We start from the raw sequence: 57671 nt of genomic DNA, 5'->3' as shown, positions 1-57671 counted from the left end.
GAGTTGGCGAATCAAGCGGTCGTAGTACTGGTGGGCATCGCTGCCAAGGGGTTGCTGTCCCTCCAGGACGATCATCGCCAAGCTGCCGGACGAGGATTCGTGGAAGTCTTCGTTGACCCGCTGCATCGCTGTAAACGACGGCACGTCCGGAGGATTCAGCGATACCAGATGTTCTTTTTCGACCTGGTCCAGCGGCGGGGCGGCGAGGTGCACGATGGCGATCATCGCGAACCACCCCAGGATGACCAACACCGGAAACCGGCGGATCGACCGCGCTACGAATGGTTGCGCCGCATGTCCGCTGCCGATCTCGTCGTCGCTCATGCGGCCTTCAGCATGCAGAAGGTGTAGGCGTGCACGTCTTGCTGCGTCTTCTCGGCCTTTACCACACCGTCGATAAGAATGCGGCAGCCGATACTGTCGGTATCCCCTTGCGCCGCAACATTTCCGGCGCCGGTTGCCCCGGTGACCGCGAATTCCAGCGACCACGGCAGGGGGACTCCGCGAAGAAACTGCGGGTCACCGTTGTCGTCGAAGTAGCTGATGTCTGCCACGGTGCCGGGTGGCCCGAAGACTTCGTACGTCAGGTGCTTGGGATTGAACGGCTTGGCGTCATCCTTTCCGGTGTCGGCATACGAGACGTGTTTCTCCGAGCCGAAGGCGCCGTGCAGCCGCGCCACGGTGAACCCGCCAGCGCAGATGACCACCAGTAGCACCAGCGGAATCCACACCCTCTTCAAAGCCGTCAGGATCGTTCGGGATCCGCGGCGTGCCCGTGGTGCGGGTGGCCGGCGTTCCGCACCTCGGCCGACCTTGGGAGGCGCCGCGGTGGTCACTTCGGGCCGCGCTTCGGCGACGTCGCGCACAGCACGTTCGACCACCGCACCCCCAAGTCCCCACCCAGTGTTTTCGCCGCCGTGATCTGGGCCGCTCGAACAAGCGACCCCGCAGCGTCGGCGCACTTCGACGTTATCACCGGATTCGGTGGGCGTCGCAGGCTAACCGTGCACAGGTCATTTGCCATAGACCAGCGCTATCTGTATGAGAGGGGCCGAGGTCGCGGCGGTAATGCGCGTGACATTGTTCACGGTTTACCGGAAAAGCCGCTTACCAAACGCACTTTCCGAACCCCCCGGACGTGGCCTTTGACGCCCGTTGTGCATTATGGTTCGGAACCATTCATCTCGGTTATGTGGGCGGGAGAACCGATGAGCACCAATCCGTTCGACGACGACAATGGCAGTTTTTTCGTCTTGGTAAATGACGAGGAGCAACACAGCCTGTGGCCGACCTTCGCCGACGTCCCTGCCGGCTGGCGGGTCGTTTTCGGTGAAGCGGACCGCGCTGCGTGTCTGGAGTACATCGAGGCGAACTGGCCCGACATCCGGCCAAAGAGTCTGCGCGACAGGCTGGCCGAGGCCCGCGGTTCCGATACGTAACGACCCGGGGCGGTCCCACGAGTGCTGTTGTGCGGGTTGGGATTTGGCTAGGGTTTCGCCGCGTCCGCGGCCCTCTTGACTTCCTGAGCGTGAGCCACCTGCTGCGCGCTGTAGCGGATGAGCAGCGCGATCGCCGCGACCAGGAGGATTACCCCGCCAAGCCACCGCAGGCCGTAGGTGTAGCCCTGGTCCAGCGCGTGCAGCTGGGCGGTGGTCATGAACTTCACCGGGCCAGTAGTGCCGCCCGCGTGCAGCGTGCGTGAGGTGATGGCGGCCTGGATGACGGCCAGCACCACCGGTCCGCCGAGGCTGCGCAACATCACCGCGATCGCCGAGGTGGGACCGATTCGATCAACCTCGACGCTGGCGATCAGCGCCAGCACGAGCGGGACGTTGATGACGCCGATACCGATTCCGGCCGCGACAAGCAGGACCACCAGATCGGGGAAGTACGGGATGCCGCGGGTAAACGTCGACGCGTAGAGCACGCCGCCCAGCATGAGGATGCCCCCGACGATTACCACCATCCGCGGTGGGAAGCGCGTCACCAGTTGCGAAGACACCCCCGCACCCACGCTGACGGCGACGGCGAAGGGGATGAAGCCGACGCTCGCGCGCAGCGCGCTGTAGCCCATGATGTCCTGCACATACAGGCTGATCAGCAGGGTCAGGGTGAACAGCACCCCACCGCCGAGAAAGATGATCGCGAACGTGGCCACCCGGTTGCGATCGAGGAACAAGTTGAACGGCACGACAGGGTTCTCGGCGGTGCGCTCCACCACGGCAAATGCCGCAAGAGCAGCCAGGGCGACCGCGCTGCAACCAATCGTGATGGGGGATAGCCAGCCCTTTTCGGGCGCCATCGAGAAGCCGAAGACCACGGCGGTACAGCCCAAGGTGGCCAGCCCAGCACCGGTGGCGTCCAATTTCATCCGCTCTTTCGCGGTCTCGCGCAGCGAGCCGCGGGCCAGAGCGAGCACCGCTATCCCGATCGGCACGTTGACCAGGAACACCAGCCGCCAGGACACCTGCGTCAGCGCCCCGCCGAGCACCAGGCCCAGCACCGAGCTGAGACCGCCGATCGCGCCCAGCACCGCCATCGCGGCGTTGCGTTGCGGGCCCTTCGCGAAGGTCGTCGCCACCAGCGCCATGCCGGTCGGGGCGAGGATCGCGGCGGCCACGCCCTGCAGCAGCCGAGCCACGACGAGGGCGCCCCCGTCCCAGGCGACGCCGCACACCGTCGAGACGATCGTGAACAGCGTGACCCCGACCATGAAGGCGCGCTTGTGCCCGATGGTGTCGCCGAGGCGGCCGCCGAGCAGTATCAGCCCGCCGAAGGTCAGCACGTAGGCGGTGATCACCCAACTCCGCCCGGCATCGGACAGGCCCAGCTCGTTCTGGATCTTGGGGAGCGCGACCACCGCGATCATGCCGTCCATCGTGGCCATCAGCTGCATGCCGCCGATCGCGGTGACCGCAGCGAGGAACCAGGGGGATGGCAACCGGCTCGGGAGATATCTGCTCGTCCGGCCGGGCGTGGTCGGTTCGACGGGCATCGGGCTCGTTTCGCGCGTGGTGTCTGCTTGTGTGCTGCACTGCCAGCTCATCGGAGAGAGTCGGCGTTGCGGATACCCTACGGCAATCCCACGGCGGGCTAGCCCCGATGCGATGAATCGCGCTTTCTGCGACGGCTCACCGAATCGGAGTGAACTCGAGGTGCAGTTCCTTGAGTCGCCGGAACAGAAAGGTGCTGTCCCATTTGAGCCGACGATCTCCGGCGGGACCGTGCTCAGCCTCCGACAGCCGAATGTCGGCCATCCTCTCAAGGATTCGCGCCAGGCTCACCCGCACTTCGGCGCGGGCAATAGGAGCGCCCGGACAAGTGTGCACGCCACGGCCAAATGCGATGTGTTGCAAAATGTTTGGTCGGTCGAGGCGAAATTCGTTCGGCTCTTCGAACCGGGACGGATCGCGGTTGGCCGCGCCGTTCATCACCAGCACGCTGGTGCCGGCCGGCACGTCGACGTCGCCGATCTTGGTGTTGCGCCGCGCCAGGCGGAAATTCGATTTGATCGGGCTTTCGAAGCGCAGCATCTCCTCGATGAACGCGGGAATCTTCGAGTCGTCCTGGCGCAGCTGTTCCTGCAGGTCCGGTCGCTCCGCCAGCATCAGCATCGACAGGCTGAGCAGGTCGATCGTGGTGCCGTGGCCCGCGGCGAACATGAACGTGGCAACGCGGGCAACATCTATGGCGTCGGGGGTGGTGCCGTCGGGAAACTTCGCCAGCGCAAGCTCGGTCAGCACGTCATCCTGCGGCTCGCGCCGCCGAGCCTCGATGTATTCGACGAACCACTCCTCTTTCACGCCGACGAAGCCGCTGCGATCGCCTTGGAGCCGGCTGGCCGTCGCGGCGCGGCGAAAACGTGGGCGGTCGGCCTCGGGCACGCCCAGCAAGTCGGCGATCGCGTCGAGCGTGAACGGAAAGTTGTAGTCAATGACGATCTCGCACTTGCCGTCCGCGATGAAGCGGTTGACGTGTTCGTCGGCGAGGCGCCACAGAAATTCCTCGTTGTTCTTGAGCTGCTTCGGCGTGAACAATCGGCTCAACAGCGAGCGATGCGCGGTGTGCCGGGGAGGATCGAACGTGATGAAGTAGTCGCCGAACGTAACCCTGCCGCGGTGCTGCTCGATCAGATCCGAGATGTCCGAGATGCCACTGCTGCCGGTTTGGTTCGGAATGCCCGACCACGGTCCGCTCACGATGTTGCACACCGACAAGCTCTGGTCGGTGTCGCGTTGCGCGGCGACGGCCTCGTCGTACCCCGACACCATCACCACGCCGTGCGTGGGCTCGCGCCAAACCGGGCAACGGCGGAGTGCCTCGTAATACCCATAGGGGTCATCGACGAGTGACTTGTCGGTGAAAAAGTCGAGATTTTCGAGCCCGCTCACTCAGCCTCCGTCTGCGTTGCACTACAAAAGTGTTGCAAGGCAACGTTACGCGCTCGGCGGATCTCGCCGCCGTTGTCGGCCGTCCGCTATCGCTCGGTGATGTTGCGGACGGGCGCCAGTGCGACCTCGTTCACTTCGGCGAAAAGGTCGTTGGTGCGCTCCTGCTCTGCCGCAAGCTTTTCCAACGCGGCGACGGCCCGCCTGAGGAGACCGATCGCTTCCTCGGCGGTTTCTCTCATCTCGGTGAGACCCGGTATCCCCGGTATCAATGCCATCTGATTTTTCCTCCCCCTGCGGGCCACAGCGGCCCTACTCATATTGCTTACATTGTCAGGTCGCGCTGGACGTACCCGGCCACCCCGAGGCCGGCCAGGATCGCGCCGACGAGCAGGAAAACCGCGGTGGCCACCCAGTTGGGCGGTGCGTCGGGCACCGGGGCGAGGTGCGCCATCGGCGACAGGTTGACCACCCAGCCAGGGGGCTTCGCGCTCTGCACGACCAGGTTCACCCCGAACCCCGCCACAACGGGAAGTGCACCGATCGCGATGGTCGCGGACGGCCACCACCCGGCGCCCACCGCAGCCGTCCCCACGGCGAGCAATGCCACCGGCACCGAATTCAACGCACCGGCAACCGCATGGCTCAACTGCAATGGCGCGCCGGTGAGTATGGCGCCGCCCCACAGGGCGATCGCGGCCGACAAATGCAGGGCCACGACCCCGCCCGCGGTGACGATGATCTCGGCGGACATCACCCGCAAGCGCGTAATCGGCTGGGCCAACAGCAGGGTCCATCGACCGGCCCGCTCGTCGTGGACCATCAGGGTGAGACGCATCGCGCAGTACAACCCCGCGATGACCGCGAGAAAGCCGAACAGGGCCGCGGCGAAAACATTCGCCAGGTTGTGGCCGCCGAGCCCAGCGGCGGCGGCCAATTCGGCGAAACGCCGGTTCGTGCGAAACAACTCGAGCAGCCAGGCCAGCGTCGCGCCGATGAAGAAAAAGTAGATGGCGACGCCCGTGGTCCACCAGAGCGTGATCCGCCGGCTGCGACGCAGGGCGAACCCGAAGACCGAGTGCAACAACCGAACTCGTGGACGTCGGCGATCCCGCGCCGCCACCACCCCGTCGCCCAAATCGCGGTGGCGCGCCGCGAACAGGGCCGCGGCGCCCACCACGATCGGGAACGCACCCAGCACGATCAGCGGAAGGATGCGGTTGTCGGCGTAGGGCGCGGCGCGGCTGGTCAGCCCGAACGGAGTGGCCCAGGCCAACCACGCCAGGCGATGTGAGCCATCGGCGACCATGCGCATCAGCACGCTTGCGCCCAGAGCCGCGGCGGCTAGGCCGGTGGCGCCGGCTCGCGTCGACATGACCTGCGCGGCCAGCAGCGCGGTCGTCGCGAAAGTCAAAGCGACGCCGGCGATTCCGGTCGCATGAATCAGCGCCCCGGTGGGTCCGGTACGCGCCGCCAAAAGACCCGCCGCGACGGCCGCGCCGATCAGCGCCGCGGATCCACCGAGGGCGGCCAGGCAGCGGACCATCACGTCGGGCATGTGCAGGCGTCCCGCGAGCAGCAGATCCCAGCGGCCGGCATCCTCCTCACCGCGGCTGATGCGGGTGGCGGCAAGCACGATCCAGAGGCTCGCGAACAGCGACAGGGGCAGGCCGGTTCGCCACACGGTGAATCCGCCGGGGTCGTCGAGCGCGACCGGTGGACCCGACAAGATCCGGATGGCGGGATTTTCCGAAAGTGCGCGCAGGGCCGAGGTATCAAGGATGTTGCTGATCGGTTTGTATTGGCTGGCCGCCAGCGCAGACATGCCTCCGCAGATCAGCGCGACCGCCACGGCGCCGAAGCGCAGCTGTCGCACGGTCAGTCGGCTCACCGCGCGGCCCGGGGCGGGCCGGGGACCGGACAGCGTAGCGGCCCTCACCGGTCAGCCTTGCCGTAGTAGTCGAGAAAAATCTCTTCGAGCGTCGGTTCGTGCATCGTGAGCGCGGTGATGTCGGCGGCGGCGAGTGCTTGCAGCGCGGGCACCGGCGAGCCACTCAGGCTGAACCGCAACCGATTCCCGGTCAGCTGTTCGACGCCGGAAACACCCACAACGTCGCGCAACGCGGGTTGCTCACCCCGGTACGACACCTCGACCACGGTCCGGCGCAGCCGCCGCAAATCTGCGATGCCGTCAATTTCCACCAACCGCCCGGCCCGTAGAATCCCCACCCGGTCGCACACGGCTTCCACCTCGGCCAGCTGGTGCGAGCTGAGGAACACGGTCTGGCCGCGCTTGCGCGCTTCGGCGACGCAGCCGCGAAACTCCCTTTCCATCAACGGATCCAGCCCGCTCGTCGGCTCGTCGAGCACCAGCAGCGCAGCCCGCGTCGCGAATGCCGCAACCAGGGCCACCTTTTGCCGGTTACCGGTCGAATAGGTCCTGGCCGGCTTGTCGAGGTCGAGATCGAATCGGTCCACCAACTCATCGCGGTACGCCGTGTCGACCCCGGCGCCCACATTGGCGAGCAACTCGAGGATTTCGGCGCCCGTCAGGGCCGGCCACAGCGCGACATCAGCGGGCAGGTAAGCCATGTGACGATGCGATCGCCGGACGTCACCCGCGGCGCAGCCGAATATCTCCGCACTGCCCGCGGTCGGGCGAATCAATCCGAGCAGCAGGCGGATCGTGGTCGACTTGCCGGCACCGTTGGGCCCCAGGAATCCGAACACCTCGCCGGGCTCGACGGAAAAACTCAGATTCTCGACGGCCACCACACCGCCGAACCGCTTGGTCAGACCGTCGACCCGGATGGCGGGACAGGAACCAGTGTGTGCGGCGGACTCCACGCCTGAAGGTTAGGGCACCCGAAGCAAAACCCTCTCGGCCCGAGGTGACAGACGATCGCTCAAACCGGCCCGCACGCAGCACGAAGAGGGTCACGGGGGCCTTGCCCACGTTTCGAGCCCATTGACCGGGGGAACACCCCCTGAGCATTGATGTCGGCCTGGAGTACCCCTCGTAGGCCGGATCCGGGAGCTGCGAAAACTGGACCGACGCTACAAACCTGCCGCACAGTTTGCTCAAAGGGTTGCTCCGGTCGACTTTATGGTCGGTCGAGCCAATGAGTATCGACCCCATCGTCCGGCTCGTTTCGGGCAAGATGGCAATATATCGCGTTGCCAGGCTCTGCCGATGCTCCTGGCGCATGGCGAGGGGTTTTCCCCGACGTCTAATGCGCTGCATGACGGGACTTCATCGGCTAGAACTGGCATAGCAGGGGATCTTGGGGGGCACTGGGATCTTGGGGGGGTGTATGAGTCGCGCTGACCGGACGTTTCCACTGACGCGGGGGCAGCTAGATATCTGGCTCGCGCAGGAAACGGGCGGTTTCGGTGCGAAGTGGCAACTCGGCGAACTTTTGCGAGTCGAAGGCACGCTAGACGCCGGTTTGCTCAAGCAAGCGATCGTCCAAGCGGTGCGCGAGGCTGAGCCACTCAGAGCTGCCTTTTTCAAAATTGACGGCCAGGTTCTTCAGACACCGCTTGACTATCCGGATATCGAGCTCGCTCGCTACGATCTCGCCGACTCGGCGGACCCTGCACAGGACGCCAATCGGTTGGCGTCGTCGATCCAACGCACGCTAATGCCGCTCGACGGCCCGCTGTTCAAATTTGCGCTGTTTGAAACACACGCGGACGAATGCTATTTGTTCGCATGCTGCCACCACATTGTGGTGGACGGCATTGGCGTCACCCTGGTCTGCCATCGGATCGCCGACATCTACTCGGCCATGGCGCAGGGCGGGCCCGTTCCGCCCGCATTTTTTGGAACGTTGCGCGATCTCATCGACGCAGAATCGCAATACGAGGCGTCCCCCGACTATCTCGAGGATCAGGCCTACTGGACGAAAAATCTTCCGCCGGAAGGCGAGCCGCGCTACCGGTTGGCGGCCGCGGCCGAGCGCGACGGACAGCCGTCCGCGCCGGTGCAGCTCGACCCCGCGGCCGTCGCCGGGATACAGGCGTTGTCGCAGGCCTTGGGGGTACGTCGGTCGTCGGTGATCACTGCCGCGTGCGCGCTGCTGGTGCGCGCGTTCGACACCGAGAGCCCAGAGGTGGTGCTCGACTTTCCGGTGAGCAGGCGGGTGGCTCCGCAGGCGCAGATGGTGCCCGGAATGATTTCCGGGTTCGTCCCACTGGTCCTGCAAACGTCGCCGGGGACGGCGGTTGTCGACTTTTGTCGACGGGTGGACACGCGAATGCGGGAAGCGCTGCAGCACCAGCGGTTTCCGGTCCACGCTATTGACTACAAGGCGAGTCTGCGTGGCTCCGGGCAAGCCTCGAACCGCGTTGTCGTCAACTTCATTCCGGCCACACACACCGGCTTTTTTGACGGGGCCGCAACAACCGGAACACTGACCCATGCCGGCCCGGTCGAGTTCGGTTTGGTCTTTTTCAAGGACGAAGATCAGCTGTTTCTGAGCACCGTGGGTGCTGGACAATTCTTTCCGCATTGCGATGTCCGCGAATTAGCAGGGCGGCTGGAGCGCGTACTGGTGGCGATGGCCGCCGATCCGCAGCGGTCATTGTCGTCGGTGGATTTACTCGACGAGCCCGACCGGGCGCGGCTGGATCGGTTCGGCGGGCGCGCCCTGTTGACCGGGCCGGCGGCCGCGCCGTTGTCGGTTCCGGCTTCGTTTGCCGCCCAGGTTGCGCGCACGCCCGAGGCGGTGGCGATCACCGACGCCGGGCGTTCGATCTCTTATCGCGAATTGGAGGAGACGTCGAACCGGTTGGCGCGCAAGCTCGTTGATCTGGGTACGGGTCCGGGTCAGTATGTGGCGCTGCTGTTTTCGCGGTCGGCCGAGGCGGTCGCGGCGATGCTGGCGGTGCTCAAGACGGGAGCAGCGTACCTGCCGCTGGATCCGGCGGTGCCGTCGGCGCGAATGGAGTTCATGCTCGCCGATACCGCACCGACGGTGGCGGTGACGACGTCGGACCTCGCGGGTCGTCTCGAGGGCTCTGGGGTGGTGGTGCTTGACGTCAACGATGCCGGCCTTGACGGGCGCTCAGATGGGTGCTCAGACGGTGCAGTGCCGGCGCCGGAGCCCGACGATGTGGCGTATCTCATCTACACCTCGGGCACAACCGGTGCGCCCAAGGGGGTGGCGGTTAGCCACGGCAGTGTGACGCGGTTGATCGGCTCGTTGGACGAGCGGCTGCCGGCGGCCGGGGTGTGGACGCTGTGCCATTCGCTGGCGTTTGACGTGTCGGTGTGGGAGATCTTCGGCGCGCTGCTGCGCGGGGGTCGGCTGGTGGTGGTGCCCGAACCGGTGGTGCTCGCCGCGGAGGAGTTCCATGCCCTGCTGACCGCCGAGCGGGTCACCGTGTTGACCCAGACCCCGTCGGCATTGGCCGCGCTGCCCCAGCACGGGTTGGGCGACACCGCGCTGGTGGTGGTCGGTGAGGCGTGTCCGGTGGAGGTGGTGGATCGGTGGGCGCCGGGGCGGTTGATGGTCAACGCCTACGGTCCGACCGAGACGACCATGTGTGTGGCGATCAGTGCCCCGCTGACCCCCGGGAGCGGGGTCGTGCCGATCGGGTCGCCGGTGGCCGGGGCGGCGCTGTTCGTGTTGGACCGGTGGTTGCGTCCGGCGCCGGTGGGTGTGGTGGGGGAGTTGTATGTGGCCGGCACCGGTGTCGGGGTCGGGTATCTGGGCCGGGCCGGGTTGACAGGGTCGCGATTTGTGGCGTGCCCGTTCGTTGGGGCGGGGCAACCTGGACAGCGGATGTATCGCACCGGGGATTTGGTGCGTTGGGGTGTCGATGGGCAGCTGCAGCATCTGGGCCGCGCCGATGAGCAGGTCAAGGTGCGCGGGTACCGCATCGAGCTCGGCGAGATCCAGGCGGTGTTGAGCGGACTGGACGGCGTGGAGCAGGCGGTGGTGCTGGCTCGCGAGGACCGTCCGGGCGACAAGCGGCTGGTCGGCTACGTCACCGGGACCGCGGACCCCGCCGAGATCCGCGCCGAGCTCGGCCAGCGGATACCGGAGTACATGATCCCGGCGGCCGTGGTGGTCCTCGATGCGCTGCCGCTGACCGTCAACGGCAAGCTCGACACCCGCGCCCTGCTGGCACTGCAAGCCCAGGACGTTGATCGGTACCGGACACCGGATAACGCGATCGAGGAAATCCTGGCCGGCATCTACGCCGAGGTGCTGGGGCTCGACCGGGTCGGGGTGGACGACTCGTTCTTCGACCTGGGCGGCGACTCGCTGCTCGCCATGCGCCTGACCGCGGCGATCAAGACCTCGCTGGGCGCCGACATCGCGGTGCCCACCGTGTTCGACGCGCCCACGGTTGCCCAGTTGGCCCTGCACGTCGGCGAGGGTTCGCCGCGGCTGGAGCCGCTGGTGGCCCGCGACCGGCCGGCGGTGGTGCCGTTGTCGTATGCCCAGCAGCGGCTGTGGTTCGTCGAGCAGTTGCACGGGCCTTCGACGGTGTTCAACATGGCGACCGCACTGCGGCTCGACGGGCGCCTGGACGCCGAGACGCTGCGCGCGGCGCTGGCCCACGTGGTCGGCCGTCATGAGAGCCTGCGCACCCTGTTCGTGTCGCCGGACGGGATCCCCCAGCAGCTGGTGCTGCCGGCCGAGCGCGCCGAATTCGGTTGGGAGGTCATCGATACCGCGGGCTGGCCGGACGGGTCGGTTGGTCGGCTAGCTGAGGCCATCGACGCGGCGGCGAGTCACACATTCGACCTGAGCATTGAGATGCCTTTGCGCGCAACCCTTTTCCGCATCACCGAAGACGAGCATGTGCTGGTGGCCGTGTTGCACCACGTCGCCGCGGACGGCTTGTCGATCGCGCCGTTGTTACGGGATCTTGCGGTGGCCTACGCCAGCCGGCGCGCCGGGCGCGCACCCGAGTGGGCGCCGCTGCCGGTGCAGTACGTCGACTACACGCTGTGGCAACGCGCGCTGCTCGGCGATCTGGCCGACAGCGACAGCCCCATCGCTGCCCAGCTTGCCTATTGGGAGCGCGCGCTGGCCGGGATGCCCGAGCGGCTGCAGTTGCCGACCGATCGGCCCTACCCGCCGGAGCCCGACCAGCGTGGCGCCACCGTCGTCGTGGACTGGCCGGTGGAGTTGCAGCAACAGGTCGCGCGGGCGGCTCGCGAGCACAATGTGACCAGCTTCATGCTGGTTCAGGCCGCGTTGGCGGTGCTGCTGTCGAAGCTCACCGCCAGTCCCGATGTGGCCGTTGGGTTTCCGATCGCCGGCCGGAGCGACCCCGCATTGGACGATCTGGTCGGCTTTTTCGTCAACACGCTGGTGCTGCGGGTCGACGTGGCCGGCGATCCCACCGGCGTCGAGCTGCTGGCGCAGGTGCGCGAACGCAGCCTGGCCGCATACGAGCACCAAGATGTGCCCTTCGAGGTGCTGGTCGAGCGGCTCAACCCGACCAGGTCGTTGGCCCATCACCCGCTGATCCAGGTGGTGATGGGTTGGCAGTTCGCCGGGGACAGCGATCCAGCGGCCAAGCTGGACCTGGGTGACCTCCAGGTCACGTCGATGCCGGTGGAAATCCGCACCGCCCGTATGGATTTGACGTTCGCCCTGGCCGAACGCGTCGGCGAGGCCGGTGAGCCCGCCGGGATCGGCGGCACGGTGGAATTCCGCACCGACGTGTTCGACGCGGCCAGCATCGAGGTGTTGATCGAGCGGTTGCGGCGGGTCTTGCAGGCGCTGACCGCCGACCCGACGCGGCGGGTGTCGTCCATCGATGTGCTGGACCCAGCCGAGCACGCCCGGCTGGCGCAGCTGGGGCACACCGCGGCGTTGACGGCTCCCGCGCCCGCGCCGGCGTCGATCCCGCAGGCGTTCGCCGAACGGGTGGCCGCGACGCCGCAGGCGCCGGCGATCACCGACGGTGAGCGTTCAATCAGCTATGCGGAACTCGACGACGCGTCGAACCGGTTGGCGCACAAGCTGATTGCGCGGGGTACGGGTCCGGGAGAGTGCGTGGCGCTGCTGTTCACGCGCTCGGCCGAGGCGGTCGTGGCGATGCTGGCGGTGCTCAAGACCGGCGCGGCGTATCTGCCGCTGGATCCGGCGGTGCCGGCGGCCCGGATGGACTTCATCCTCGCCGATGCCGCACCGAGCGCGGCGATCACCACGGCGGATCTCCGTTCGCGGCTGGACGGGCATGGCACTGCCGTGATCGATGTCGAGGACGCCGCTGTCGACACCGGGTTTGACACCAGCACGCCCCTGCCGGCACCCGACCCGAACCAGATCGCCTACCTGATCTACACCTCGGGCACCACCGGTGTGCCCAAGGGGGTGGCGGTCACCCACCGCAACGTCACCCAGCTGTTGGGCTCGTTGGACGAGCGGCTGCCCGCGGCGGGCGTGTGGCCGCTGCGTCATTCGTTGGCGTTCGACGTGTCGGTGTGGGAGATCTTCGGTGCGCTGCTGCGCGGGGGGCGGCTGGTGGTGGTGCCCGAACCCGTGGTGGCCGCCGCGGAGGAGTTCCACGCGCTGCTGGCCGCCGAGCAGGTCACCGTCCTGACCCAAACCCCGTCGGCGTTGGCCGCCCTGCCCGAACACGGGCTGGGCGACACCGCGCTGGTGGTGGTCGGCGAGGCGTGTCCGGTCGAAGTGGCCGATCGGTGGGCGCCGGGGCGGTTGATGGTCAACGCCTACGGCCCGACCGAGACGACGATGTGCGTGGCGATCAGCGCCCCGCTTGCCGCCGGAGCCGGGTCGGTGCCGATCGGTACTCCCGTGGCCGGAACGGCGCTGTTCGTGCTGGACCGGTGGCTGCGCCCGGTGCCCGCGGGCGTGGTCGGCGAGTTGTACGTGGCCGGCGGCGGCGTCGGCGTCGGGTATCTGGGCCGGGCCGGGCTGACCGGATCGCGGTTCGTCGCATGCCCGTTCGTTTGCGCGGGGCAACCGGGACAGCGGATGTATCGCACCGGGGATTTGGTGCGTTGGGGCGTCGACGGGCAGCTGCAGCATCTGGGCCGCGCCGACGAGCAGGTCAAGATTCGCGGCTACCGCATCGAACTCGGCGAGGTCCGGTCGGCGCTGGCGGGGCTGGACGGCGTCGAGCAGGCGGCGGTGATCGCCCGCGAGGACGCCCCCGGGGTGAAGCGTCTGGTCGGCTACGTCGTCGGGGCCCCCGGCCTGCTGGACCCGGCCGCGGTTCGTGCGCAACTCGGCGATCGGCTGCCCAGCTACATGGTTCCGGCGGCGGTCGTGGTGTTGGACGAGTTGCCGTTGACGGTCAACGGCAAGCTCGACACCCGCGCCTTGCCCGCACCGGAATACGTTGGCGCCGAGCAGTATCGGGCCCCAGAGGGCGCGATCGAAAAGATCCTGGCCGGCATCTACGCCGAGGTGCTGGGGCTGGAGCGGGTCGGGGTGGACGACTCCTTCTTCGACCTGGGCGGCGACAGCATCCTGTCGATGCAGGTGGTATCCCGGGCCCGGGCCGCGGGTCTGGCGTGTCGGCCGCGCGATGTCTTCGTCGAGCAGACCGTGGAAAGGCTGGCCCGACTGGCGCGGGTCACCCGTGACGCCGACGAGAATGCCCCGACCGATGAGGGCGTCGGGCCGCTGCCGGCGACTCCGATCATGCGCTGGCTGGCCGGCGTGGACGGCCCCACAGGGCAGTTCAATCAGGCGCTGGTGGTGCGCGCGCCCGCCGGCGTCACCGAGGCCGACGTGGTGGTCGTGCTGCAGGCCCTGCTGGATCGGCACGCCATGCTGCGGCTGCGCGTGGACGCGGACGAGGCCGGCGGGGTCTGGTCGTTGACGGTGCCCGAACCCGGCGCGGTCGACGCCCGCTCATGCCTGCGCGCCGTCGACGAGTTGTCGGATGCGGCGGTGGTGACGGCGCGCTCGCGGTTGGATCCGGCCGCCGGGGTGATGCTCAGCGCACTGTGGGTGGCCGCGACGGGTGAGTTGGCGATGATCGTTCATCACCTGGCCGTCGACGCGGTGTCATGGCGAATCCTGTTGGAAGACTTGAACATTGCCTGGGGTCAACGCCGGCTCGGGAAACCCGTGGACCTGCCGGCGGGCGGCACGTCGTTCGCCCGGTGGGCGTCGCTGCTGGCCGAGCGGGCCTACGCGCCGGAAGCGGTGCAGCTCGCCGAGGCGTGGCGTCAGGTGGCGGCGGCGCCCGCGGTGGTGCCGGCGCCGCAACCGGCGGTGGACACCTACGCCTCGGCGGGCCAGTTGACGGTGTCGTTGGACGTCGACACCACCCGGGTCCTGCTGGGTGAGGCGCCGGCGGCGTTTCGCGCTGGCGTGCAAGACATTCTGTTGATCGCGTTCGCGCTTGCCTGGACCCAATTCCTGGGCACCGGCGCGACGCGGATCGGCATCGATGTGGAGGGCCACGGCCGCCACGAGGAACTGGGACCGCACATCGACCTGTCCCGCACCGTCGGGTGGTTCACCGCCAAGTACCCGGTGTCGCTCGGCGTCGGCGGGCTGTCCTGGGCGCAGGTCACCTCCGGCGATTCCGCGCTGGGGGCGGTGATCAAACACGCCAAGGAACAGCTGCGCGCCCTCCCGGAGCCGCTGACCTACGGCCTGTTGCGCTACCTGAATACCGACATCGATCTGGGCGGCTCCGAGCCGCTGATCGGATTCAACTACCTGGGGCGGTTGGGCGCCCCCGCGCAGACTGCGGCCGCCAACGAGCTATGGCAGATCCGCCCCGACGGCATGGAGTTGACCCACGCCGCCGCGGCGGTGCCAATGCCGTTGCCGCACACCGTGGAACTCAACGCCGGAACGGTGGACGCCGAAGCCGGCCCACATTTGCAGGCCAATTGGACGTGGGCGCCGTCGGCAATCGACGGCGCCCACGTCCACCTGCTGAGCCGGCTGTGGTTCGAGGCCCTGGCCGGCATCTGCGCTCACGTGCGGGGCGGTGGTGGTGGCCTGACGCCGTCGGATATTGCGCCGGCCCGGCTGAGCCAGCGGCAGATCGACGAGCTGGGCCAGCGGTTTGCGATCGCCGATATCTTGCCGTTGACCCCGCTGCAGCAGGGGCTGCTCTTCCACGCCCGCACCGCGACGGCCGGCGACGATGTGTACGCGGCGCAGCTGGACCTGGCGTTGAGCGGCGCCCTGGATCAGGATCGGTTGCGCGACGCGGTGCACGTGGTGCTCAACCGCCACCCGCATCTGGCGGCCCGCTTCCCGCGACAGTTCGACGAGCCCGTGCAGATCGTTCCCGCCGACCCCGCGCCGGTGTGGCGCGTCGTCGACCTCGCTAACGGGGATGATGAAGAGGAACAGATTCGGCGGCTGTGCGCCGACGAACGGGCGGCGGTGTGCATGCTGGCCGACGAGCCGGTGTTCCGGGCGGCGCTGATCCGCACCGCCGACGACCGGCACCGGCTGGTGCTGACCAACCACCACATCGTGATGGACGGCTGGTCGCTGCCGATCCTGCTGGGCGAGATCTTTACCGCCTACCGCGGACACCGCCTGCCCGCGGCGGTCCCGTACCGACGGTTCGTCTGCTGGCTCGCCGATCGCGACCTCGATGCCGCCCGCGCCGCCTGGCGGCGGGTGCTCGCCGGCTTCGACACCCCCACCCTGGTCGCGCCGCGGGCCGGATTGGGCAGGGGCGCACGCGGCGAGGCCGCGTTCCGGGTGCCCGCCGAAACGACCCGGGCCATCGGCGAACTCGCGCGCGCACACCACACCACCGTCAACACAGTGCTGCAGGGCGCGTTCGCGCAACTGCTGGCCGCGCTGACCGGTCAGCACGACGTCGCCTTCGGCACCGCCGTCTCCGGCAGGCCGGCCGAATTGGCCGGCGCGGACTCGATGGTGGGGCTGTTCATCAACACCGTGCCGGTGCGGGCGAACATCAGGCCGGCAACCACCACCGTGGACCTGATCGATCAGCTGCAGCGCGCCTACACCGACACCCTCGAGCATCAGCACTTGGCGCTCAACGAGATTCACCGAATCACCGGTCACGACAAGCTGTTCGACACCCTATTCGTGTATCAGAATTTCCCGATCGACGGCGCCGCGCTGTCGGGTGACCAAGAACCGGCCATCACCGCGTTCACTGGCCGCGAATACAACCACTACCCGCTGACGGTGCAGGTCCAGCCGGGCCCCGAACTGAGCCTGCGCGTCGAATACGACACCGATGTGTTCGACGCGGCCAGCGTCGGGGTGTTGGCCGATCGGCTGCAGCGGGTGTTGGCGGCCATGGCCGCCAACGCTGGGCGGAGGCTGTCGTCGGTGGACGCGCTCGGCGCCGGCGAGCACGCGCAACTGGAGGAGTGGGGCCAGCGGTCGGCGCTGACGTCGCCGCCGGCGGCGGCGGTCTCGATTCCGGAGGTGTTCGCGGCGCGGGCCGCGGCGTACCCAGGGGCGGTGGCGGTGACCGATGGGCCGCGTTCGGTCTTGTATCGGGAGCTTGACGAGGCGTCAAATCGGTTGGCGCATGCGCTGATTGGGCGTGGTGCGGGTCCGGGTCAGTGTGTGGCGTCGCTGATGGATCGCTCCGCCGAGGCGGTGGTGGCGATACTCGGCATCGTGAAGACCGGCGCTGCGTATCTGCCGATCGACGCGGGTCATCCCCAGCAGCGGATCGACTTCATGCTGGCCGACTCCGCGCCGATCGCCGCGGTGAGCACCGCCGCGTTGCGGTCGCGGCTGGGCGACGGCGTGCCCGTCGTCGATATCGACGACCCCGCGATCGCGGCCCAGCCCGGCACGGCCCCGGCTTCGGTGACGCCCGCCGAGGTGGCGTACGTGATCTACACCTCGGGCACGACGGGGGTGCCCAAGGGGGTCGGCATCACCCACGCGAACGTGACCCGGCTGATCGGGTCGCTGGATGAGCGGCTGCCCGAGGCCGGGGTGTGGCCGCTGTGTCACTCGCTGGCGTTCGACGTGTCGGTCTGGGAGATCTTCGGTCCGCTGCTGCGCGGCGGACGGCTGGTGGTGGTGCCCGAGGAGGTGGTGGCCGCCCCGGACGACTTCCATGGGTTGCTCGCCGCCGAGCAGGTCACCGTCCTGACCCAGACCCCGTCCGCGCTGGCGGCCCTGGATCCCGCCGGCCTACAGGCGCCGGCTTTGGTCGTCGTCGGTGAGGCGTGCCCGGCCGAGGTGGTGGATCGCTGGGCGCCCGGGCGCACCATGATCAACGCCTACGGCCCGACCGAGACGACGATGTGCGTGGCGATCAGCGCGCCGCTGCGCGCGGGCGGCGGCGCGGTGCCGATCGGGTCGCCCGTGAACGGGGCCGCGCTGTTCGTGCTCGACGGGTGGTTGCGTCCGGTGCCGGCGGGGTCGGTCGGCGAGTTGTATGTGGCCGGTTCCGGTGTGGGCGTTGGGTATTCGGGACGGGCAGGCCTGACCGGGTCGCGGTTCGTGGCATGCCCCTTCGGCGCACCCGGGCAACGCATGTACCGCACCGGGGATCTGGTGTCCTGGGGCGCCGACGGGCAGTTGCGGTACGCCGGGCGCGCCGACCAGCAGGTCAAGATCCGCGGGTATCGCGTCGAGCTGGGCGAGGTCCGTGCGGCGCTGGCCGGCCTGGACGGCGTCGAGCAGGCCGTGGTGATCGCCCGCGAGGACCGCCCGGGCGACAAGCGCCTGGTCGGGTACGTCACCGGCAGACCAGACCCGGCCAGCATCCGCGCCGCGGCGGCGCAGCGGCTGCCGGCCTACATGGTTCCCGCCGCCGTCGTCGTCCTCGACACGCTGCCCCTGACGCCCAACGGCAAGCTCGACACCCGAGCCCTGCCCGCACCCGAATACACCGACGGCGACCGCTACCGGGCCCCGTCCGGCGCCGTCGAGGAGATCCTTGCCGGCATCTACGCCCAGGTGCTGGGGCACGAGCGGGTCGGCCTCGACGACTCCTTCTTCGACCTCGGCGGCGACTCCCTCTCGGCGATGCGCCTGATCTCGGCGATCAACGCCGGCCTGAACGCCGACCTTCCGGTGCGCACCCTGTTCGACGCGCCCACGGTTGCCCAGCTGGCGTCGCGCCTCGGCGAGGGCGGTGGAAGCCGGCTCACGCCGCTGGCGCCGGTGCAGCGGCCCGCGGTGGTGCCGCTGTCGATTGCCCAAAACCGGTTGTGGTTCCTGGACCAGTTGCAGGGGCCCTCACCCGTCTACAACCTGGTGGCGGGGCTGCGGTTGACGGGACGCCTGGATACCGATGCCTTGGCCGCGGCGCTGGTCGATGTGATCGGCCGTCAGGAGAGCCTGCGCACACTGTTCGTCGCGACCGACGGGACACCGCAGCAGGTGGTCGTGCCCGTCGATCAAGCCGGCATCGGGTGCGACATGGTCGACGCGACCGCCTGGTCGACGACCCAGTTGGAAGAGGCGGCGGTCGACGCGGCGCGTTACACGTTCGACCTGAGCGCCGAGATCCCTTTGCGGGTAACACTTTTCCGCGTTGCCGACGACGAGCATGTGCTGGTGGCCGTGCTGCACCACATCGTCGCCGACGGCGGGTCGATCACCCCACTGGTAGCGGATCTGGGCGCGGCCTATGCCAGCCGGTGCGCCGGACAGGCCCCGGATTGGGCCCCGCTGGCGGTGCAGTACGCCCATTACACGCTGTGGCAGCGCGCGCAGCTGGGCGACATGGCCGACGGCGAGAGCCCGATCGCGGCGCAGCTTGCCTACTGGGAGCGGGAGCTGGCCGGGCTGCCCGACCGGCTGCAGTTGCCCACCGATCGGCCCTACCCCCCGGTCGCTGAGCACCGCGGCGCCAGCGTCGTCGTGGACTGGCCGGCTGAGTTGCAGCAGCAGATCCGTCGCACCGCCCGCGAGCACAACGCGACCAGTTTCATGGTGGTGCAGGCCGCCCTGGCCGTGCTGCTGGCCAAGCTCAGCGCCAGCAACGACGTGGCCGTGGGCTACGCGATCGCCGGGCGCGGTGACCCCGCGCTCGACGAGCTGGTCGGCTTCTTCGTCAACACCTTGGTGCTGCGGGTGCAACTGGCCGGCGACCCCACCGTCGGCGAGCTGCTGGGTCAGGTGCGCCGACGCGGGCTGGCCGCCTTCGAGCACCAGGATGTGCCCTTCGAGCTTCTAGTCGAGCGGCTCAACCCCACCCGAAGCCTGACCCATCACCCGCTGTTCCAGGTGGCGGTGGACTGGCAGAGCAACCAGCCCGCCGAACTGGCCCTGGGGGATTTGCTCGTCACCGCGGTGCCGGTGGAGACCCGCACGGCCCGAATGGATTTGATGTTTTCCTTCGCCGAACGCTTCGGCGAAACCGGTGAGCCCGCAGGGGTTTCCGGAGCGGTGGAGTTTCGCACCGACGTGTTCGACGCGGGCACCGTCGAGGCGCTGGTGGGGCGGCTGGAGCGGGTGTTGGCGGCGATGGCCGCCGACCCGGCGCGGCGGCTGTCGTCGATCGACGTGCTCGATTCCGGTGAGCATGCGCGGTTGGCGCAGTGGGGTCAGCGGTCGGCCCTGACTGCGCCGGCTCCGACGGCGTTCTCGATTCCTCGCGTGTTCGCCGAGCGGGTGGCGGCGGCGCCGGAGGCGGTGGCGGTGACCGACGGCGCGCGTTCGGTGACCTATCGCGAGCTCGACGAGGCGTCAAATCGGTTGGCGCATACGCTGATTGGGCGCGGCGCCGGCCCAGGCCATCGCGTGGCGCTGGTGGTCGAGCGTGGCGTCGAGGCGGTGGTGGCCGTATTCGGAGTGCTCAAGACCGGCGCCGCCTACGTGCCGATCGATGCGGCCCTCCCGCGGGAGCGGATCGGTTTCATGCTCTCCGATTCCGCGCCGGTGCTGGCGGTGTGCACGGCCAAGCTGGCGTCCCGGGTGGGCGAGGCCGTGCCGGTGATCGACGTGGCCGACCCCGCGCTGCGGGCGCAGCCGGCGACCGCGCCCGGGTCGGTGGCCGCCGGCGAGGTGGCGTACGTGATTTACACGTCGGGCACGACGGGCGTCCCGAAGGGGGTGGCGGTCACCCACGCGAACGTGACGCGGTTGATCGGGTCGCTGGATCAGCGATTGCCGACCGGCGGGTCGTGGCCGCTGTGCCATTCGCTGGCGTTCGACGTGTCGGTGTGGGAGATCTTCGGCGCGCTGTTGCGTGGGGCTCGGCTGGTGGTGGTGCCCGATGCGGTGGCGGCCTCGCCCGAGGAGTTCCACGCGCTGCTGACCGACCAGGGGGTCACCGTCTTGACTCAGACCCCGTCAGCGTTGGCCCTGCTGCCGAACCGCGGCATGGAAGACACCGCCGTGGTGGTGGTGGGTGAGGCGTGCCCGGCGGAGGTGGTCGACCGGTGGGCGCCGGGCCGGGTGATGGTCAACGCCTACGGCCCGACCGAGACGACGATGTGCGTGGCGATCAGCGCGCCGCTGAAGGGCGGGCCCTCGGGTGCGGTGCCGATCGGCTCGCCGGTGGTCGGGGCGGCGTTGTTCGTGCTCGACGCGTGGTTGCGGCCGGTTCCCGCGGGTGTGGTCGGGGAGCTGTACGTGGCGGGCGACGGTGTGGGCGTTGGGTATTGGGGCCGGCCGGGATTGACCGGGTCGCGGTTTGTGGCGTGCCCCTTCGCTGAAGGCGGACAACGCATGTACCGCAGCGGCGATCTGGTGGCGTGGGGCCGCGACGGCCAACTGCGCTACCTCGGCCGCGCCGACGAACAGGTCAAGATCCGCGGGTATCGCATCGAACTCGGTGACGTCCAGGCGGCGCTGGCCGGATTGGACGACGTCGAGCAGGCAGTGGTGATCGCCCGCGAGGACCGCCCGGGCGACAAGCGCCTCGTCGGCTATGCGGTTGGGGCCGTGGGGATCACGCTGGACCCGGCCGCGATCCGCGCCGCGCTGGCCGATCGGCTGCCGGGCTACATGGTGCCGGCGGCGATCGTGGTCCTCGACGCGCTGCCGCTGACGGTCAACGGCAAGCTCGACACCCGCGCGTTGCCGGCACCCAAATACGGCGGCGCCGAGGATTACCGTGCCCCCGACGGCGCCGTCGAGGAAATCCTGGCTGGCATCTACTCCGAGGTCCTCGGCGTCGAACACGTCGGCCTCGACGACTCCTTCTTCGACCTCGGCGGGGATTCCCTGTCGGCGATGCAGGTGGTGACGCGGGCCCGGGCGGCGGGCCTGACGTGCCGGCCGCGCGACATCTTCGTCGAGCAGACCGTCGGCCGGCTGGCCGTCGTCGCCGCGGTGGCCGACGACGCGGCCGTCGTCGACGAGGGCATCGGGCCCGTGCTGGCCACCCCGATCATGCGCTGGCTGCACGACATGGACGGCCCGACCGAACAGTTCAACCAGGCGGTGCTGCTGCAGGCACCCCCGGGAGTGGCCCTGGCCGACGTGGTGGTGTTGATCCAGGCGCTGCTGGACCGCCACGCGATGCTGCGGCTGCGCGTCGACGACGACGGCATGGGGGGCTGGTCGTTGCACGTGCCCGAACCGGGTTCGCTGGATGCGCACAAGTGCCTGCAATCGGTGGACGTGCGGTCGGACGAAGCGGTGCTCGAGGCGCGGTCGCGGTTGGACCCGGCCGCCGGGGTGATGCTCAGCGCGCTGTGGGTGGCCGGTACCGGTTCCGAGGCGAGCGAGCTGGTCATGATCGTCCACCACCTGGCCGTCGACGCCGTGTCGTGGCCAATCCTGTTGGAAGACCTCAACATCGCGTGGGCCCAACACCACGCCGGGCAACCGGTGAACCTGTCGGCGGGCGGCACGTCGTTCGCCCGGTGGGCGGCGCTGCTGGCCGAGCACGCGCACTCGCCCGAGGTGGCGGAGCTGGCCGACGCGTGGCGGGCGGTGGCGGCGACCCCGGCGGTGCTGCCGGCGGTGCAACCGGAGGTGGATACCTACGCCAACGCCGGTCACCTGTCGGTGTCGCTGGACGCGAAGACCACCGAACTGCTGCTGACCGAGGTGCCGGCCGCGTTTCACGCTGGGGTGCAAGACATCCTGCTGATCGCGTTCGCCTTGGCGGTCGCGGAGTTCGCGGGTGGCGCCGCGCGGATCGGAGTTGACGTGGAGGGCCACGGCCGCGCCGAGGACCTGGCCCCCTCGGGCGAGCAGGTCGACCTTTCGCGCACGGTGGGCTGGTTCACCACCAAATACCCTGTGTCCCTTGCGGTCGGGGAACTGTCCTGGGCGCAGGTGACCGCCGGCGGGGCGGCGCTGGGGAAGGTGGTCAAGGACGCCAAGGAGCAGCTCCTCGCCCTTCCCGACGGCCTGACCTACGGCCTGCTGCGATACCTGAACCCCGACATCGACCTGGGCGGGTCGGACCCGGTGATCGGGTTCAACTACCTCGGGCGGCAGGGCGCCGCGGGCGCCTCGGGGGCCGATGCCGCCGCCGGGTCCGGGGAGTTGTGGCGACTGAGCCCGGACAGCATGTCGGTTTCTTCGGCCGCGGCGGCGGTGCCGATGCCGCTGGCGCACACCCTCGAGCTCAACGCCGGAACGTTGGAAAACCCCGACACCGGCCCGCAGCTACACGCGGCCTGGACCTGGGCACCGTCGGCACTCGATGGCGCGCAGGTCGGCCGGCTGAGCCGGCTGTGGCTCGAGGCCCTGGCCGGCATATGCGCGCACGTGCAGAGCGGCGGCGGCGGGTTGACGCCCTCCGATGTAGCGGCCTCGCTCAGCCAAAAGCAGATCGACGAACTGCAGCGGCGATATGCGAATCGCTGACGTACTGCCGCTGACCCCGCTGCAACGGGGGCTGCTTTTCCATGCCCGCACCGCGCCGGCGAGCGACGACGTCTACGCGGTGCAGCTAGCGATCACCGTGACCGGCCCGCTCGACCCCGACCGGCTGCGCGACGCGGTGCACACGGTGATCACCCGGCATCCGCACCTGGCCGCGCTGTTCGACGAAGAGCTCGACGATCCGGTGCAGATCATCCCGGCCGATCCCGCACCGGGCTGGCAGTATGTCGAGCTCGACGGCGAAGATGTCGACGAACAGCTCGAGCGGCTGTGCGCCGCCGAACGTGCCGTGGTGTGCGCGCTGGCCGACGAACCGGCGTTCCGGGCGGCATTGGTCCGCACCGCGCCGGATCGGCACCGGCTGGTGTTGACGAACCACCACATCGTGATGGACGGCTGGTCGCTGCCGATCCTGCTGGGCGAAATCTTCGCCGGCTACTACGGGCACCGCCTGCCCGCGCCCACGCCGTACCGCAGCTTTGTCACATGGCTGAACGGTCGTGATCACGCGGCGGCAAAGGCGGCCTGGCGCAACGCATTAGCGGGCTTTGACACGCCCACACTGGTGGGCCCGCCGGACCGATTGGAACTGGGACGTCGCGTCGCGGAATCGTTCCGGGTGCCCGAGGAGACGACGCGGGCGCTCGGCGAGCTGGCCCGCGCACACCGCACCACGGTCAGCACCGTGCTGCAGGGCGCGTTCGCGCAGGTGTTGTGTTGGCTGACAGGCCAACACGACGTCGTCTTCGGGACCGCGGTCTCGGGCAGGCCGCCGGAGCTGACCGGCGCGGAATCGATGGTGGGGCTCTTCATCAACACGGTGCCGGTGCGGGCGACCATCACGCCGGCCACCACCACCGCCGACTTGCTGCGCCAGCTGCAGGGCACCTACACCGACACCCTGGAACACCAGCACCTGGCGCTCAGCGAGATTCACCGAATCACCGGTCAGGACAAGCTCTTTGACACCCTGTTCGTGTACCAGAGCTATCCGGTCGACACCGCCGCACTGTCGGGCGATCACGAGTTGTCCATCAGCGACGCCGCCGGCCGCGAATACAACCACTACCCGTTGACGGTGCAAGCCCAACCGGGTCGCGAACTGAGCCTGCGCGTCGAATACGACGCCGACGTCTTCGACGCCGTCAGCATTGAAGCGCTCGTCGCACGGTTCCAGCGGGTGCTGGTGGCCATCACGGCCGACCCGGCGCGACGGCTGTCGTCATTGGATCTGCTGGACGCCAATGAACGTGCCCAACTTGACGCGATCGGCAACCGATCCGTGCTGACCCAACCCACAACGCCGGCGTCGCTGCCGGCGTTGTTTGCCGCGCAGGTGGCCCGCACCCCGGATGCGGCGGCGGTCAGCTGCGGGCCGGTTTCGTTGACCTACCGCGAACTCGATCAGGCCGCCAATCGGGTGGCGCACCTGCTGACCGCGCGGGGCGCGGGCCCGGGGCGGTGTGTGGCGTTGCTGCTTCCGCGCTCCGCCGACGCGATCGTCGCGATTCTGGCGGTGCTGAAAACCGGGGCGGCCTACCTGCCCATCGACCCGGCGCTGCCGCCGGGCCGGATCGAATTCATGACCTCCGATGCGGCCCCGACCGCGGCGCTCACCACCGCCGACCTGGCGGCGCGGCTGGACGGGCTGGGCCTGGCGGTCATCGATATCGGCGATCCCGCAGTCGACAGCCAACCCAGCACCGCGCCGCCGGCGCCGGCCCCGGACGACCTCGCCCACATCATCTACACCTCCGGCAGCACCGGCGTCCCCAAAGGCGTTGCGGTGACCCATCACAACGTTGCGCAGCTCTTCGACGCGCTGAAGATCGGTGTGGAGCTGGCGCCCGAACAGGTGTGGACGCAGTTCCACTCCTACGCCTTCGACTTCTCGGTGTGGGAGATCTGGGGTGCGCTGCTGTTCGGCGGGCGGCTGGTGGTGGTTCCCGCCGAGGTCGCCCGCTCAGCGGAGGAATTCCACGCCCTGCTCGTCAACGACGGCGTCACCGTGTTGACCCAGACCCCCTCGGCGGTGGGGATGCTCCCACCGCAGGGGCTGGGGTCGACGGCGTTGGTGATCGGCGCCGAGCCGTGCCCCACCGAGCTGGTGGACCGGTGGGCGCCCGGGCGGGTGATGGTCAACGTGTACGGCCCCACCGAGACGACGATGTGGGTGTCGAAGAGCGCGCCGCTACGGCCGGGGTCGGGCGCGCCCCCGATCGGCTCGCCCATCACCGGGGCGGCGCTGTTCGTCCTTGACGGGTGGTTGCGCCCGGTGTCCGTCGGGATAGTCGGCGAGTTATACATCGCCGGCCGTGGCGTAGGCGTGGGGTATGTGCGTCGGCCGGGGCTGACCGGGTCGCGGTTCGTGGCATGCCCGTTCGGTCAGCCGGGCGCGCGCATGTACCGCACCGGGGATTTGGTGTGGTGGGGCCCGGACGGCCAATTGCGGTACGTCGGGCGCGCCGACGAGCAGGTCAAGATCCGCGGGTATCGCATCGAGCTGGGCGAGGTGCAGGCCGCGCTGACCAAGCTGGACGGCGTCACGCAGGCGGCGGTGATCGCCCGCGAGGACCACCCGGGCGTCAAGCGGCTGGTGGGTTATGTCACCGGCACCGCGGACCCGGCCCAGATCCGCGCGCAGCTGGGCGAGCGGTTGCCGGGCTACATGGTGCCGTCGGCGGTGGTGGTGATCGATGCGTTGCCAGTGACACCGAACGGCAAGCTCGACCAAAAAGCGCTGCCAGCACCGGAATACGCCGCGGGGGAGTATCGGGCACCGGCCAACGCGGTCGAGGAGATCCTGGCCGGCATCTACGCCCAGGTGCTCGAGCTCGAGCAGGTCGGCGTCGATGACTCGTTCTTCGATCTGGGCGGGGATTCGCTGTCGGCGATGCGCCTGATCGCCGCGATCAATCAAGCGTTGGACGCCGGCCTTGCGGTGCGCACGGTGTTCGAGGCGCCTTCCGTTGCCCAGTTGGCGGCTCGTGTCGGCGGGGAGTCAAACCGGTTGGCGCCGCTGGTGGCCGTCGAGCGCCCGGCGGTGCTGCCGTTGTCGTTTGCCCAGCAGCGGTTGTGGTTCCTGGACCAGTTGCAGGGCCCGTCGCCGGTGTACAACATGGCGGCCGCGGTGCGGTTGGACGGCCGCCTGGATGCCGAGGCGCTGCGGGCGGCGCTGGTCGATGTGGTGGGCCGCCACGAGAGCCTGCGCACGCTGTTCGCCGCTCCCGACGGCATACCACAACAGGTCGTCATCCCCGTCGACCCGGCCGGCATCGGCTGGGAGGTTGTGGAGGCGACCGCTTGGTCGGGCGCGCAGCTGGACGCGGTGATCGGCGCGGCGGCGGGCTACGCATTTGATTTGGCGACCGAGATCCCCTTGCGGGTAACGCTTTTCCGCCTCGCCGACGACGCGCACGTGCTGGTGGCGGTGGTGCACCATATCGCCGCCGACGGTTGGTCGATCACCCCGTTGATCCGGGACCTGGCCACGGCGTACGCCAGCCGGTGCGCGGGCGCGCCCCCCGACTGGGCGCCGCTGCCGGTGCAGTACGCCGATTACACGCTGTGGCAGCGCGCGCAGCTGGGCGACATGGCCGACGGCGACAGCCGCTTCGCCGCCCAGCTGGCCTACTGGGAGCAGGCGCTGGCCGGGGTGCCCGAGCGGCTGCAGTTGCCCACCGACCGGCCCTATCCGGCGGTCGCCGATCAGCGCGGGGCGACGGTGGCGGTGGACTGGCCCGCCTCGGTGCAGCAGCGGGTCGCCCAGGTGGCGCGCGGGCACAACGCAACGAGTTTCATGGTCGTCCAGGCGGGCCTGGCGGTGCTGCTGGGCAAGCTCAGCGCCAGCAGCGATGTGGCGGTGGGCTTCCCGATCGCCGGGCGCTCCGATCCGGCGCTCGATGAGCTGGTCGGCTTCTTCGTCAACACCCTGGTGCTGCGCGTGGTGCTCAGCGGTGACCCCACGGTGGCCGAGTTGCTGGCCCAGGTGCGTCAGCGCAGCCTGGCCGCCTTCGAGCATCAGGACGTGCCCTTCGAGGTGCTGGTGGATCGGCTCAACCCCACCCGAAGCCTGACCCATCACCCGCTGATCCAGGTCGTGCTGGCCTGGCAGAACTCGGCTGCACTGGGCAACGAGCCCGTCGCGGGGATGCCCTTCGGTGACCTGCGGGCCACCTCGGTGCCGATCGAGGCACACACCGCCCGAATGGATTTGGTGTTTTCGCTGAGCGAGCGTTTCACCGACACCGGCGAGCCGGCCGGGATCGGCGGGGCGGTGGAATTCCGCACCGACGTGTTCGACGCGGCCAGCGTCGAGGTGCTCATCGAGCGGTTGCAGCGGGTGCTGGCGGCGCTCACCGACGACCCGGGGCGGCGCCTCTCGTCGATCGATCTGCTCGACGTCGCGGAGCGCGCCCACCTCGATGAGCTCGGCAACCAGCGCGCGTTGACCCGGCCGCCGGCCGGGCCGGCGTCGGTTCCGGCGCTGTTCGCCGACCAGGTGCGGCGCACACCGGAAGCGGTGGCGGTGACCTTCGAGGGCCACTCGGTGACATACCGCGAGCTCGACGAGGCCGCCAACCGGTTGGCGCACCTGCTGGCCGAGCACGGGGCGCGTCCGGGACATGTTGTGGCGCTTCTACTTTCGCGTTCGACCGAAGCGGTGATGGCGACGCTGGCGGTGCTCAAGACCGGCGCGGCCTACCTACCGATCGATCCGGCGCTGCCGGCGGCCCGGATCGAGTTCATGCTCGCCGACGCCGCGCCGATCGCCGCGATCGCCACACCGGGACTGCGCCCGCCGGACGGATGCGAACTGCCGGTCATCGACATCCAGGACCCGCGAATCCGGACCTACCCGTCCACCGCCCCGCCGGTGCCGGTCCCCGAGGACATCGCCTACGTCATCTACACCTCGGGCACCACCGGTGTGCCCAAGGGGGTGGCCGTCACCCACCGCAACGTCACCCAGCTGCTGGCCTCGCTGGACGCCGGATTGCCGCGGGCGGGGGCCTGGACGCAGTGCCACTCCCTGGCGTTCGACTTCTCGGTGTGGGAGATCTGGGGCGCGCTGCTGCGGGGGAGGCGGCTGGTGGTGGTGCCCGAGTCGGTGGCCGCCTCGCCGGACGACTTGCACGCCTTGCTGGTCGCCGAACGTGTCGGCGTCCACAACCAAACTCCGTCCGCGGTGGGGGCGCTCTCGCCCGAGGGTTTGGAGTCGACGGCGTTGCTGCTCGGCGGGGAGCCCTGCCCGGCCGAGGTGGTGGACCGGTGGGCGCCGCGGCTGGCATTCAACGCCTACGGTCCGACCGAGACGACGATGTGCGTGGCGATCAGTGCGCCGCTGCAGCCGGGATCCGGGGTGGTGCCGATCGGCTCGCCGGTGCCCGGGGCGGCGCTGTTTGTGCTGGATCAATGGCTGCGTCCGGTGCCGGCCGGGGTGATCGGCGAGTTGTATGTCGCCGGTGCCGGGGTGGCGTGTGGGTACGTCGGTCGGGCGGGACTGACCGCGGCGCGGTTTGTGGCCTGCCCGTTCGGGGCTCCCGGGCTACGCATGTATCGCACTGGAGACCTGGTGTCCTGGGGGCCGGACCGGCAGCTGCGCTACCTCGGCCGGGCCGACGAGCAGGTCAAGGTGCGCGGGTATCGCATCGAACTCGGTGACGTCCAGGCGGCACTGGCCGCAGTCGACGGGGTCGAGCAGGCGGCCGTGATCGTCCGCGAGGACCGACCGGGCGATGCGCGCCTCGTCGGCTATGCGGTGGGGACCGGCACCCTGGATCCGGCCGCGGTACGCGCCGCGCTGGCCGAGCGGCTCCCGCTCTACATGGTCCCGGCCGCGATCGTGGTCCTCGACGCGCTGCCAGTGACGGCCAACGGCAAACTCGACACCCGCGCCCTGCCGGCACCCGAGCACACCGCGGGCGAGTATCGGGCGCCGACCGGCGAAACCGAGGAGATCTTGGCCGGCATCTTCGCCCAGGTACTCGGCGTCGAGCGAGTCGGCGCGGACGACTCGTTCTTCGACCTGGGCGGCGACAGCATTTCGTCGATGCAGGTGGTGGCGCGGGCCCGTGCCGCCGGCCTGCTGTTCCGGCCCCGCGACCTTTTCGTCGAGCAGACCGTGACCGGGCTGGCCCGGGTCGCGGCGGTGGCCGGTCAGGCCGGCCCGATCGACGAGGGCATCGGACCTGTCTTGGCCACCCCGATCATGCACTGGCTGGCCAGCGTGGATGGGCCGGTACAGGAGTTCAACCAAACCATGGTGGTGCAGGCGCCCGCCGGGGTCACCGAGGACGACGTGGTCGTCGTCCTGCAGGCACTGCTGGACCGCCACGCCATGCTGCGGCTACGCATCGACCAGGACGAGGCCGGCGTCTGGTCGCTGACGGTGCCCGAGGCCGGCTCGGTCGACGCGCGCGACTGCCTGCACGCGGTGGACGTGTTGTCCGAGGATGCCGTCTTGGCGGCGCGGTCGCGATTGTCGCCGGCGACCGGCGTGATGCTGAGCGCGTTGTGGGTGGCCAGCGGTGGCCAGCTGGTGTTGGTCGTGCACCATCTGGCCGTCGACGCGGTGTCGTGGTGGATCCTGTTGGAGGACCTCAACATCGCGTGGGCGCAGCACCGCGCGGGCCAGGACGTGGTGCTGCCGGCGACCGGGACGTCGTTTGCCCGGTGGTCGGAGCTGCTGACCGCGCACGCAAGCCGTCCGAACGTTGTGCGCGATGCCGACGCCTGGAAGCAACTCGCGGCGGCCTCCTGCACAACGGGCGCGCTACCCGCGGTGCGGCCGGCGACGGACACCTATGCCACCGCCGGGCATCTGTCGATGGCTTTGGACGCCGAGACAACGCGCTCGCTGCTGTCCGAGGTGCCGGCCGCGTTCCACGCCGGCATCCAAGACGTTCTGCTGATCGCGTTCGGGTTGGCGGTCGCCGAGTTTTTGGGTAACGGCAGCACGCCGATCGGCATCGACGTGGAGGGCCACGGCCGCCACGAGGAGCTGAGCCCCGATCTGGATCTGTCGCACACCGTCGGATGGTTCACCACCAAATACCCGGTGGCGCTGACGATGCGGCGGGTCGGCGGCCTGCGCTGGGCACAGGTCATCGCCGGGGACGCCGCCCTGGGCCCGGTGATCAAAAACGCCAAGGAGCAACTCCGCGCGCTGCCCGATCCATTGACCTACGGACTGCTGCGCTACCTGAACAGCGACGTCGATCTGGGCTGCTCCGACCCGGCGATCGGGTTCAACTATTTCGGCCGAGTGGGCGCCCTGGCGGCTGAGGCCGCCGATGGATCCGATGCCGGTTGGCGGCTCAGCCCCGACGGCTCGGCGTTGGCCGGCGTCGCCGCGGCCGTGCCCATGCCGCTGGCGCACACCGTCGACCTCAACGCCGTCGCGCTGGAGAATCCCGACACCGGCCTACACCTACAGGCCAACTGGACGTGGGCGCCCTCGGCCCTCGACGACGCGGCGGTCACCCGGCTGGGTCAACTGTGGTTCGACGCCCTGGCCGGCATCTGCGCGCACGTGCGCGCCGGCGGCGGGGGGCTGACGCCGTCTGACATCGCGCCCGCCCGCCTCACTCAGCACCAAATCGACGAGCTGCAGCGGCAATTCGAGATCGTCGATATCTTGCCGCTGACCCCGCTGCAGCAGGGCCTGCTCTTCCACGCCAGCAGCGCGCACGGCAACTACGACGACGTCTACGCGGTGCAACTGAGCATCACCGTGACCGGGCCGATCGACCCCGACCGGCTGCGCGATGCGGTGCACACCGTCGTCAACCGGCATCCCAACCTGGCGGCTCGATTCGTCAGCCACTTCGACGAGCCCGTGCAGATCATCCCCGCCGATCCGGTGGCGGGGTGGCGCTACGTCGAACTGGACCACGTCTCCGATGCCGATGCGCGGATGCAGGAGGTGTGCGCCGCCGAACGCGCCGCGGTCTGCGAGCTGGCCGACCAACCGGCGTTCCGGGTGGCGCTGCTCCGCACCGCGCCCGATTTGCACCGGCTGGTGCTGACGAATCACCACATCGTAATCGACGGGTGGTCGCTGCCGATCCTGCTGGGCGAGATGTTCGCCAGCTACCACGGTCAGCAGCTACCCCCGACGGTCCCGTACCGCAGGTTCGTCACCTGGCTGGCCGACCGCGATCTCGACGCCGCCCACGCGGCCTGGCGGCAGGCCCTCGCCGGCTTCGACACCCCCACGCTGGTGGCCCCGGCGGGTCGGTCGACCCCCGGGGCGCCGAGCGCCGCGACATTCCGGGTACCCGACGGGCTCAACCGGGCGATCGGCGAGCTGGCCCGCTCGCATCGCGTCACGGTCAACACCGTGCTGCAGGGCGCCTACGCGCAAGTGTTGTGCTCGCTGACCGGCCAGCACGATGTTGCCTTCGGCACCACGGTCTCGGGTCGGCCCGCCGAGGTCGCCGGCGCGGAATCGATGGTGGGCCTGTTGATCAACACCGTGCCGGTGCGGGCCGCCATCACGCCGACCACCACCACCGCCGACCTGCTCAACCAGCTGCAAGGCGCGCACAACGACACGCTGGAGCATCAACACCTGGCGCTCAACGAGATTCACCGCATCACCGGCCAGCAGCACCTGTTCGACACCCTTTTCGTGCACGAGAACTACCCGATCGACAGCACCACGCCGTTGGGCGCGCAGGAATTGGCCATCGCCGACTTCACCAGCCTCGAGGCCACCCACTACCCGCTTACGGTCGCGGCCCTGCCGGGGGCCGACCTCGGCTTCCGCTTCGAATTCGACACCGACGTGTTCGACGACGCCGACGTCGAAACGCTGTTCCGGCGACTGCAAACGGTGTTGGAGGCGATGACCGCGGACCCCTCCCGGCCGCTGTCGTCGCTGGACCTGCTGGACGCCGGTGAACGTGCTCGGCTGGATGAGTTCGGTAACCGGGTGGTGTTGACCCAGCCTGCGGTGGCGGTGTCGTTGCCGGTGTTGTTTGGTGCGCAGGTGTTGCGGACGCCGGGTGCGGTGGCGGTCAGTGGTGCGGGTCGTGCGGTGTCGTATGCCGAGCTGGATGCGGTTGCTGAGCGGTGGGCGCAGTTGCTGGCGGGGCGTGGTGTGGGTGCGGGGCGGTGTGTGGCGGTGTTGTCTGAGCGGTCGGTGGAGGCGGTCGCGGCGATTGTGGGGGTGCTTAAGACTGGGGCGGCGTATGTGCCGATTGATCCGGTGGTGCCGGGCGAGCGGGTGCGGTTCATCGTTGCTGATGCCGCGCCGGTGGCGGCGTTGACGACAACCGAGTTGGCGGATCGGTTCGCGGGGTGCGATCTGGCGGTGTTCGACGTGAACGATCCGCCGAGGGAGGTGGTGCCGGGCGCAGCGTTGTCGGGTCCGGCGCCGGACGATGTTGCTCACATTATTTACACCTCGGGTAGCACGGGTGTGCCCAAAGGTGTTGCGGTGACGCATCATAACGTGACGCAGTTGTTGGCGTCGTTGGATGCGGGGCTGACACCGCCGGGTGCGGTGAAGGTGTCCACGTTGTGGCATTCGTTGGCCTTTGATGCCTCGGTGCGTGAGATTTGGGGGGCGTTGCTGCATGGCGGGCGTCTGGTGGTGGTGCCTGAGTCGGTGGCCGGCGCGCCGCAGGAGTTGGCGGCGCTGCTGGCCGCTGAGCGCGTCGATGTGTTGACTCAGACGCCGTCGGCGTTGGGGGCGTTGTCGGCGCAGGGTGTCGGCTCGGCGGCGGTGGTGGTTGGTGGGGAGGTGTGTCCGGCGGAGTTGGTGGATCGGTGGGCGCGCGGGCGGGTGATGCTCAACGCGTACGGGCCGACGGAGACCACGATCGATGTGACGGTCAGCGCGCCGCTGAGCCCGGGGTCGGGGGTGGCGCCGATTGGGTTTCCGGTGGCTGGGGCGGCGTTGTTCGTGCTGGATGGGTGGTTGCGTGCGGTGCCGGTCGGGGTGGTCGGGGAGTTGTATGTGGCCGGCCGCGGTGTCGGGGTGGGCTATGTGGGTCGGGCCGGGTTGACCGGGTCGCGGTTTGTGGCGTGCCCGTTCGGCGCGCCCGGTGCGCGCATGTATCGCACTGGGGACCTGGTGTCGTGGGGCGCCGATGGGCAGTTGCGCTACCACGGGCGTGCTGATGAGCAGGTCAAGATCCGTGGGTATCGCATCGAGCTGGGCGAGGTGCAGGCCGCCCTGAGCGCAGTCGCGGGCGTGGGCCAGGCGGTGGTGATCGCCCGCGAGGACCACCCCGGGGAGAAGCGGCTGGTGGGCTATGTCGTTGGGGTCACCGGCACCGCTGACCCCGCCGAAATCCGCGCACACCTGGCCGAACGGCTACCCGGCTACCTGGTCCCCACGGCGATCGTCGCAATCGACGCACTACCCCTGACACCAACCGGCAAACTCGACCAAAGAGCGCTACCGGCACCGGAATTCGCCGCGGGGGAGTACCGGGCCCCGACCGGGGTGGTCGAGGAAATCCTGGCCGGCATCTACGGCCGGGTCCTGGGCGTCGACCGGGTCGGGGCCGACGACTCCTTTTTCGACCTCGGCGGCGACTCACTGTCCGCGATGCGGGTGATCGCCGCGATCAGCGCCGGGCTGAATACCGACGTTTCGGTGCGCACCCTGTTCGACGCGCCCACCATCGCGCAACTGGCACCCCGCATCGGCGGGGGCAGCGCTGCGCCCAATCCGTTGGTGGCCGGTGAACGGCCGGCGGCGGTGCCGTTGTCGTTCGCCCAGCAGCGGCTGTGGTTCCTGGACCAGTTGCAGGGCCCGTCGCCGGTGTACAACATGGCGGCCGCGGTGCGGTTGGACGGGCGCCTCGACGCCGAGGCGCTCAGGGCGGCACTGGGCGACGTGGTGGTACGCCACGAGAGCCTGCGCACGCTGTTCGGCGCTCCCGACGGGATACCTCGGCAGCGGGTAGTGGCGGCCGACCGGGTCGAATTGGGTTGGGACGTCGTCGATGCCGTCGGCTGGCCGCAGGTTCGGTTGGACGAGGCCGTCGACGCGGCGGTGGGCTACGCCTTCGACTTGGCCAGCGAGATCCCTTTGCGGGTAACGGTTTTCCGCGTTGCCGAGGACGCGCATGTGCTGGTGGCGGTGGTGCACCATATCGCCGCCGACGGTTGGTCGATCGCCCCGTTGATCCGGGATCTGGGCGTGGCCTACGCCAGCCGCTGCGCCGGCGACGCCCCCGACTGGTCGCCGCTGCCGGTGCAGTACATCGATTACACGCTGTGGCAACGCGCCCAGCTGGGCGACCTCCACGACAGCCACAGCCCCATCGCCGCCCAGCTGGACTACTGGCACGATGCCCTCGCCGGGATGCCCGAGCGCCTCGACCTGCCCACCGACCGGCCTTACCCGCCCGTCGCCGACTACCGCGGTGCCACGGTCGAAATCGATTGGCCGGCCGAGCTGCAGCAGCAGGTCGCGCGGCTGGCCCGGGCCCACAACGCGACGGCCTTCATGGTGATCCAGGCCGCGCTGGCGGTGCTGCTGGCCAAGGTCAGCGCCAGTAGGGATGTGGCCGTTGGCTTTCCGATCGCAGGGCGGCGCGACCCCGCGCTCGACGAGCTCGTTGGGTTCTTCGTCAACACCCTCGTGCTGCGCGTCGACGTGGCCGGCGACCCCACGGTCGCCGAGCTACTGGCCCAGGTCCAGCAGCGCAGCCTGGCCGCCTACGAGCACCAAGACGTGCCCTTCGAGGTACTGGTGGAGCGGCTGAACCCCACCCGAAGCCTGACCCATCACCCGCTCATCCAGGTGATGCTGGCGTGGCAGAACTTTGCCGGGCAAGACGGCCCCGCCGGCGGCGCGGCCTTCGCGGATCTGCGGGCAACCCCGCTGCCCGTGCAAACCCGCACCGCGCGAATGGATTTGACGCTGTCCCTGGGCGAACGTTTCACCGACACCGGCGAGCCGGCCGGCCTTGCCGGCGCGGTGGAGTTCCGCACCGACGTCTTCGACGCGGCCAGCGTCGAGGTGCTCATCGAGCGGTTGCGGCGGGTGCTGGCGGCGCTGACCACCGACCCCGCCCGGCGGCTCTCGTCGATCGACGTGCTCGCCATCGGTGAGCAGGCCCACTTGCACGAGCTCGGTCACCGCGCCGTGTTGACCCGGCCGACCGTCACGCCGGCGTCGATTCCGGCGATGTTCAAGGCGCAGGTGGCGCGCACACCCGAGTCGACGGCGCTGACCTTCGAGGGCCACACAATGACCTACCGGGAGCTCGACGAGGCCGCCAACCGGTTGGCGCACCTGTTGGTCGAGCACGGGGCCGGGCCGGGACAGGCTGTGGCGCTTCTGCTTTCGCGTTCGGCCGACGCGATCGTGGCGATGTTGGCGGTGCTCAAGACCGGGGCGGCCTACCTGCCGATCGACCCGGCGCTGCCCGCGGCCCGGATCGAGTTCATGGTCACCGACGCCGCGCCGATCGCCGCGATCACCACCGCCGCGCTGGCCGACCGGCTGCACGGGTGTGAGCTCACCGTCGTCGATGTCCAAGGCCCGACCGACACGTATCCGTGCACAGACTTGCCGGCCCCGAGCCCCGACGATATCGCCCACATCATCTACACCTCGGGCACCACCGGAGTCCCCAAAGGCGTTGCCGTCACTCATCACAGCGTGACTCGGCTGTTCGATTCGCTCGACGTGGGCCTGCGGATGGGGCCGGGACAGGTGTGGACGCAGTGCCACTCGTACGCATTCGACTATTCGGTGTGGGAGATCTGGGGTGCGTTGCTGCACGGCGGGCGCCTGGTCGTGGTGCCCGAGTCGGTGACGCGCTCGCCCGACGAGTTCCACGCCTTGCTGGTCGCCGAGCAGGTCAGTGTGTTGAGCCAGACACCTTCGGCGGTGGGGGTTTTGTCACCTCAGGGTCTGGAATCGGCGGCACTGGTGGTCGCCGCCGAACCCTGCCCGAGCGAGGTGGTGGATCGCTGGGCGCCGGGACGCCTGATGATCAACGCCTACGGCCCGACCGAAACCACGGTGTACGCGACGATGAGTGCGCCGCTAGCCGCGGGGACACCGAATTCCGTTGCGCCGCCGATAGGTTCGCCGGTGCCGGGGGCGGCGCTGTTCGTGTTGGATCAGTGGCTGCATCCGGTGCCGACCGGGGTGGTCGGCGAGTTGTACGTCGCGGGCACCGGGCTGGCCGGCGGCTACGTCGGCCGCGCCGGGCTCACCGCGTCGCGGTTCGTCGCCTGCCCGTACGGGGCTCCCGGGGACCGCATGTACCGCACCGGCGACCTGGTGTCGTGGCGTCCGGACGGGCAGCTGCGCTACCTCGGCCGCGCCGACGAGCAGGTCAAGATCCGCGGGTATCGGATCGAGCTCGGTGACGTCCAGGCGGCGCTGGCCGCCGCCGACGGGGTCAAGCAGGCGGTGGTGATCGTCCGCGAGGATCGCCCCGGCGACAAGCGCCTGGTCGGTTACGCCACCGGCGCGCTGGACCCGGCCGCAACCCGCGCCGCGCTGGCCGAGCGGCTGCCCGCCTACATGGTGCCGGCCGCGATCGTGGCCCTGGACGCGTTGCCGTTGACGGTTAACGGCAAGCTCGACGCCCGCGCCCTGCCGGCGCCCGAATACACCGATGTCGAGCGATACCGGGCGCCCACCAACGCGACCGAGGAGTTCCTGGCCGGCATCTACGCCGAGGTCCTCGGGCTGGAACGGGTCGGGGTGGACGACTCGTTCTTCGAGCTGGGCGGCGACAGCATCCTGTCGATGCAGGTGGTCGCACGGGCCCGCGCGGCCGGCGTCACCTGCAAGCCGCGCGACATCTTCGTCGAGCAGTCGGTGGCCCGACTCGCCCTGGTTGCGGGGGTCGCCGACGACGACGCCCCCGTCGACGAGGGCATCGGACCCGTTGTATCCACCCCGATCGTCTCGTGGCTGCAAACCGTGGACGGACCGACGGATCAGTTCAACCAGGCGCTGGCGGTGCAGGCGCCCGCCGGGGTCACCGAGAGCGACGTACTCGTCGTGCTGCAGGCCTTGCTGGACCGCCACGCGATGCTGCGGCTGCGTGTCGACCGGGACGACAACGGGGGCTGGTCGCTGCACGTGCCCGAACCCGGCACGGTCGACGCGGGCGAATGCCTGCAGTCGGTGGACGAGCTGTCCCACGAAGCCCTGGTGGCGGCCCGATCCCGGCTGAATCCGGCCGCCGGGGTCATGCTCAGTGCGCTCTGGCACGGGTCGACGGGCCAGTTGGTGCTGGTCATTCACCACCTGGCCGTCGACGGAGTGTCGTGGCGAATCCTGTTGGAAGACATCAACATTGCCTGGGCGCAGCACCAAATCGGGCAACCCGTCACGCTTCCGGCGGGCGGCACCTCGTTTGCCCGGTGGGCGTCGCTGCTGACCGAACATGCCCGCGCGCCAGAAGTCGTGCAGCAGGCCGACACCTGGCGGCAGGTGACGGCGGCCCCCGCGGCGCTGCCCGCAGTGCAGCCGGCGACGGACACCTACCTGAGCGCCGGGCGGCTTTCGGAGTCGTTGGACGCCGAAACCACGCAGATCCTGCTGGGCGAGGTGCCCGCGGCGTTCCGGGCCGGGATCCACGAGATCCTGTTGATCGCGTTCGGGCTGGCGTGGACCGAATATCTGCGATCGCAGGGCGGCAGGGGCGTTCAGGGCACGGCGATCGGCATCGGGGTGGAGGGCCACGGGCGCCACGAGGAGCTGAGTCCCGACATTGACCTCACCCGCACCGTCGGGTGGTTCACCACCAAATACCCTGTGGCACTTGCCTTCGGAGGACTGTCCGGCCTGTCCTGGACACAGGTGCTCGCCGGGGACGCGGCGCTGGGCGCGGTGATCAAGGACGCCAAGGAACAGCTGCGCGCCCTGCCCAATCCGCTGACCTTCGGCCTGCTGCGATACCTCAACCCCGATGTCGAGCTGGGCGAGTCGGAGCCGGCCATCGGCTTCAACTACCTCGGGCGCCTGGGCGGCGCCAGCGAGCTGTCCGCCGATCTGTGGCGGATCAGCCCGGACGGCATGCCGCTCACCGGCGCCATCACCGCACTGCCGATACCGCTCTCGCACACCGTCGAGCTGAACGCCGTCACCGTGGAAAGTCCCGACACCGATGCCGGCCCGCGACTGAACGCCGCCTGGACGTGGGCGCGCTCGGCGCTGGACGAAGCGGCCGTGCGCCGGGTGAGCCGGTTGTGGTTCGACGCGCTTACCGGCATCTGCGCCCACGTGCGCTCCGGCGGGGGCGGGCTGACGCCGTCGGACATCGCGCCGGCCCGGTTGACCCAGCGGCAGATCGACGAGCTGCGGCAAGACCACGAAATCGCCGATATTTTGCCGTTGACGCCGCTGCAGCAGGGACTGCTGTTCCACGCCGACACCGCCCAAGCCAGCGACGACGACATGTACGTGGTGCAGCTGGGCATCACCGTCACCGGCCCGCTCGACTCCGACCGGCTGCGCGATGCGGTGCACGCGGTGGTCAACCGTCATCCACACCTGGTGGCCCGCTTCTGCGACCGGTTCGACCAGCCGGTGCAGATCATCCCGGCCCACCCGGTCGCGGGGTGGAGCTACACCGAACTCGACGGCACCGCCGCGGATCTCGACGCTCGGATCCAGGCGGCGTGCGCCGCCGAACGCGGCGCGGTCTGCGAACTGGCCGACCAGCCGGCGTTCCGGGTGGCGCTGATCCGCACCGCGTCAGACCGGCACCGCTGTGTGCTGACCAGTCACCACATCGTGGTGGACGGCTGGTCCCTGCCCGTCCTGCTACGCGAAATCTTCGCCGGCTACTACGGGCAGCCGCTGGGGCCGGCCGGGTCGTACCGCAGCTTCGTCACCTGGCTGGCCGAGCGTGACCTCGACGCCGCTCGCGAGGCCTGGCGGCGGGTGCTGGCCGGTTTCGACACCCCCGCCCTGGTGGGCCCGCCGGACCGCTGGGGGCGCGGCCGTCGGGGCGTCGCCTCCTTCCAGTTGCTCGACGCCACCACCCGAGCCGTCGGCGAGCTGGCGCGCGCGAGTCACACCACCGTCAACACCGTGCTGCAGGGCGCCTACGCACGCCTGCTGTGCTGGCTGACCGGCCAGCAGGATGTGGTTTTCGGCACCCCGGTTTCCGGCCGGCCGGCCGAGCTGGCCGGCGCGGAATCGATGGTCGGCCTGTTGATCAACACCGTGCCGGTGCGCGCCACCATCACGCCGGCGACCACCACCGCCGACCTGCTGAACCAGCTCCAAAGCGCCTACGGCGACACCCTGGAACACCAGCACCTGGCGCTCAGCGAGATCCACCGCGCCACCGGCCACGACCAGTTGTTCGACACCTTGTTCGTGTACCAGAACTACCCGGTCGACACCGCCGCGCTGTCCGGCGATCACGAAGTGGCCGTCACCGACGTCACCGGCCGCGAATCCAACCACTACCCGCTGACGCTGCAAGCCCTGCCGGGCCAGGAACTCGGCATCCGCGTGGAATACGACATGGACGTGTTCGACGACGCCAGCATCGGCGTGCTGGTGGAGCGATTGGAGCGGGTGTTGGTGGCGATGACCGCCGACCCGCAGCGGCCGTTGTCGTCGCTGGACTTGTTGCATCCCGACGAGCACCACCACCTGGACGAGATCAGCAACCGCGCGGTGCTGACCCGTCCCGCGCCGCCGCCAGAATCGATCCCGGCCGCGTGGGACGCGCAGGTGGCGCGCACACCGGACGCCGTGGCGGTGAGCTTCGAGGGCCGCGCCGTCACGTATGCCGAACTCGACGAGGCCGCTAATCGGTTGGCGCACTTACTGGTTCGTCACGGCGCGGGCCCGGGGCAGTGTGTGGCGCTGCTGTTTCACCGTTCGGCCGAGGCGATCGCGGCGATCCTGGCGGTGCTCAAGACCGGGGCGGCGTATCTGCCGATCGACCCGGCGGCGCCGGGGGAGCGGATCGAGTTCATGCTGGCCGACGCCGCGCCGGTCGCCGCCGTCAGCACCGCGGATCTGGCCGGGCGGCTGGACGGGTGCGGCCTACCGGTGATCGATGCGAATGATGCTGCGAATCAACCGGTTTCGGCTTTGCGGGTGCCGAGCCCGGACGACATCGCCTACATCATCTACACGTCGGGGACCACCGGTGTGCCGAAGGGGGTGGCGATCCCGCACCGCAACGTCACCGCGTTGCTGGCGTCGCTGGATGCCGACATGCCGCCCGCGGGGGTGTGGTCGCACTGTCACTCGCTGGCGTTCGACTTTTCGGTGTGGGAGATCTTCGGCGCGCTGCTGCGCGGCGGGCGGCTGGTGGTGGTCTCCGAGGCGGTGGCCCGCTCGCCAGAGGACTTCTACGATCTGCTGGCCGCCGAGCGGGTGAGCGTGTTGAGCCGCACGCCGTCGGCGTTCTATGCGCTGCAGAGCGTCTTACAAACCGGCGGAGCGTTGCGCCGCGAACAAGGCGGGCGGCCGCACCTCGAGGTGGTCGTGTTCGGCGGGGAAGCCCTTGAACCGCAACGGCTTCGGGGTTGGCTGCGCCACCATCCGGGGTCACCGCGGCTGATCAACATGTACGGCATCACCGAGACGACGGTGCATGCGTCCTTCCGGGAGATCGCGGCCGCCGATCTAGACAGCCATGAGAGCCCGATCGGGGTGCCGCTGGACCACCTCGGCTTCTTCGTGCTGGACGGCTGGTTGCGGCCGGTGCCGGCCGGCGTGGTCGGCGAGTTGTATGTCGCCGGCGCCGGGCTCGGCGCGGGCTATGTGGGCCGGGCCGGCTTGACCGGAACCCGGTTTGTGGCTTGCCCGTTCGGCAAGGCCGGTCAACGCATGTACCGCACCGGGGACCTGGTGTCCTGGGGCTCGGATGGCCAGCTGCGCTACGTCGGGCGCGCCGACGAACAGGTCAAGATCCGCGGCTACCGCATCGAACTCGGCGAGGTGCAGGCGGCGCTGACCGCGCTGGACGGGGTCAAGCAGGCGGTGGTGATCGCCCGCGAGGACCAACCCGGCGAGAAGCGCCTCATCGCCTACGTCACCGGCACCGCCGACCGTTCCCAGATACGCGCCCAGCTGGCCGAGCGGCTGCCGGCCTACATGGTGCCGGCGGCGGTGGTGGTCCTCGACGCGCTGCCGATGACGATCAACCGCAAACTCGACACCCGCGCCCTGCCGGCGCCCGAATACGCCGACGTCGATCGGTATCGCGCTCCGGCCGGCGCCGTCGAGGAGATCCTGGCCGGCATCTTTGCCCAGGTGCTCGAGCTCGAACGCGTCGGGGCCGACGATTCCTTCTTCGACCTCGGCGGGGATTCGCTGTCGGCGATGCGGGTGATCGCCGCGATCAATGTCGGCCTGAATACCGACGTTTCGGTGCGCACCTTGTTCGACGCGCCCACGATCGCTCAGTTGGCACCCCGCATCGGCGGGGACGCGGGTGCGCGCAAGCCGCTGGTGGCCGGCGAACGGCCCGCGGTGGTTCCGCTGTCCTACGCGCAATCCAGGCTGTGGTTCCTCAGCCGGTTCGAGGGCGGGGCGGCGACCTACAACATGCCGACCGCGTTCCGGATCAGCAGCGCACTCGACGTCGACGCGCTGGCCGCCGCTTTCGACGACGTCATCGCCCGCCACGAATCGCTGCGCACGATTTACCCCGACAACGACGGCGTGCCGTTCCAGCGGGTCCTGCCCGCCCGGGCGGGAATGTGGCGGCGCGGAGGCGCGACCGTGGTGTCGCTGCCGGAGCAAGAGGTGGCCGGCGAGCTGATGGCGCTGGCGCGGTATCGGTTCGATCTGTCGACGGAGATCCCGATCCGTGCGCAAATCTATTCGGTAGGCCCCGAGCAGCATGTGGTGGGAATTGTGGTGCACCACATCGCCTTTGACGGGTGGTCACGGGCTCCGATGGTCCGCGACGTGGGCGAGGCGTATCGGGCGCGCACGCAGGGCCGGGCGCCGGAATGGGCGCCGCTGGCGGTGCAGTACGTCGATTACACGCTGTGGCAGCGCGCGCAGCTGGGCGACCTCGAGGACAGCGACAGCCCGATTGCCGCCCAGCTGAACTACTGGCAGGACGCCCTGGCCGGGATGCCCGAGCGCCTCGAGCTGCCCACCGACTGGCCCTACCCGGCGGTCGCCGACTACCGCGGCGGCACGGTGGAGATCAATTGGCCGCCCGAGCTGCAGCAGCAGATTCGGCTGCTGGCCCGTGCGCACAACTCGACCACGTTCATGGTGATCCAGGCCGCCCTGGCGGTGCTGCTGGCCAAGGTCAGCGCGAGTACCGATGTGGCCGTTGGGTTTCCGATCGCCGGGCGGCGCGACCCCGCGCTCGACGAACTGGTTGGGTTCTTCGTCAACACGCTCGTGTTGCGGGTCGATGTGGCCGGCGATCCCACGGTTGCCGATCTGCTGGCCCAGGTGCAGCAGCGCAGCCTGGCCGCCTACGAGAACCAGGATGTGCCGTTCGAGGTCCTGGTGGAGCGGCTCAACCCCGCCCGAAGCCTGACCCATCACCCGCTGATCCAGGTGATGTTGGCGTGGCAGAACTTCCCCGGGTACAGCGACGACCCCACGGACGGGTCGGTCCTGGGCGATCTGCCGGTCACCGCGCTGCCGGCGAACACCCAGACCGCCCGCATGGATCTGGTGTTCCACGTCGGTCAGCAGTGGACCCGGGCCGGGGAGCCCGCCGGGATGGGCGGCAGCGTGGAATACCGCACCGACGTGTTCGACGCGGACAGCATCGCGGCGCTGATCGACCGACTGGAGCGGGTGTTGGCGGCGATGACCGCGGACCCGGCGCGGCGGTTGTCGTCGCTGGATCTGCTCGACGCCGGCGAGCACGCGCGCCTCGACCAGATCGGCAACCGGGCGGCGCTGACCGACCCGCCCGAGCCGGCACCGACCCCGGCCTCGATCCCGGGCGCGTGGGCCGCGCAGGCAGCCCGCACGCCCGACGCCGCGGCGGTGACCTTCGAAGGCCGCTCGGTGACGTATCGCGAGCTCGATGAGGCGTCGAACCGGCTGGCGTACCTGCTGGCCGCTCGCGGCGCCGGCCCCGGTTCGGTTGTGGCACTGCTGTTTTACCGTTCGGCCGAGGCGATCGCCGCGATCTTGGCGGTGCTGAAGACCGGGGCCGCTTACCTGCCGATCGACCCGGCGGCGCCCGCGGACCGGATCGGCTTCATGCTTGCCGACGCCGCACCGGTCGTCGCGGTCGCCACCGCTGATCTGGCCGTCCGCCTGGACGGGCACGGCCTGCCGGTGATCGACGTGAACGACCCGGCTGTGCACACCCAGCCCGGCGGTCCGTTGCCGGCGGTGCGCCCGGACGACATCGCGTACATCATCTACACCTCGGGGACCACCGGCGTTCCCAAGGGCGTGGCCATTCCGCACCGCAATGTCACCCGGCTGCTGACGGCGCTGGACCCGCAGACGCCGCACCCTGGTGTGTGGTCACAGTGCCACTCGCTGGCGTTCGACTTCTCGGTGTGGGAGATCTGGGGTGCGCTGCTGCGCGGCGGGCGGCTGGTGGTGGTGTCGGAGGCGGTGGCGCGCTCACCGGAGGACTTCCACGATTTGCTGATCCGCGAGCAGGTCAGCATCTTGAGCCGCACCCCTTCGGCGTTCTACGCGCTGCAGGCCGCCGACGCGCTGCGCCGGGAGCAGGGCGGTCGCCTGCAGCTCGAGGCGGTGGTGTTCGGTGGCGAAGCGCTTGAGCCACAACGACTTCGGGGATGGTTGGACAACCACCCGGGCCTGCCGCGGCTGATCAACATGTACGGCATCACCGAGACGACGGTGCACGCCTCCTTCCGCGAGATCGTCGCCGGTGATCTGGACGGCCAGGGCAGCCCGATCGGGGTGCCGCTGCCGGACCTCGCCTTCTTCGTGCTCGACGGATGGTTGCGCGCCGTCCCGGCCGGCGTGGTCGGCGAGTTGTACATCGCCGGAGCCGGACTGGGCACCGGGTATCTCGGCCGCGCCGGACTGACCGCGTCGCGATTTGTGGCCTGCCCGTTCGCCGGCGCGGGCCAACGCATGTACCGCACCGGGGACCTGGTCAGCTGGGGCGCCAACGGCCAGCTGCGTTACGTCGGGCGCGCCGACGCGCAAGTCAAAATCCGCGGGTATCGCATCGAGCTCGGTGAGGTCGAAAACACGCTGCTGGCCTGCCCGCAGGTCGCCCAGGCCGTCGCCACCGTGCGCGAGAATGTCGCTGGCAACAGCGGTCCCCAGCTGGTCGGCTACGTCGTGTTGGAGCACACCGGCAGCGACGATCACGACGCCGAGGTGGTCGAAGAGTGGCAACACGTGTACGACGAGCTCTATGGCGCCGAACACGACACCGCGCAGTTCGGTTCGGACTTCCGGGGCTGGAACAGCAGCTTCACCGGAGATCCGATTCCGCTCGAGGAAATGCGGGAGTGGCGCGCGGCCACGGTGGACCGGATCCTGGCCGTGCGGCCGCGCCGGGTGTTGGAGATCGGCGTGGGCTCCGGGCTGTTGTTGTCCCAGATCGCGCCGCACTGTGAGCGCTATGTCGGCACCGACATGTCGCCGGTGGTCATCGACAGCCTGACCCGCTCGTTGCAGCGGCTGGACATTCCATGGCGCGACCGCGTCCAACTGCTGCACCAGCCCGCCCACACCAGCGCAGCCCTCCCGCGGGGCGGCTTCGACACGGTGATTCTCAACTCCGTCGTCCAGTACTTCCCCAACGCCGCATACCTGACCCAGGTCATCGACAACGCCGTCGCGCTGCTGGCCGAAGGCGGGTCGGTGTTCATCGGCGACGTGCGCAACCACAGCCTGCAGGGCGCGTTCCAAACCGCGGTCGCGCTCGCCGGCACGCCCACGGCCGATGCCGCCGAGATCCACCAACGCGTCCAGCGCGCCCTGCTCAGCGAACCCGAATTGCTGCTTGCGCCAGAGTTTTTCACCACCTGGTCCGCCGCGCACCCGTCGGTGGCCGGCCTCGACATCGAGGTGAAGCGCGGATCGGCCGACAACGAACTGACCCGGTATCGCTACGACGTCGTCATCCGCAAGACCCCGACGCCAGTGCGCTCACTCGCCGACGCGCCCCGCTGGACGTGGACCCAGTGCGCGGGCCCGAGCGGGCTGCCCGCCCGGTTGGCCGCCGAGCACCCCGCCGTCGTGCGCGTCACCGACATCCCGCGCGTCGGACTGATCGACGACGTGCTCGCCGAACGGAGCCTCGCCACCGACGACGCCCTCGCCCAGCCCGCCGAAACACCGGTCACGCCAGAAGAATTGCATCGCCTCGGGGCCGCCGCCGGATACGACGTTGCCGTCACCTGGGGGGCACGGCCGGGCACGTTGGACGCCGTCTTCATGACCCCCACCGAACAAGGTGTCGCCCTCACCGACGTCTACCAACCCGGGGATGGGCAACGCCCCACCTACGCCAATGACCCTCGCATCAACACCAAGATCGGCGCGGTGCGGCAGCAGCTGGGCGCGCGGCTGCCCGACTACATGATCCCGGCGCACATCATGGTGCTCGACGAGCTGCCGCTGACCTCGTCGGGCAAGATCGACCTGAAGGCGTTGCCGGCGCCGCTGTATACCGCCACTTCCTTCCGTGCCCCGCGGACGCCGACCGAGCAGATGGTCGCCGAGGTGTTCGCCGAGGTGCTGGGCATCGATCGGGTGGGGCTGGACGACGACTTCTTTGCGCTGGGCGGGGATTCGTTGAGCGCCACGCGGGTCAGCGTGCGGTTGCAGCTGGCGTTGGGCAGGGAAGTGCCCGTCCGCTACCTGTTCGACGCCTCCACCGTCGCGGGTCTCGCCGACCACCTGAACCGGCACCGTGGCGGGCCCGCGCTCCCGCCGGTGCAGGTGATGGAGCGCCCGGACTCGATCCCGTTGTCGTATGCCCAGCAACGGTTGTGGTTCATCGCGCAGTTGCAGGGCCCGTCCCCGATGTACAACATGGCGGTCGCACTGCGGCTGCGTGGGAGCGTCGACGCCGAGGCGATGGGAGCGGCCCTGGCCGACGTCGTGAGCCGGCACGAAAGCCTGCGCACGCTGTTCACGGCGGTCGAGGGGGTCCCCCGGCAATTGGTCGTGCCACAGGAGCGGGCCGACGTCGGCTGGGAGGTCGTCGACACCGCCGGCTGGTCGACCACCCAGCTGCATGAGGCCATCGCCGCGACGGCGGGTTACAGTTTCGACCTGACAACCGAGATCCCCATGCGGGCAAGGCTTTTCCGGGTCGCCGACGACGAACACGTGCTGGTGGCCGCCGCGCACCACATCGCCGCGGATGGCTGGTCGATTACCCCGCTCACCCGCGATTTGGGGGTGGCCTACGCCAGCCGGTGCGCCGGGCGGGTCCCCGACTGGACGCCGCTGTCGGTGCAGTACGTCGACTACACGCTTTGGCAGCGCGCGCAATTCGGCGACCTCGACGACAGCGAAAGCCGCATCGCCGCCCAACTTGCCTACTGGCAGGACGCGCTGGCCGGGCTGCCCGAACGGCTGCAGCTGCCCACCGATCGGCCCTATCCGCCCGTCGCCGACTACCGCGGCGCCCGGGTGTCCGTAGAGTGGTCGGCGCAGCTGCAGCAGCAGGTAGCCAGGGTGGCCCGCGAGCACAACACGACCACGTTCATGGTCATCCAGGCAGCGCTGGCGGTGCTGCTGGCCAAGGTCAGCGCCAGTAGCGATGTGGCCGTTGGCTTTCCGATCGCCGGGCGGCGCGACCCCGCGCTCGATGAGTTGGTGGGCTGCTTCGTCAACACCTTGGTGTTGCGGGTCGATGTGGCGGGGAATCCGACTGTGGCCCAGCTACTCTCCCAGGTGCGGCAGCGCAGCCTGGAAGCCTACGAGCACCAGGACGTCCCCTTCGAACTCTTGGTGGACCGACTCAACCCGACCCGAAGCCTGACCCATCACCCGGTGATCCAGGTGATGCTGGCCTGGCAGAACTTCGCCGGGCAGGAGTCCGGGCAGGACGACTCGGCCGGGCCGGCGTTGGGGGATCTTCAGGTGACGCCGCTATCTGTCGAAACCCACACCGCCCGAATGGATCTCATGTTTACCCTGGGCGAAGCGTGGGACGACGCGGGCGAACCGGCAGGGATCGGCGGAGCGGTGGAGTTCCGCACCGATGTCTTCGACACGGCGAGCATCGAGGCGCTGGTGGAACGGTTGGGACGGGTGTTGGTGGCGATGACCACCAACCCCGAGCGGCCGTTGTCGTCGCTCGACCTGCTCGACGCCGGTGAACACGCCCGCCTCGCCGAGATCGGCAACCAGGCGGTGTTGACCCGCCCCGCACCCGCTCGGATCTCGGTCCCCGAGTTGTTCGCCGCGCAGGTGGCGCGCACACCCGATGCGGCGGCGGTGACCTGCGGGGGCCGATCGCTGACATACCGGGAACTCGACGAGGCCGCCAACCGGTTGGCGCATCTGTTGGTCGACCAAGGTGTCGGCCCGGGACACTGTGTGGCGCTGCTGTTTTCGCGCTCGGCCGAGGCCATCGTGGCGATGCTGGCGGTGCTCAAGACCGGGGCGGCCTATCTGCCGATCGATCCGGCGTTGCCGACGGCCCGGATGCAATTCATGCTCGCGGATGCCGCGGCGATCGCCGCGATCACGACCACCGGGTTGGTCGAGCGGTTGCACGAAAGCGGCCTGCTCGTCATCGACGTCGGTGATATCTGGGACGCGCGTATCCTCACCTATCCGAGCACGGAGTTGCCGGCACCATCCGCCGACGACATCGCCTACCTGATCTACACGTCGGGCACCACCGGGGTCCCGAAGGGGGTGGCGATCTCGCATCACAGCGTCGCTCAGCTGATCGAGACGATGGATCCGCGGTTGACGGGCCCCGGTCTGGTGTGGTCGCAGTGGCATTCGTACAGCTTCGACATCTCGGGCTGGGAGATTTTCGGTGCGCTGCTGCACGGCGGTCGGCTGGTGGTGGTCCCCGAGTCGGTTGCGGCCTCGCCGAACGAGTTCCGCGCACTCCTGCTCTCCGAAAAAGTCGATATTCTCAGCCAGACCCCGTCTGCGGCGGCGATGTTGTCGCCCGACGGCTTGGAGTCGATGGCATTGCTGGTGGGCGGCGAGGCATGCCCGGCCGAGCTGGTGGATCGCTGGGCGCCCGGGCGCATCATGATCAATCAATACGGTCCCACCGAGACGACGATGTGGGCGGCCTGGAGCGCACCGCTCACCGCGGGGTCGGGGGTGCCGCCGATCGGCTCGCCGGTGCCGGGGGCGGCGCTGTTCGTGCTCGACGAGTGGCTGCAGGCGGTGCCCCCCGGAGTGGTCGGCGAGCTGTATGTTGCCGGTCCCGCTGTGGGCGTTGGGTATTGGCGGCGGCCCGGGTTGACCGCGGCACGGTTTGTGGCCTGCCCGTTCGGCACGGCCGGCCGGCGGATGTATCGCACCGGGGATCTGGTGTGGTGGGGCCTGAACGACAACGGGGGCGGGCAACTGCACTATGTGGGGCGTGCCGACGAACAGGTCAAGATCCGCGGGTATCGCATCGAGCTGGGCGAGCTGCGCGCAGCGTTGGCCGCGGAGGACGGGGTGGAGCAGGCGGTCGTTGTCGCCCGCGAGGACCGCCCCGGCGACAAGCGCCTGGTCGGCTACATCACCGGGACGGCGGACCCGGCCAGGGTGCGCGGCGCGCTCGCCGAGCGACTCCCGGCCTACCTGATCCCGGCCGCGGTGGTGGTGATCGAGGCACTGCCGTTGACGGTCAACGGCAAACTCGACCGCCGCGCCCTGCCGGTCCCGGAGTATCAGGACGGCGATCGTTACCGCGCCCCGGCCACCCTCACCGAGGAGATCCTGGTCGGCATCTACGCCCAAGTTCTCGGCATCGGACTGTCGCGGCGGGTTGGCGTCGACGATTCATTCTTCGACCTGGGTGGGGATTCGCTGCTGGCGATGCGCCTCGTCGCCGCGATCAACAACAGCCTGGACGCCGGCCTCGCGGTGCGCACGCTGTTCGAGGCGCCGACGGTTGCTCAGCTGGCGCCCCGCATCGGCGGGGATGAGGCGCGGCTGGAACGGTTGCGGGTTGCCGAGCGGCCCGCGGCGGTGCCGCTATCGTTCGCCCAGAGCCGGTTGTGGTTCCTTGATCAGCTGCACGGGCCGTCGCCGGTGTACAACATGGCGGCCGGATTGCGCTTGCACGGGCGCCTGGACGCCGACGCGTTCGGCGCGGCGCTGGCCGACGTGGCGGGCCGCCACGAGAGCCTGCGCACGCTGTTCCCGGCGGTGGACGGCATCCCCCGGCAGGTGGTGATTCCTGCCGAGCAGGCCGATTTCGGCTGGCAGGTCATCGATGCCAGCGGCTGGTCGGCGGGCCGGCTGGGCGAGGCCGTCACCGCGGCGGCGGGCTACGCGTTCGACCTGGCGACCGAGATTCCGCTGCGCGCAAGGCTTTTCCGCATCGCCGCCGAAGAACATGTGTTGGTGATCGTGGTGCACCACATCGCCGCCGACGGCAGCTCGATCGCCCCGCTGGTGCGTGATCTGGGCGTGGCCTACGCAAGCCGGTGCGCGGGGCTCGCTCCGGACTGGGCGCCGTTACCCGTGCAGTATGTCGATTACACGCTGTGGCAGCGAAAGATCCTGGGGGACTTGGCCGACGGCCGCAGCCGCATCGCCGCCCAGCTGCGCTACTGGCAGGACGCTCTGGCCGGGATGCCCGAGCGACTGGCGCTGCCCACCGATCGGCCCTATCCGCCCGTCGCCGATTACCGCGGCGACAGCGCGGTCGTGTACTGGCCGGCGCAGCTGCAGCGGCGCATCACTCGGCTGGCCCGTGAGCACAACGCGACCAGCTTCATGGTGATCCAGGCCGCACTGGCAGTGCTGCTGTCGAAGATGAGCGCGAATCCCGATGTGGCGGTGGGCTTCCCGATCGCCGGGCGACGCGACCCCGCGCTCGATGACCTGGTGGGCTCGTTCGTCAACACCTTGGTGTTGCGGATCGACCTCGCCGCGGATCCCACCGTCACCGAGCTGCTCGATCAGGTGCAACAGCGCAGCCTGGCCGCCTACGAAAACCAAGACGTGCCCTTCGAGGTACTGGTGGACCGGCTCAACCCGACCCGGAGCCTGGCGCATCACCCGCTGATCCAGGTGCTGCTGGCCTGGCAGAATTTCGCCGGACCCGACGCCCAACCGCAAGCGCAACCCGCCGCCGGGCTGACCCTGGGCGATCTGCAGGCCACCCCGCTGTCGGCGGATACCCACACCGCCCGCATGGACTTGACCTTCTCCCTCGCGGAACGCTGGAGCGAGGCAGGGGAGCCCGCCGGAATCGGGGGGCGAGTCGAATTCCGCACCGACGTATTCGACGCGGCCAGCATCCACACGCTGATCGAGCGGTTGCGGCGGCTTTTGGTGGCGATGACCGCCGAGCCCAGCCTGCGGTTCTCGTCGCTGGACCTGCTGGACGCCGGCGAGCGCGCGCGGCTGGATGAGTTCGGTAATCGTGCGGTGTTGACGCAGCCCGTGACGCCGGTGTCGTTGCCGGTGTTGTTTGCCGCGCAGGTGTTGCGGACGCCGGGTGCGGTGGCGGTCAGTTGTGCGGGTCGTGCGCTGACGTATGCCGAGCTGGATGCGGTTGCTGAGCGGTGGGCGCAGTTGCTGGCGGGTCGTGGTGTGGGTGCGGGGCACTCGGTGGCGGTGTTGTCTGAGCGGTCGGTGGAGGCGGTCGCGGCGATTGTGGGGGTGCTTAAGACCGGGGCGGCGTATGTGCCGATTGATCCGGTGGTGCCGGGCGAGCGGGTGCGGTTCATCGTTGCTGATGCCGCGCCGGTGGCGGCGTTGACGACTACCGAGTTGGCGGATCGGTTCGCGGGGTGTGATCTGGCGGTGTTCGATGTGAACGATCCGCCGAGGGAGGTGGTGCCGGGCGTAGCGTTGTCGGGTCCGGCGCCGGACGATGTTGCTCACATTATTTACACCTCGGGTAGCACGGGTGTGCCCAAAGGTGTTGCGGTGACGCATCATAACGTGACGCAGTTGTTGGCGTCGTTGGATGCGGGCCTGGCACCGCCGGGTGCGGTGAAGGTGTCCACGTTGTGGCATTCGTTGGCCTTTGATGCTTCGGTGCGTGAGATTTGGGGGGCGTTGCTGCATGGCGGGCGTCTGGTGGTGGTGCCTGAGTCGGTGGCCGGCGCGCCGCAGGAGTTGGCGGCGCTGCTGGCCGCTGAGCGCGTCGATGTGTTGACTCAGACGCCGTCGGCGTTGGGGGCGTTGTCGGCGCAGGGTGTCGGCTCGGCGGCGGTGGTGGTTGGTGGGGAGGTGTGTCCGGCGGAGTTGGTGGATCGGTGGGCGCGCGGGCGGGTGATGCTCAACGCGTACGGGCCGACGGAGACCACGATCGATGTGACGGTCAGCGCGCCGCTGAGCCCGGGGTCGGGGGTGGCGCCGATTGGGTTTCCGGTGGCCGGGGCGGGGCTGTTCGTGCTGGATGGGTGGTTGCGTGCGGTGCCGGTCGGGGTGGTCGGGGAGTTGTATGTGGCCGGCCGCGGTGTCGGGGTGGGCTATGTGGGTCGGGCCGGGTTGACCGGGTCGCGGTTTGTGGCGTGCCCGTTCGGCGCGCCCGGTGCGCGCATGTATCGCACTGGGGACCTGGTGTCGTGGGGCGCCGATGGGCAGTTGCGCTACCACGGGCGTGCTGATGAGCAGGTCAAGATCCGTGGGTATCGCATCGAGCTGGGCGAGGTGCAGGCCGCCCTGAGCGCAGTCGCGGGCGTGGGCCAGGCGGTGGTGATCGCCCGCGAGGACCACCCGGGGGAGAAGCGGCTGGTGGGCTATGTCGTTGGGGTCACCGGCACCGCTGACCCCGCCGAAATCCGCGCACACCTGGCCCAGCGGCTACCCGGCTACCTGGTCCCCACGGCGATCGTGGCGATCGACGCGCTGCCCCTGACACCGACCGGCAAACTCGACAAACGGGCGCTACCCGCTCCGGAGTATCAGCATGTCGATCGCTATCGTGCTCCGGCCAATGAGCTGGAGGAGATCCTGGCCGGCATCTACGGCGAGGTGCTGGGCCTCGACCGGATCGGGGCCGACGACTCCTTCTTCGACCTCGGCGGCGACTCGCTGTCCGCGATGCGGGCCATCGCCGCCATCAACGACCGCCTGGGCACTCAGCTCGCGGTGCGCACCCTATTCCACGCGCCATCGGTCGCAGGCCTGAGCCAGCAGGTGGGCACCGCTGAAAGTGAGACCGAAGTGGTGCCCGTCGAGGTGCTCAAGGACGGCAGCGGCACTCCGCTGTTCTGCATTCATCCCGGGGGTGGGATGAGCTGGCCGTATCAACGACTCGGCAAGCACCTGGACTGCCCGATCATCGGAATCCAGCAAACCCTGCGCAGCGACGAAGTCGAACCTCAATCGGTCCGCGACATGGCGAAAAACTACGCCGACCGAATCCAGGAGCTCCATCCCGCCGGGCACTACAACCTCCTCGGCTGGTCCTTCGGCGGCGTCGTCGCCCACGAACTCGCCATCGAACTCCAGCGACGCGAATGCGCTGTCGAACGGCTCATCCTTCTCGACGCCCTACCCACTGCGGAAACCAGCGCCACCGAACCCAACCATGCGCCGGTCGACCGGCACACCGTGGAAGAAGTCTTGCGGTTCTACCGCATCGATCTTCCAGCGCAGGACGAACCGCTCAACTACGAGCAGATCGAAGAACTGGTTCGGGAACGAGCCGCCGCGGAATTCCCTAGGTACAAACAGCTTCTGGAGTGGATCGATTCAAACCTGGACAACAACCGGGCGCTGCATAGGGCCCACCAGCCCGGCGTATTCAACGGCGACATCGTCATATTCGCCGCCCAGCAGACTGACGGCGAGAGCGGCTCGTCTCCCTCGCGCGAGTGGCGGCCCTACGTTGCCGGCGACATCACGGCGTTCACGATCGACTGCACGCATGAAGAAATGTTGACTGCCGATTCGCTCAGCCTTTACGGTCAGCGGCTCAAGGATTCACTCGAAGGTTGAGCAGCATTCGCTAGGCTCGTCGGTTCCGCTCGAGGTCGAGGAGGGCCCGCTTGGCGGCGGGGCCGCCGCGATAGGAGCCGACGCTTCCGTCGGACCGGATCACCCGGTGACACGGCACGACGATCGGAATCGGATTCGTTGCGCAGGCCGTGCCGACGGCGCGCACCGCCCTGGGGGAGCCGGACAGTTGCGCCAGTGTGGCGTAGCTGGCGGTGTCGCCGTACGAGACGGCGGTGGCGAGGTGCCCGAGCACCGTGCGCCGAAAGCCTTGCGACAGCGACCAATCCAGCGCAACGTCAAAGGCATGCCGACGCCCGGTGAAGTATTCGTCGAGCTGCCTGGCGACCGGGTCGAGCCGGGGCGGAGCTTCCAGCATTCGAGGGCTGATCCGTTGCGCGAGGTCCGTCAGCACGCGTTCTTCGCCTTCGCTGGCGAATGCCACCCGCAGCAGCCCCCGCGGGGTCGCCGCCAGCAGCAGCGGTCCGACCGCGGAATCGACTGTGCGATAAGCGATATCGAGTAGATCTCCGGCCTGGGCCGCGCGTTCCAGGCGGGCGTGCAGGCGGCGGAGATCATCCGGATCGACGGCGAAGTGGTCCGTGAGATCAGGTGCGGTCATGATGATTCCTCGGGGTGGGTGACAACGGGAAACGTGTGCCGGAGTTTGGCGATGCCGTCGGCCGCGGCGCGGCGGGCCGCGGCGGCGCTGCTATCGAGAATCGTTGCGATCTCGGCGTAGGGCAGGCCCGCCAGGTAGTGGTAGGCGACGGCCTGACGCTGTTTGGGCGGTAGCGCACTCAGCGCGGCTTCCAGCTCGGGATTCACGCCGTCCGCACCTTCGGGTGCGGGGGAGTCGGGGGTATCGGCAACCGGCACCGCGCGCCGCGACGCCGCCCGCGTGATGTCGACGGCTTTGCGGTGCGCGATCGTCACCAGCCACGCCTCGACATTGGCGTCGGCCGGCAGCTGGGGATAGGCCCTCAACGCCGCCAGGAAGGTGTCCGACCAGGCGTCGTCGGCATCGGCATGCCCGACGACCGCGCGGACGACGCGCAACACCGTGGCACCGTGCCGCGCCACCACCGCCTCAAACGGCTGTTTGGCGCGCTGGTCGGTCTTCACCCGAGTCCTTTCCGAACAGGATGGTCATTGTGAAGACGCCTCGGCGCTGCAAAATGTGAGATCTCACATTTCCGGGCCGACGGTCGTCTACCCAGAAAGGAGGATCCCAGATGCAAACGCGCCACACGGAAATCGACAGTCCCCTCGGTGAGCTGACACTAACCGCAGATGGTGACCACCTCACGGGTGTGTACTTCCGGCAGCATTGGCACCCGCCCACAACGGCGGCGCTGGGCCAGTACGTCGAGCCCGCCACCGACGAGCTGTTGCGGCTCGCCGCCGACCAGCTGCACGAGTACCTGGCCGGTGACCGAACCGAGTTCGATCTGCCTACCGCGGCGGTCGGCGACCCACGCCAGCGCAAAATCTGGGCCCTGCTGGCCGACATCGGCTATGGCCAGACCAAGACCTACGGTGAGCTGGCGAACGAATTGGCTGACGGCACAACCGCATACGAGGTGGGGCAGGCCGTCGGGCGCAATCCGCTCAGCATCGTGGTGCCGTGTCACCGGGTCGTCGGGAAGGACGGCGCGCTCACCGGTTACGCGGGTGGGCTGAAACGCAAGCGCTTCCTATTGGACCTCGAAGAGCCGGCGCCGGCGGCGTCCGGCAGGCTGTTCTGATGGTCCGGGCATGGCGTCAGCGCGTCGAGGCCGCCGACTGGGACGCGGTCGCGGCGGAGATCAACGAGGTGGGCGGCGCACTGCTGCCCGAGCTGCTGACGCCCGCCGAGTGCGCCGCCGCCCGTGATCTCTACGGAGACGACCGCTTGTTTCGCCGCACCATCGACATGGGTCGCCATAACTACGGGCAGGGCGAATACCGGTACTTCCACCAGCCCTATCCGCAGCCGATCGAGCCGCTGAAGCAGGCGCTCTACCCCCGGTTGCTGCCGATCGCCCGCGATTGGTGGACCAAGTTGGGCCGTGCGGCCCCGTGGCCGGACAGTTTCGACGACTGGCTAAAAATGTGCCACCGGGCCGGTCAGACCAAGCCCACCGCGCTGATGCTCAAGTACGGCCCCGGCGACTGGAACGCGCTGCATCGAGACCTCTACGGAGACCTCGTCTTTCCGCTACAGGTCGTCATCAACCTCAGCGAGCCCGGTGCGACGCACACCGGTGGCGAGTTTCTTTTGGTCGAGCAAAGGCGTCGAGCCCAGTCCCGCGGCACCGTCATCACGTTGCCCCGCGGCCACGGCTACGTCTTCACCACGAGCGAACGGCCCGTCCGCTCGACCAGGGGATGGTCGGCGGCACCGGTTCGACACGGGGTATCCACGGTCCGTTCCGGCGAGCGCTACACCCTGGGCTTGATCTTCCACGACGCGGCCTGACACACCGTTAGTCTTCGTCACATGTCAGACGGGCGGTTCCTGGTCACCGGCGTCGACGCGACCGGACGCTCCTGCGCGGTGCGCGACGACCGGGTGACACTGGGCGACGCTCTCGACGGCCTCCGCTACGCGATGATGTACGCCGCGCCGACCCTCCCGACGATTCCGACCGGCGGGGGGCGGGCCGCGGACACCTTCGACTTGGGCGTCTCGGCCGGCGCGATGGACTGGAAGCTGGTCGACTACGCGCCCGGCATGGAATTCGCCATGCACCACACGGACACCGTCGATTTCGACGTCGTGCTTGCCGGGTCCATCGACTTGATCCTGGACGACGGCGCGCACCCACTGGCGGCCGGCGACCACGTGATCGTTACCGGTGTCGACCACGCGTGGCGCGCGGGTCCGGACGGCTGCCGGATGAGCATTGTGTCGCTTGGGGTTTCGCCCGTTCCTTCGTTCACCCAGCCGACGGCGGTCTCGCCATCACCGACGGCTTGAACCCGTACGTCGGCACGAGACGCCCGTAACCTTTCCCAACGACTTGCCCAAATGGGGGAACCATCGGCATCGCGCCTTCCGCTGCGGCCGGGACGACAGTCCCGGTGAGGGCACCCACTGCCGGGTTGGTCACCGCGCTCACCGGCGCCCAGCTTGGTGGCACCGATAGCGCCCCCAGCGGAAGCGCTTTCCCCAGACCCCCGGCGGCGGCCGCGGCGTGCGCGGCAGCATTTGGTGCGCTCGAGCCTGCCGCCTGGGCCGCGCCTTCGAGCGCCTTGGCCGCGGGAGCCAGGCCCTTCGCGAACGAGGTCATGGCGGTGATTCCGTTGCTCACCTGTCCGAAGGACTGCGTCGACTGAATCATCGCCGCCGCGCTCGATATGTATGGCACCAAATACTTGCTGTACACCGAGACGAGGTCGTCGAGGGCGGTGTATTTCGTCAGGTATTGGTCGATCTTCGCCCCAGTGAATGAGGAGGTCAGTTCGGCGAACGGGTCGTGCAGGGTGTCCAACCGCGCCAGCGCCTGTTTCACGGCGGTATCGACGGGATTGTCGGCCGCGGACACCGCGGCGGCCTGCCGGGCCAGTCCGGACGAATCGGCCACTTCCGGGGGTTCATCGAAATCGGTCAGCTGCGCCGCCGCCAGTGAGGACGTCAGATACGCGTACATCGCCGACGCGTCCTGCGCCCACATCTCGAAGTACTCTGCCTCGGTGGCCGCTATTGCCGGAGTGTTCTGCCCCAGCCAATTCGTCGCGACCAATGTCGCGAGCAGCGCTCGGTTGGCGGCGATCGCCGGGGGAGGCACTGTCATCGCGAATGCGGTCTCGTACGCGGTCGCCGCGGCCGCCGCCTGCCCGGCAGCCAACTCCGAGCCCGTGGCGCTGCTCTGCAGCCACGCCACGTACGGACTCGTGGCGGCCACCAGTGACGCCGACGCCGGGCCGAGCCACGGACCGCACGTCAGCGAGGAAATTACCGACTGAAGCTCCGCCGCGGTCGCGTGCAGTTCGGCCGCGAGTTCACCCCAGCCCGTTGCGGCGGCCAATAACGAGCCCGAGCCAGGACCGGTGTACATGCGCCCCGAATTGATCTCCGGCGGCAATAGCCCGTAGTCCACGGTTGGCCTTCCCTTTCTGTTCGGATGCTCGTCTGGCTTTTAACCGGCCGAAGCCGCGTTCGCGGCCTCGGTCGCCGCGTAAGAACCTGCCCCTGCCGCCAGCACGGCAACCAACAAGCTGTGGATGGAAGAGGCGTGAGCGCTCAACGCCTGGTACCGCTGGGCGTGGGCGGCGAACTGTGCCGCGGTCAGGATCGACACCTCATCGGCGGCGGCGGGAACGACTCCAGTGGTCGGGCCTGCTGCGGCCTGACTGCCGAGGCTGAACGCCGCGCCGATCGATTGGAGCTGGCCGGCGGCTGCCGACAGCTTCTCCGGGTGTGCGGTGACGAAAGACATGCGTTTATCCCTTCTTCGCGACCAATTAAGTGGTGCCGTGACGATACGAATAGGTGCGAAGCACTCAACGCACTTAAGGCAACAGAAACCGGCCGTTACCTGGACTTACGGTCCAAATTCATATTGATTTAATTGCGCGTCCCGATAA

At 69.2% G+C, this 57671-nt stretch carries 17 protein-coding genes (1 of these 17 cut by a window edge); 6 read left to right on the top strand and 11 right to left on the bottom strand.

Annotated elements, in window-relative coordinates; genetic code table 11:
- Nucleotides 1-324: the start of an MMPL/RND family transporter gene (locus G6N66_RS14710; RefSeq protein ID WP_085232847.1), read on the bottom strand. Its footprint begins 2556 nt before the window's first position; the window shows 324 of its 2880 coding nt (coding positions 1-324); it begins with the start codon at nt 322-324; the stop codon falls past the left edge of the window.
- Entirely contained in the window at nt 321-740 is a 420-nt protein-coding gene (locus tag G6N66_RS14705; RefSeq protein ID WP_085233009.1) for an MmpS family protein, read from the bottom strand. Before G6N66_RS14705 ends, G6N66_RS14710 begins: the two co-directional genes overlap by 4 nt.
- 468 nt (nt 741-1208) lie before the next feature.
- Here G6N66_RS14705 and G6N66_RS14700 point away from each other — a divergent pair, with 468 nt between their 5' ends.
- Nucleotides 1209-1439, top strand: coding sequence for an MbtH family protein (locus G6N66_RS14700; RefSeq protein WP_085232846.1), 231 nt, complete (start codon nt 1209-1211; stop codon nt 1437-1439).
- A gap of 47 nt (nt 1440-1486) precedes the next feature.
- Here the strand turns inward: G6N66_RS14700 and G6N66_RS14695 are convergent, their stop codons facing one another.
- The 5 genes from G6N66_RS14695 to G6N66_RS14675 form a co-directional block, all read right to left on the bottom strand.
- On the bottom strand, nt 1487-3046 hold the full coding sequence (locus G6N66_RS14695; protein ID WP_085232845.1) for an MFS transporter: 1560 nt from the start codon (nt 3044-3046) through the stop codon (nt 1487-1489).
- A gap of 85 nt (nt 3047-3131) precedes the next feature.
- Complete coding sequence (locus G6N66_RS14690) at nt 3132-4391, bottom strand: cytochrome P450 (protein WP_085232844.1); 1260 nt, start codon at nt 4389-4391, stop codon at nt 3132-3134.
- Between the two features lie 86 nt (nt 4392-4477).
- Nucleotides 4478-4666, bottom strand: a complete 189-nt coding sequence (locus G6N66_RS14685; protein ID WP_139825195.1) for a hypothetical protein — start codon at nt 4664-4666, stop codon at nt 4478-4480.
- A gap of 47 nt (nt 4667-4713) precedes the next feature.
- The gene (locus tag G6N66_RS14680) at nt 4714-6327 is read right to left on the bottom strand and encodes a hypothetical protein (protein ID WP_085232843.1); all 1614 of its coding nucleotides are present in this window, start codon (nt 6325-6327) and stop codon (nt 4714-4716) included.
- The gene (locus G6N66_RS14675; protein ID WP_232079311.1) at nt 6324-7235 is read right to left on the bottom strand and encodes an ABC transporter ATP-binding protein; all 912 of its coding nucleotides are present in this window, start codon (nt 7233-7235) and stop codon (nt 6324-6326) included. Before G6N66_RS14675 ends, G6N66_RS14680 begins: the two co-directional genes overlap by 4 nt.
- A 467-nt stretch (nt 7236-7702) precedes the next feature.
- Here G6N66_RS14675 and G6N66_RS14670 point away from each other — a divergent pair, with 467 nt between their 5' ends.
- Nucleotides 7703-23089 (top strand): non-ribosomal peptide synthetase, encoded by a 15387-nt coding sequence (locus G6N66_RS14670; protein ID WP_085232842.1) that lies wholly within the window; start codon nt 7703-7705, stop codon nt 23087-23089.
- Nucleotides 23076-53102: a non-ribosomal peptide synthase/polyketide synthase gene (locus G6N66_RS14665; RefSeq protein WP_163645850.1), complete on the top strand. Its 30027-nt coding sequence runs from the start codon at nt 23076-23078 to the stop codon at nt 53100-53102. The genes G6N66_RS14670 and G6N66_RS14665 overlap by 14 nt, the downstream gene beginning before the upstream one ends.
- A 10-nt stretch (nt 53103-53112) precedes the next feature.
- On the opposite strand, the gene G6N66_RS14660 is transcribed toward G6N66_RS14665, so the two are convergent.
- Complete coding sequence (locus tag G6N66_RS14660) at nt 53113-53721, bottom strand: methylated-DNA--[protein]-cysteine S-methyltransferase (protein WP_085232840.1); 609 nt, start codon at nt 53719-53721, stop codon at nt 53113-53115.
- On the bottom strand, nt 53718-54224 hold the full coding sequence (locus tag G6N66_RS14655; RefSeq protein WP_085232839.1) for an RNA polymerase sigma factor: 507 nt from the start codon (nt 54222-54224) through the stop codon (nt 53718-53720). The genes G6N66_RS14660 and G6N66_RS14655 overlap by 4 nt, the downstream gene beginning before the upstream one ends.
- Before the next feature lie 110 nt (nt 54225-54334).
- Here G6N66_RS14655 and G6N66_RS14650 point away from each other — a divergent pair, with 110 nt between their 5' ends.
- From G6N66_RS14650 to G6N66_RS14640, 3 genes are read left to right on the top strand one after another with little or no spacing between them, the layout of a single operon-like run.
- Nucleotides 54335-54847 (top strand): methylated-DNA--[protein]-cysteine S-methyltransferase, encoded by a 513-nt coding sequence (locus G6N66_RS14650; protein ID WP_085232838.1) that lies wholly within the window; start codon nt 54335-54337, stop codon nt 54845-54847.
- On the top strand, nt 54847-55560 hold the full coding sequence (locus G6N66_RS14645) for a 2OG-Fe(II) oxygenase (protein WP_085232837.1): 714 nt from the start codon (nt 54847-54849) through the stop codon (nt 55558-55560). Before G6N66_RS14650 ends, G6N66_RS14645 begins: the two co-directional genes overlap by 1 nt.
- 21 nt (nt 55561-55581) lie before the next feature.
- Nucleotides 55582-56061, top strand: a complete 480-nt coding sequence (locus G6N66_RS14640) for a cupin domain-containing protein (RefSeq protein ID WP_085232836.1) — start codon at nt 55582-55584, stop codon at nt 56059-56061.
- On the opposite strand, the gene G6N66_RS14635 is transcribed toward G6N66_RS14640, so the two are convergent.
- Nucleotides 56021-57184 (bottom strand): PPE family protein, encoded by a 1164-nt coding sequence (locus tag G6N66_RS14635; RefSeq protein ID WP_232079310.1) that lies wholly within the window; start codon nt 57182-57184, stop codon nt 56021-56023. The two genes, G6N66_RS14640 and G6N66_RS14635, sit on opposite strands and share 41 nt — an antisense overlap.
- 39 nt (nt 57185-57223) lie before the next feature.
- Nucleotides 57224-57523 carry a PE family protein gene (locus tag G6N66_RS14630; RefSeq protein WP_085232834.1) on the bottom strand — a complete coding sequence of 100 codons (300 nt, stop codon included), beginning with the start codon at nt 57521-57523 and terminating at the stop codon, nt 57224-57226.
- Nucleotides 57524-57671: the final 148 nt, after the last annotated feature.

It is taken from the genome of Mycobacterium conspicuum (genome assembly GCF_010730195.1).
In the GTDB taxonomy this organism is placed as follows: Bacteria; Actinomycetota; Actinomycetes; order Mycobacteriales; family Mycobacteriaceae; genus Mycobacterium; species Mycobacterium conspicuum.
The sequence above is the reverse complement of the archived record's forward strand: the minus strand, read 5'-3'. Positions and strand labels throughout refer to the sequence as shown.

What these genes read in the sequence shown, in the direction of transcription:
- G6N66_RS14630 (WP_085232834.1), bottom strand. Translation starts at nt 57,523, where the DNA reads ATGTCTTTCGTCACCGCACACCCGGAGAAGCTGTCGGCAGCCGCCGGC.
- G6N66_RS14685 (WP_139825195.1), bottom strand. Translation starts at nt 4,666, where the DNA reads ATGGCATTGATACCGGGGATACCGGGTCTCACCGAGATGAGAGAAACC.
- G6N66_RS14650 (WP_085232838.1), top strand. Translation starts at nt 54,335, where the DNA reads ATGCAAACGCGCCACACGGAAATCGACAGTCCCCTCGGTGAGCTGACA.
- G6N66_RS14670 (WP_085232842.1), top strand. Translation starts at nt 7,703, where the DNA reads ATGAGTCGCGCTGACCGGACGTTTCCACTGACGCGGGGGCAGCTAGAT.
- G6N66_RS14645 (WP_085232837.1), top strand. Translation starts at nt 54,847, where the DNA reads ATGGTCCGGGCATGGCGTCAGCGCGTCGAGGCCGCCGACTGGGACGCG.
- G6N66_RS14640 (WP_085232836.1), top strand. Translation starts at nt 55,582, where the DNA reads ATGTCAGACGGGCGGTTCCTGGTCACCGGCGTCGACGCGACCGGACGC.
- G6N66_RS14665 (WP_163645850.1), top strand. Translation starts at nt 23,076, where the DNA reads ATGCGAATCGCTGACGTACTGCCGCTGACCCCGCTGCAACGGGGGCTG.
- G6N66_RS14695 (WP_085232845.1), bottom strand. Translation starts at nt 3,046, where the DNA reads ATGAGCTGGCAGTGCAGCACACAAGCAGACACCACGCGCGAAACGAGC.
- G6N66_RS14700 (WP_085232846.1), top strand. Translation starts at nt 1,209, where the DNA reads ATGAGCACCAATCCGTTCGACGACGACAATGGCAGTTTTTTCGTCTTG.
- G6N66_RS14660 (WP_085232840.1), bottom strand. Translation starts at nt 53,721, where the DNA reads ATGACCGCACCTGATCTCACGGACCACTTCGCCGTCGATCCGGATGAT.